Below are 57,671 nucleotides of genomic sequence, written 5' to 3' on the forward strand. Positions count from 1 at the left end.
GAGGCCAGATGCTCCGGACCCACCGATCCTGCCGCCAGCTTGCTGCCGTCAATGCTGCCGTCCGGCAGCAGCTCGGAAGTCAGCGTGTCCTCGGACAGATGCTCCAGATGGATACTGCCGGGGCGGATATGGCGGCTGTTCACTGCTTCAGGAGCCAGGTGTCCGCCGTATACACTGCCGGAGGCCAGATGCTGCGGACCCACCGCGCCTGCCGCCAGCTTGCTGCTGCCAATGCTGCCGTCCGGCAGCAGCTCCGCGCTGCGGACTTCCTCCGCCAGATGCGTAAGCCGGATCACTCCAGCGTTCAAATGACGCTCTTTCAGTGCAGCATCTGCGAGATGCCCGCTCTGGATGCTCTGCGGCTGCAGATGCTGCGGACCCACCGATCCTGCCGCCAGCTTGCTGCCGCCAATGCTGCCGTCCGGCAGCAGCTCTGCGCTGCGGGCTTCTTCCGCCAGATGCACAAGCTTGATGATGCCGGTGCCCAGATGGCGGTCTTCCACCGTTTTATCTGCAAGATGCCTGCCGTAGATGCTCTGCGGCTGCATGTGATGCGAACCCACCACACCGGCCGCCAGCTTGCTTGCTCCAATACTGCCGTCAGGCAGCAGATCCGCACTGTGGACTTCCTCCGCCAAATGCTCAAGCTTGATGATACCGGAGTTTAAATGACGCTCCTCCAGTGTTCCATCTGCAAGATGTCCGCCCTGGATACTTTGAGCTTGCAGATGCTGCGGGCCCACTGCTCCCTCAGCCAGCTTGCTTCCGCCAATACTGCCGTCAGGCAGCAGATCCGCGCTGTGGACTTCCTCCGCCAAATGCTCAAGCTTGATGATGCCGGAGCTCAAATGACGCTCCTCCAGCGTTCCATCTGCGAGATGTCCGCCCTCGATACTCTGCGCCTGCAGATGCCGGGAACCCACAGCCCCCTCAGCCAGCTTGCTGCCTTCGATGCTGCCGTCCGGCAGAAGCTCCGCACTGTGGACCTCCTCTGCCAAATGCTCAAGCTTGATGATGCCGGAGCTCAAATGACGCTCCTCCAGCGTCCCATCCGCAAGATGTCCGCCCTCGATACTCTGCGCCTGCAGATGCCGGGAACCCACAGCCCCTTCAGCCAGCTTGCTGCCTTCGATGCTGCCGTCCGGCAGCAGCTCCGCGCTCATCGTCTCGGCAGCCAGATGGCTCAACTGGATACTGCCGGGACGGATATGGCGGCTGTCCACAGCATCCGCTGCCAAATGTCCTCCATATACGCTGCCGGAAGCCAGCTGAAAAGAACCTACCGCTCCTGCCGCCAGCTTGCTTCCTCCAACGCTGCCATCCGGAAGCAGCGCTGCGCTGCGGGCTTCATCTGCCAGATGCTCAAGCTTGATCAGACCGGGACGTAAATGCCGTTCCTGCATTATTCCGTCTACGAGATGTTCACCATAAACGCTTTCTTGCTGCAGATGGAGCGAGCTTACCGCACCTGCCGCCAGCTTCTCCCCGCCAATACTGCCATCCGGCAGCAATTCCGAAGTCAGCGTCTCCTTGGCCAGATGCTCAAACTGGATGCTGCCGGAGCGGATATGGCGGCTGTCTACCGCATCCGTTGTCAAATGATCTGCGTACACACTGCCGGGGGCCAAATGGAAGGGGCCTACCGCGCTCTCGGACAGCTTCGTGCTGCCGATGCTTCCATCCGGCAGGATGTCTGCACTGCGCGTCTCTTCCGCCAGATGCACCAGGGTGATCTCCCCGGCCCGGATATGCTGTCCTGCCACCGCCTCCGGCAGCAGATGTGCGGCTCCCACACTGCCGGGTGCCAAATGGGAGGCCCCCACCGCACCCGGGACCAGCTTCTCTCCGCCAATACTGCCGTCCGGCAGAATTTGGCTGCTGCGGACTTCCCCGGCCAGGTGAGCCAAGGTAATGCTGCCTTGCCCGATATGCCGCCCTTCCACAGCAGCTTCAGCCAAGTGGCTGTTTTCTACACTTTTCTGCGCGAGGTGGCGGGAGGAAACAGCCCCTTCGATCAGTTTGGCTCCGCTGATGCTCCCATCCTGGATCTGAATGGAAGAGACCGAACTTGGGTTAATATGTCCATTGCCGATGGACATGGGCCGGATATGCGCCCCGCCAACACTTCCCGGTGCAAGATGTCTGCCCTGCACTGCAGCGTCAATGATCGTACCAGACCCGACCGCCCCTGCTGCCAAGTGCTCGGCTTGAACGGACGATGCTGCCAGTTTGGCGGATTCCACGCTTCCATCCGCCAGCTTTGCCGTCGTAACGGACAAGTCTCCCAGCTTATCGGTGGACACACTTTCCGGCGACAGCTTTAATGAAGTTACTGCATAATCAGACAGATGATGCGGCTGCACAATGGCGGCGGAGAGATGAATTTCCTTCACAGCGCCTGTACCCAGCTTTTCACCCACTACCGAACCCGGCTGCAGTGCAGAAGAGGTGACACTGTTGTCTCCAAGATGCCTGCGTTCCACAGCACCCGGTGCCAAATGTTCGGCATCCACCACGGCGCGCTGCAATACACGCCCGCTGACACTGGCATCGGCCAGATTCTTTTCCTCAACCGTACAAAAAGCAATATGTTCCCCGCTAACCGCTTCCCGTGCAATAGCATTGGCACTAACCGCACCGGGAGCCAGCTTGGCGGCACTAATACTGCCATCCGCCAGCTTATCAGGGGTAATACTTTGCGGACGAAGATGCTCTCCTGCCACTGAGGCACTGGCTAACTGTTCACCCGTAACAGCTCCGCTGGCCAGATGGGTTGTACGCACTGCCTCCTCCTGCAATTGGATAGAACCGACCGATTTCGCTGCCAAATGCGAATGTTCAATAGACTCGCGCTGCAGGTGGATGGAAGTAACGGCCTGCATGGCAATCTGAGGCCCCCGTACAGCAGATTTGGCGATATGCCGTGTCGTGACGGCTTCATCGGCCAGCTTATGCGAAAGAATGCTTTGATCGGCAACTTTGGAGGAAGTGACCGCCTGCTCCACAAGCTGGGCCGTACCTACCGCACCCTCCGCGAGCTTTACAAAAGAAATGCTGCGGTCCGCCAAATGACGGCTGGCAATTTCACCGTCAGCAATATGGCTGCCGTTCACACTTTCCGGGCTTAAGTGCTGTCCGCGTATCACCTCTTTGCCGATCTGGCGTGTACCTACCGCACCGTCGGCAAGATGCCCGCTTTCGATTACACCAAGTTGAAGCTGCTCTTTGCCGACCAGCCGACCGGCCAGCTGTTCCGGTCCAATCGCACCCGGAGCCAGATGCGCCGCTGTAATTGCGCCGCTGCTGATATGACGGCTCTCGATAACAGCCTCGCCCAGCTTGGCGCCGCTGATTTCACCGTCGGCAATTTTATCGCCCGATACCGCTTCGTCGGCAAGCTTGGAACGGTCAATGCTTCCATTCGCCAGATGCCGGCTGACGATGCTGCTGCTCAGAATCTTCTCGCCTGTCACCGCACCATCCTCCAGCAGCTCTGCTGTGATGATGCAGTCGCTGAGGTGGCGGCTGGTAATGGCCTGGTCGGCAATTTGGCCTCCGCCGATGATCCGGTCAGCCAGCTTCTCCGGACCGATGCTGCCGTTTTTTAGCTTTTCACCGCTAATGGAATGATCCAGCAGCTTGCCGCCGCTGATGCTTCCTTCTGCCAAATGCTCGCCCGTTACGGATTCCGGGGCCAGTTTGGAGGATGTTATTGCCTTGTCCGCGATATTAATGCTCTGCACAGCGTAGTCCTGGAGCCAGGGCGTGCCGATGATGCCGAATTTCAGCTTGGACCCGTCAATGGTCCGGGGCGCAATTTTTCTTCCGGTAACGGCAGCGTCGCACAAATCGTCCGTATATACAGGCTGGAGGCGTTCCTTTTCCACCACTGGCGGCACAATCTCAGGGGTTGGCGGCAAAGGCTCATCATCCACAACGGCCATTTCCGCCACCTCTTCCTGAGGCTCTTGCTGATCAAGTACGGCAGATTGTACGAATTCCGCCGCTTCAAGCGTATCCACCCCGCTCACCTTGAGAGTTGTACTCCCGGCATCCGGCGTTTCACTGCCGGAGGTGTCTGCCACCTCCTGTACCTTGGGACTGCTTCCCAGCAAACTGAGTTCCTTCATATTCGGATTATCCACAATATAGAGCGGTTTTTTGGAACTGCGGTGCTGATTTCTTCTGGAGCCCTTCACAAGCAGTCTCCTCCTTCCATCTATTGTTTCTCCTAGGCATCATATGCAGCGCACTGGGCGGATGACACCTTTTTGCGCGCCAAGCCTGACAATTCTGCTGCTGCTGCCTGAGGCAACGGGATACCGCGGTTTCTTTCAAAAAAGGGCATCTGCCACCGCGCATTCGTCCAACCCTAAAAGGCAAGTACACACATACAATGACACAGGAAGAGGAGCAGCCGGAACAATAGATGATAACAGGAGGAACAAACATGGGGCAAAAGCTCGTGGGAATACTGTTAAACGCCGCTATGCACCGGGGCGTTCCCCGGCTAAAAACGGGACAGGAATCACTGGAGAGCTATGAGGAAGCCGCAGCCGCATACGGATTAACCCCCTGCTTCCTGAAGCTGTCCGACATCGATACGAAATCCGGCTATAGCATTGCCTACATTAAAGGGCCTAATGGCTACAGGAGTGCCGTAATTCCGACACCGGACGTCATTCACAACCGGGCCATTTATGATCCGGGGAGCCTTGGGATTGAAAGACTCCTTCGCAGCGGCGTTCAGGTATATAATACATGCAACCGCTATGGCAAAGATCAGATCCATGGGCTGCTTGAGCAGAATGAAGGGCTGCGCAGTCTTCTGCCAGCCACCTCAGCCGGTCTCGCCGGACTGAAGGAAATGATGGACAGCTATTCCGATCTTATCCTGAAGCCTTGCCGGGGGAGTATCGGGCAGGGCGTAATGCGCCTATCGCGGAACAGTCCCGGGCACTGGACCTGGAGCTATCTGCCTGGCGGCTCCAACAGCTGGGCCAGCACAGCCGTTCATCAGGATGCCCTGCCCAGAGCTCTGCGGGCGCGCCTGGCATCTGCTCCTTACCTGGTCCAGGAACGTATCCCGCTCGCCGAGCTAGGGGGCCGGCCGTTTGATCTTCGCGTCACCGTTCAGCGCGGCTGGGGCGGACAATGGCAGGTCACCGGACTGTTCGCCAAACGGGCAGCACCCGGCGGCTTCGTCTCTAACATTGCCCGCGGCGGGGAAGCGCTTGACTCCACCTTTGCACTGGAGCAGGCATTCTCCGGGGCAGCAGCGGCGGGTATCCGCATGTCCGTTCTGGCACACAGCCTCAGTATTGCACGTGAGCTGGAGAAAAACCTCCCCGGCCTTGCGGACATCGGACTGGATATGGGCATTACCGGAAAAGGCCGCATCTATTTCATCGAGTGCAACGGACGCGATCAGCGCTACGGCTTCCGCAAAGCCGGGCTGACCGGCACGTGGAAGGAAAGCTACCGGAAGCCTATGGCATATGCCAGATACCTGCTTGACCGTCCGGCACGGCATATCAGTTATTGATTTGTCTCTTATTCTATGTCAATATAATGCAGAGCGGGCGGTCCTGGACACGGGACCGTGCTGCTGCATGATGGAAGGGAGATAATCATGGTAAAACAATTGCTGCGGCTGATGACCGAGCTGTCCTCGCACAGATGGCTTTCCCGGTTGATGGGGGCTTTTTCCCATAGCAGACTCAGCCGTTTTTTAATCCCGGCATTTATTCGGATTTATCATATTCCCTCTTCTGAGGCGGAGAAGCATTCCGGGGAATACCTTACACTCAATGAATTTTTTAGCCGCCGCCTGAAACCCGGCATGCGCCCCGTCGCCGCCCACGAGAATGCGGTAGCCAGCCCGGTGGATGCGCTGATTACCGCCATGGGCGAGATTCACTCCGGAACGATTATGAATGTAAAAGGACAGGACTATGAACTGGAAGACCTTTTGAACCACTCTCCGCACCTGGAGCTGTACAAAAAAGGCTTTTTCTTCGTGCTCTACTTAAGCCCAACGGACTATCACCGGATTCACTCCCCGATTACCGGGCGCAAGGTCGAGAGTGAGCATATCCGCGGACGGGCCTATCCGGTCAACGAGTTCGGCATGAGACACATGAAAGGTGTGCTGAGCCGCAATGAACGGCTCATTACTTATATCGCCGGAGCCAACGGTGAAGCCGCTGTGGTAAAAGTAGGCGCGATGAATGTCAGCAGCATCCATTACGCGGATGAAGAGGCGGATGCCTGGCAGATCGGCGACGATCTGGCTTATTTCGAATTCGGCTCCACCGTAGTACTGCTCCTGGAGAACGGCAGCTTCACCGCGCGCCCGGGGCTGGCCAGCGGAACCAAGGTGAAGATGGGCGAGCTGCTGGGCACGCTGCAGCGGCCTCTTTAAAACACTAGGTAAGAAGCTGGCCTTGATGATGAAATAGGCTAAGCTTTCCTCAAAAATGGAATCCCCGCCCAAGGCATGCTTCTGATGCCTTGGGCGGGGATTTTGATTTTCTATACCATTCTGTGTTAATTGCGTTTACCGCACAAATGTGTTGCTTACCCGCTCCGATTTCCGGAAATAAGCCAGCCAAATCACGCAGGTTATGACCGATCTTACAAGAGTACGGGTGCTTCTTCCTCCACTCGTCTCTCTAGCTAACGGTATATTCAGCAGGAAAATATAATCAATAACACTAATAAACAGACTGCTGCAATATAACAGTATGATCACTCGGGGCAATAGGGCTTTTTTCTGATAGAACAACACCAACGTGAAGACACACAGCACTAGAAGCAACAAATTCGCAATGGCCTCAAATACAATCAGCGGTGCCCAAAGTGGATGGTAAAGCTCTCCTTCCTTAGATGCAAGCATACCCCAGTACTCCGCGTTGAAGCTCGGGAGGTTGTAGTTCAGAAGCTTAAGCACCAGCGAAAACAGCATTGCAATCATGCCTATCTGCACAAGCACCAGCCAGCCCCCGAGACCCGATGGACCAAGTGGAATATACGCTTTAGACGCCCCCTGTTGTTCCTGTTCATTCCATTCATAAATTTTCATCATACTTCTCCAATATATAGATTCTTCTCCCTGAAATTTTACTTAGAAAGAATAATCTTTTGGAGGAAGCCACTCAACGGCTAATTTTGTATTATTATGTAATGTATTGTCGAATCAACACGTAAAATGAAAGATCATACTTTAGACATGTTTCTTTGGTCGGAGAATACTGCATTTATTCGGCACTTGAACCCTATTGTTTTTCAGTTTTCCATTAAATACGGTCACACAAACGTCAAAAAGCCCTGCAGAATTATTCTGCAGGGCTGATGTTTTTGCTGTATGGGACGCTACGCACAACAAAAGCAGGCTGGTTATTCTGTCACCTTGCTCTGATTTGCTACCTCGCGTGCTTTCTCCTGCACTTCTTCCGGTTCCCCGAGATAGAAGCGGCTGATCGGCTTCACATCATCATCCAGCTTGTAGACCAGAGGGACTCCAGTCGGCACATTCAGGTCCAGCAGCGCCTTCTCGTCAATGTCCTCCATGAACTTGATCAGCGCCCGCAGCGTGTTGCCATGCGCCGAGATCAGCACCCGCTCCTTCTTGCGGATCAGCGGCACGATACGTTTGCCCCAGAAATCGCCGACACGGTGTACGGTATCCTCCAGGCTCTCGCCGCGCGGAATATCGCCGGCACGGACCTCCTTGTAGCGGATGTCGTTTCTGGCATAACGCGGATCATCCGGCTCCAGCATCGGAGGCCGCACGGACAGGCTGCGCCGCCAGATGTGCAGCTGCTCTTCGCCGTATTTTACCGCAGTCTCACTCTTGCTCAGCCCCTGCAGTGCTCCGTAATGACGCTCGTTCAGCTTCCAGGATTTCTGTACGGGAATCCACAGCAGGTCCAGCTCATCCAGCACATAGTTAAGTGTCTTAATCGAACGCTTCAGCACAGAAGCAAAAGCCAGATCAAAAGTATAACCCGCCTCCTTCAGCAGCTTGCCCGCCGCTTTGGCTTCCTCTACCCCCTTCTCTGTCAGATCGGGGTCGCTCCAGCCTGTGAACAGATTTTGGCGGTTGTACTCGCTCTCTCCATGGCGTATCAATACGATTTCGTACATACTCTCTCCTCCTGCCCATAGTTTCATGATCTCTATTATATCCTACATCCATCATAGGCTTGCTGACCGGGTTCTTCAAGGCCTTGCTTCGGCGGCTCTCCGGTTCCGTTACCGGATCAAAATATTATCCTCCAGCCCCCCGCTTTTACCCGCTTCTGCAACATGTTGCCGCTCCCGCTACGACCTCTGGGCTGACAGCCGCCGCAGTACCGCATCCCTCAACACCCGCGCATGATTGTGCTGCTCATCCTTAGCAGCATACAGCAGCGTCACCGGGCTTTCCCTGGCCCAGGCGCACAGCCGCTCCACTTCGCCCGCCGCCGGCTCCAACTGCAGCTCCTCCTCATACAGCAGCGCAAACTCCGCGAATCTGCCGGGCTTATGAGCGAACCACTTCCGCAATTCAGGTGACGGCGCGGCTTTCCGCATCCATTCGTCGAGCTGTGCCGTTTCCTTGGCTACGCCGCGCGGCCACAGGCGGTCAACCAGCACCCTTAGGCCGTCCTCCGCCTCCGGCGGGGCGTAAATGCGTTTGATCCTGAGCGTATCCGAACCTGCACCAGCACGCATTGCCTTTGAGCGTGTACTTGTCATTTCATCCGAGTCAGCACCTGTCTTTGCCGCCCCGGGACCCGCCTCTACCGCATCTGATTTCACTGGATAATCCTCCTCGTGTTTAGAGTACGCCTACTTTCATTATAAATATGTTGCTATCCAATTTGTAGGGAAGTGCTAAACCGATCAGGCGCCGCAGATATATCAAAAAAACCGGAAGCCCTCCGGCCCCGGTCTTTTCTCATATCCGTTTGATCAGGTTATGTCTATGGTCGAGCATCCCCAATTCACTCAGAACCAATGATCCGGAGTCGCCACGCCGCTGTGCTTCAAGCGTCTCCAGCGGTTGCGGACAATCCCGCTCCCTCCGCCTTTTCAGTCGGTATTGCAGATCCGTCGTCTTATCATTTGTAGCCGTTCTCCCCTTCCAGGCAGCAGTTCACATCGTATGTAAACAGGTTGCAACGTAATTACCCCGGCTGGAAAAAACTGAAACAACCGGAGAATCAGCGGATCTCGGACGGACTTTTCCCGGTGTGCTGCTTGAATTGGCGGCTGAAAAAGAAAATATCGCGGTAGCCCAGCGCATCTGCCACCTCGGTCACGTTCATTCCGGCGTACAGCAGCAGATGCTGTGCCCGCTCAATCCGGGTGCGGATCACATAAGACTGAACGGAAGATCCGGTAATCTCCTTGAATTTGATTGAAAAATAACGCGGCGACAGCCCTGCGCGCGCCGCCAGATCCTCCACCCGGTGCATCGCTCCGGGATGCTGGCTGACATAGTTGGCTACCTCATGGATGACCTCTGCCAGCTGGTTGCTTACATGGCGTTCCACCGGCATCACCTGATCCTCACGCAGCAGATGAATCATCAGCTGCTTCAGAATGAGCTGGCCTTCCTCCTGTGCCGCGAAGGTCTTCACCAGGAACAGGCGGACATACCGGGCCAACAGATGCTCGAACTCCACCGTTTCCGACAGCACACGGTAAGGCTCGGGAATGTCTGTCACATCCTCAGCAACATCGAAATGAATATATGTAAGCACAAGCGGCTTTTGCGGATTATGGGTCGCACTCGTATGATCTCCGGGACGGAACAGGAAGCAGCTCCCTTGGCCCACCTGATAAGGCACCCCTCTGCGCACAACTGTGCCTTCCCCGCTCCAGACATAGAACAAATCATAATTTTGCAGCGGCTTCTCTCTTTTTTGCCATTTCCAGCCCGGCTCGCAGACAATCTTCGCCAGGGCCGGAAGGATCACAAAAGAGGACGGCGATGCATGCAGCATAATGTTCCCCCCTAAAAGTTTGTGAGCTTTACTTCATGCATATACTTCGTACAAACTCGCATCGGAAGCATCTTCTAAGTTTTGCGGAATTCTGTTTCTTCGTGCTTGCTTTGCAGCAAAACCCGCTTCGGAAGCGTCCTAAAAGAGCCCCGCCCTCATCTAACCGTATAATACACCGGACACAGCTCCTGCCCGGGTTTCATCCAGCGCACGGTTCCATACTTCTCATAATACCTTGTCATGTCCTATTTTGCACATCCTTCCAGGCCAGCAGGAGGCGATTAACCCCAATTTCCAGCTGCACGCTATCCAAATGGGCAAAAGAAAAGCAGGCAGCCGGCACGCCCGGCTCGACCCGGTACAGCGCTGCGTCCCGGAAATCCGTGCCGCGCTTAAGCGCCGCCGCCCGGAAGGCGGCGAATTCCTCCCTGCTGCGCCGCCAGTGCGCGTAGATGTGCAGACCCGCATCGCCGGGCAGCGGCTCAAACAGCAGACCGAGCCGCTCCGACAGCAGGGAGCGGAGGATGCGGGCGCGCTCGCCATAGATGCGCGTCATCCGCCGCAGATGGCGGCCGTAGCCGCCGGTATGCATGAAGCGCGCCAGCGCGCGCTGCTCCAATTGGCCTCCCGGCAGCGGCTCATACAGCGCTTTGGCGGCGGTTACCGGCTTGATCAGCAAGGGCGGCAGCACCGCATAGCCCAGCCTCAAGCCGGAGAACATGCTGTTCGAGAACGAGCCGATGTAGACGACCCGCTCCTCGCGGTCAAGTGCCTTCAGCGGCTCTATGGGCCGCCCGCCCCAGCGGAACTCGCTGTCGTAATCGTCCTCCACGATCAGCGCTTCCCGCCGGCGCGCCCATTCCAGCAGACGGCGCCGCCGGTCCAGCGGCAGCACCGCGCCAGTGGGGAACTGGCGGCTTGGCGTAACGAACAGCAGCCGGGCCGCCCAATCCTGCGGCACCAGCCCGCTTTCGTCTACCCGGCCAAGCAGCAGCTCTCCCCCGGAAATCTCCACCGCTCTGCGGATGCCGTGAAATCCGGGGTCCTCGACAACGGCAGGGCTTCCGGGCTCCAGCAACAGCTGTGCCAGAAGAACAATACCCTGCATCGAGCCGCTGAACAGCACGATGTGCTCCGCCTCCGCCCGGATGCCCCGGGTCACCCGGAGATGGGCGGCAATGGCCCGCCGCAGGCTTTCTTCCCCTTCGGGTGGGCAATAGCCCTCCAGCAGCCCGCCGCTTTTGCCGCCGGCGTATTTCAGCGCACTCCGCCACTCGGCGTAAGGAAAATACTCCATCAGCATTCCCCGGCTCCGAAAGCTGACGAATGCGCCATCCACAGGTTCATATACGGAGACATGCCGGTTCATGAGCCGGCTTCCCCAGCTGGAGAGCGGTATTCCGGAGTAAGCCGCTCCCGGTAAGGAAATAGGGGATGCCGTTTCAGGTGCGTCAGAAACGTTAGAAGGAACAGGTATGCGTACATTACCTAGGATTCCAGCCTGTTCCGCATCATAACCGGCTTCACCAGAATCGGCAGCTTCTTGGACTGGCAGGGTTCCCCCAGCCTGTGGCTCGCCGCCTCTATCCGCCGCAGCCCCGGCCATCCCCGCCTCTGCACAGTCAGCACTATCCGCCGGCTCCGTCATCCCCGCTTCAGCAAAGGCTGCATCAGCAGCCGTCCCTGCAGAAGCGGACTCTTTTGTCATAACCGCTGTACCTTCGCCTTCAGCCTCTTGGGCCGCCTCCTTCCGCTCCCCCTCTGCCGGATAAAAGCTGTCATCCGCAACATAGGTGCCCCGGCCGGTCTCTGTCCGGATGTAGCCGTCAGCGAGCAGCATATCGTAAACCTGAGATACCGAACCCCGCGACATCGTGTACAGCTCCGCCATCTTCCGTGTAGACGGCAGTCTTGTCCCGCCCGGCAGCGTCCCGCCAAGGATTGCTGTGCGCAGCGCATGGTACAAAGCCAGATATTTATAGCGGTGCACCGCCAAGTACTGGTCATATGGCAACGTAAAATTCATGTCCCTACCTCTTCACCTCAAAGTGGACTATTAAAAATAATGTAAACCGGTCCTTTTTTATTGTCAATTCTTCCTCTATTCTAAGGTAACCGTTTGACCCGGAGCATAGGACTCCGCAACTCATGAGAAAAGGAAGTGCCGTTATGCGCAGAAAAGAATTTCAGGTAGAGCAGGAAGAGGAGCTGATCGGGTTTTTGGGCGGAATGAGCTTTGGTTTTCTCGGTACCAGCGATGAGCAGGGGCTGCCGCGTGTGACGCCGCTGAATTTTGTATATATGGAGGGAAACTTCTATTTCCACGGCAGCCGTGCCGGAGACAAAATGAAGAGCATCCGCCGCAATCAGCAGGTATGCTTCACTGTTGCCGACGAATATGCGCTCATTCCCTCCTATTTCAGCGATCCCGAGCTTGCCTGCCCCGCCACCGCCTATTTCAAAAGCGTAACCGCTTATGGACAGGCTGAGCTTGTGGAAGACGCTGCCGAAAAAGCAGCCGTATTTACCCTTTTTATGCAAAAACTCCAGCCGGAAGGCGGCTATGCCCCGATTGATGCCGAAGATCCCAAATACCCTTCACGGCTGAAGGGTGTTGCAGTTGTGCGCATCGTTCCCGAAGAGATCACAGCCAAGTTCAAATTCGGCCAGAATCTGAAGGAAGAGGAGCGGACTGCCGTTACCCAGGGGCTGAAGGACAGAAACGGAGCACGTGACGCTGAAACCATTGCCATGATGGAAAAATACTGCCCCTATCACTCCAATATAGATTGAACTTGAAAAATTAAGATACGGGGAAAAGCGGATGAGGAGAAGCAATACTCCGCAGATGGGCAGCGGCCGGAAGTCCAAACTTTCCCTGCAGTCACGCTCAATCCCAAACCCGATAACTCTCACGTTCAGTTTATATAGTGGAAAAAGTATCCCTAATCAAGCTCAATCCGCTTATGGAGTGGCCTATGTTGGAAAAAGTACCACTAATCCGGCTGAAAATGGCCATTTATGATGAGTATGCACGAATTAGGTGTACAAGTTCCAACTCAACCCTCCTGTAGCCCGGATTTCAGCTCATTAGTTTTACTTTTTCCACTTATTTCGCCGCAGCCTGGTGCAGAAGGCCCGGAAGGCTGTTATCGCCAAAGTAGGCCGTCCGGTCCGCCACCCCCCCATGATATGACTCTCGGAAGCTGCCCTTGCTGCTGGAATGGTATCCACGGGGTGCAGAGCTGCGGCTGCCGTTTCAAGCTTCTCCCCGGAATGCATCAGCTATACGTATGGTGACTTGTTTCCAACCATGCGATATCTGGACGGCAAGCCTTACAGGGGGCAGGTGTATACACTTAAGGAGCTCCGGGAGGTCATTTCGCAGTTCGGCTGGCCGCAGGAATGGAACGCCGGCTGGACCCAGGGACCGGAAAGATACACCCGAGGTTCAAGTGTGGGAGAAACCGCAGCAATTTTTCTAAAAGGTTCAGCAAAAAACGTCTTTCACCAGTGACGGCGGAGTATCCCGGTGATATAATGTTAGGCAATGTTAACGTATATCCCAGAAGAATACCGGAAGGATGAAACTGATGAATCCATTGGCTGGACAATTGAATGACAGCATCAAGGCAGGCAATGAACATGTGTACGATATGCTCTCCAATCTGGGCAAAGCGCTGTATTATCCCAAGGAGGGCATTCTGAGCCAATCCGCCGAAGCGGCTGCTCACGCCAAGAAATACAACGCAACCATCGGGATTGCCACCGAAAACGGTGTACCTATGCACCTCGGCGTTATTCAGGATAAGCTCTCCGCTTACAGTCCCAAGGATTTGTACGGCTACGCTCCGCCGGCAGGCAAGCCGGAGCTGCGCACCCTGTGGCGGGAGAAGATGCTTCGTGAGACACCGTCGCTTGAAGGCAAGTCCTTCGGCAACCCGATCGCTACCAATGCCCTGACCCATGGGCTAAGCATCGTTGCCGATCTGTTCGCCGATCAGGGGGATGCCGTCATCTATCCGGATAAAAACTGGGAGAATTACGAGCTGACCTTCGGCGTCCGCCGTCTCAGCGATACCGTGAACTATCCGCTCTTCACGGAAGATATGAGCTTCAACAGCGAAGGGCTGCTGGATGCCCTGCTGGCCCAGAAGGACCGCGGGAAAGCTATTGTGCTGCTTAACTTCCCGAATAACCCTACGGGCTATACCCCGGGCATCAAGGAAGGCGAAGCGATCGTTGCCGCTATTCTCCGCGCAGCGGAAGAAGGCATCAACGTCGTGGTGGTCAGCGACGATGCGTATTTCGGACTCTTTTTCGAGGACTCGCTGAAGGAATCCCTGTTTGGCCGTCTGGCCAACCTGCATCCGCGCGTGCTCGCCGTGAAGATTGACGGAGCGACCAAAGAAGAGTTCGTCTGGGGCTTCCGCGTCGGCTTCATCACCTATGCTTCTGACAGCAAGGAAGTGCTCGCTGCCCTGGAGCAGAAGACAATGGGGATTATCCGCGCCACCATCTCCAGCGGACCGCATCCTTCACAGACTTTCGTGCTGGATGCGCTCAAATCGCCGGAATTTGCCGAACAGAAGGAAGAGAAGTTTCAGATTATGAAGGGCCGCGCCAACAAAGTGAAGGCACTGCTGGACAGCGGCAAATACGGTGATGACGTGTGGACCTATTATCCGTTCAACTCCGGGTACTTTATGTGCCTGAAGCTGCACACCGTGCCGGCTGACGCTCTGCGTCTGCACCTGATCCATAACTACAGCCTGGGTACCATTGCCCTGGGTGAGACCGATCTGCGCGTGGCCTTCTCCTGTATTGAAGAAGATCAGCTGGAGGATCTGTTCGACATGGTCTATGCAGGAATCCGCGATCTGGAAAAAGCCTAATCCCAAGCTGTGACATAGATATCAGCCCCGGCCGTGCCGGGGCTGTTTTTTTTGCGGGCCGTTATGGCATTGGCCTATACACGTTATTCCCTCCGCACATACAATACGGTGTACTCAAGTACAATTACTCACACGCGAAAGGGGAATGAACATGAGCGAAGAAGTTAGAGGCGGATATGGATACCCTGGATTTACAAGCACAGGTGCAATTCTGGTTCTCTTTATCCTGCTGGTTATTATCAGCCGTTCACTCTTTGTCTAACCGGGAATGAACATCCCGGGAGGGGGCTCCGGCTCTCTCCCACTTGCCCGCGTTTTACAGCATTCCCTGTTTCTTGTCTCAGTTCCAAACAGGAATTTCTGCAATTCCAGAGATAGGTCTAAATAAGCTTCAACTATCAAGCAGAAATATAAGGATGATTTGTGGCGTGAAACATATAAATCCTTATACTTTGAAAAAAAAGACGCCTTGACGGAGCAAATGCTCCGCTTAAGGCGTCTTTCTTCAGATATCGTCGTCGTCCTGCGCCGATTTGCGGGAAGCCCTGCTTTTGAAGAGATAGGCCAGCAGCGCCCCGGCCAGAAAGGTCCCGATGACCGGCAGCGGCCGCCCGGCTATCCCGGTCAGAAATGGCAGAGCGGTCAGCACAGCCAGCAGCAGATGCGCGCGGAAGATGAACTGAATCGTGCTGCTTGCCTTGCTGCCCTCCGGAAGCGGATAGACAGTCAGCCAGAACGATTCGCTATGCAGCTTGCGCAGCGCTGACAGCTGTACGCCCATGATCAGCACGAAGAACAAATAGATGCCGGAGCCGATGTAGCTCTCCCGGTTCCACCAGACCAGCAGCAGCGCCAAAACGGCTATTCGGATCACAATGCCGAAGATGTCGCCCCGGGCGAAGCTTTTGGTCAGCAGGAAGCGGTAGGCGGTGCTGCGCCGCCAGGCGATGCCCGCGCCCCATTTGGACAAGTAGCGGCGGGGATAGACCCGCTGCTCCCGTCCGGGCACATCCACGAACCAGCCAAGGATCATCAGCGCTCTTGCACCTTGATTGCGCTCGGTGGCTATCAGCCGTTCCCAGGGAACAGAGAGCCGTGCCGGTACGGCAAGCGCCGCCACATAGGCTGCTGCCAGAATAACAATAAAGATCAGTGCCCTGAACGGAGGCTGCCAGAGCCATGCGGCAATCATCAGGCCGGAGACTGCCCAGCGGAGCAGGCTGTAGCCCGCGGAAGCCGGACGGGACAGCATGGCCAGCTCCCGCCACAGGCCGAAGCTGGCCAATATCTTCACCAGAATCAGCACCGCAAACGTGGCAAGCAGCATTTGATGAGAATCATCCGTCCGTATGTACAGAGGCCAGAGTGTAATCAGCACGAAGGCCAGCCGCAGAATTTTCCACACATTCCCGGCCGTCCAGGCGGGAGCGAAATATTCCTTCATCCGGTGGCCCTGCGGAAGCAGAAAGATCGTATCCGGGCTCTGCAGATAGGTCCGGAAGCTGCTATGCGCCGCTGCAGGCAGCAGCAGTACCAGCATGATCCAGCGGATAGGAATGCCCTCGGGGACATCGCGGAGCAGTGAAGTATACCAGGCCGAGAAGATAATCAGCACCAGCAGAAAAACCATCGCTATCCCGCTCTGAATAATATAACCTACATAAGGAATGAGGCCTCCCATGAACCGGCTGCGCCGCTGCCGGCGCAGCTCCTTCAAATCCATATCATTTCCCTCCTTGCACCAGTTCGTAGAACAGCTGCTCCAGATTCAATCCCTGCAGTCCGGCAGCCGCGGTCATCTCGGCCAGCGTACCCTGAGCGATCACCTTCCCGCGGTGCAGGACAATGAACCTGTCACAATAATTCTCAATGGTGGAGAGAATATGGGAGCTTAACAGAATCGAAGCTCCGGTATTCTTCAGCTCCAGCATGAAATCAAGCAAGGAGCGGATGCCCAAGGGGTCCAGCCCCAAAAATGGCTCGTCGATCACATACAGCGCCGGACGTGCCACAAAGGCGCACATAATCATGACCTTCTGCTTCATCCCTTTGGATAAATGCGAGGACAGTGTATCCATCTTATCATCCATATTAAAGAGTGCGGCCAGCCGGCTGCTGCGGGATTCATAATCACTCTGCTCTACGCCGTAAGCCCTGGCGGTAAACTCCACATGCTCACGTACCGTCATTTCCTCATACAGCAGCGGGGACTCCGGTACAAAGGACAGCGCTCCGTGATAGGCTTCCGGGTCGCTGCTCCGGGTTTTTCCCTGGACAGTGATCTCGCCTTTATGCGGCGACATCAGGCCCAGAATATGCTTCATGGTCGTGCTTTTGCCTGCTCCGTTCAATCCGATCAGCCCGACCATTTCTCCAGGCTGTACTTGAAGGCCGATATCGTGAAGCACTGGCTTGTTCAGGCTGTAGCCTCCGCTTAAGCCCGTAATTTGCAATACGGGGGCAGTACTCATTGACCTTCACCTCTCGGGGTTTTGTCTTTCAGCCATTTTGGCGCTCCTTTGTTCTTGCGGTTCTTCTCGCGCTCCGCACCGCTGGTGCGTGCTTTGCCTGCGGGAGCACCGCCGCGTGGTCCTGCGGCGGGACCCGGGCTGCGGCGCTGCTGGCCGCGCCCCGCATCGAAGCCCGCTGCCGCTGCCGGCTGCGGGGCAGAAGCCCCGGCCGGGGAGGCTTGGCCTCCCGCTGCCGGGGTCTGCACCTGCGGCTTGCCGCTGCGCGCCGCAGATAAGCCTTCACGCCCGCCGCTGCCATGGCGGCCGGAACCTGTCCCGCCGCGGGACTCGCTGCGGGCCTCTTCGGCGGTCAGTGCCTTGCCGCCGACCATTTCCCTCTCCTCCAGCCGGATGTCCAGCTCCTTAGCGAACTTGCGCATGATGAACGTCTGCTGCTCCGTGACAATCGTCACGGACAGTCCGCGCCGTCCCATGCGCCCTGTACGTCCGGCCCGGTGCACATAATGCTCCGAATCAAAAGCCGGATCGAAGCTGATGACCAGTGTCAGATTCTCGATGTCGAGGCCCCGGGCCGCCACATCACTGGCCACCAGCACGCGGAAGCGGCCGTCGCGGAAGCGGGCCAGCACATTGCTGCGCGTCACCTTATCGGCATCGCCGTAGAGTGCTGCTGCCGTAAGCCCCAGATGGTTCAGCTTGGCGGTCACCTCAGCGATATCGTCGGTGGCATTGACGAATACAATCGCCCGTTCCGGGTTGTAATGACGGATCACCCGGCGCAGCATATCAATCTTGTTCCGCTCCTCGGTCACCACGTAGTGATGCTCAAGACTCTGGGCGGTCATGATCCCCGGATCAATGCCGACCTCTGCCGGATTCTTCATCTCGCGTGCTGCAAGTGCCCTCGTCTCCGGCCCGATGGTGGCCGACAGCATGACCAATTGCCGGGTGCGCAGCGCACTGCTGACGATCTTCGCCACCTCGCCCGCAGCGCTTAGCTGGAACATCTGGTCTGCTTCATCGATGACAATCGTGGTCACCTCGTGCATCTTCAGCTTGCGCAGCCCGATCAGCTCCCGGATGCGGCCGGGAGTGCCCACTACAAGCTGCGGATGCTCGCGCAGCTTATCGATCTGCCGCTTGATCGCCGCACCGCCGATCAGGCCCATCACTTTGATGCCGCGATGGGCTCCATAACGCTCCGCCTCGCGGAGAATCTGCATCGCCAGCTCTTGCGTAGGGGCCAGCACCAGCTTCTGCACCACCTTCTGCTCCGGATTAATCCCCTGGAGCAGCGGCAGCAGGTAAGCCAGCGTCTTGCCGGTTCCTGTCTGGGATGCGGCAAGCACGTCTCTTCCCTCCAGCATCAGCGGAATCGTCTCCTCCTGAACAGGGGATGGATCTTGAATGCCGAATTCCGACAATCGGGCAACGAAGTCTTCCTGAATGCCGATGGCCGCAAAAGAAGCTTTATTCATAATTGTAGTTCATCCTTTTCCCTTAAGATAATATGTTCATTATATGCCAAAAAGGCCTCTCCACCAAATGGAAGGCCGCTTGATCGTGTTAAGCCGGGATATACAGATACTTTGTCCTTGATCTGCCGGCTATTTCCGGTTCATCATGTTATAGGTGAGCTTATCCGCGAGCCGGGGGAACAGACCATAGAGGCGGATGCCAACCGCCGCGAAGCCCGGAAGATCGATCTCCTCTTTGCCCTTATCGATCAGCTTCACAATTTTCTTGGATACATGCTCAGGCGTCATCATCATCCGGGCTACACTCTTTTCGTAGCTGCCGGAGGGGTCGGCCGTACGGAAGAATTCCGTCGCAATCGGCCCAGGATTAACTGCCGAGACAATGATCCCCTGCTTGCGCAGCTCCTGGCGCAGCGCATTGGTGAAGCCCAGCACGGCATGTTTGGTTGCGGTATAAGCAACGGACCGGGCCGTGCCGATTTTGCCGGCCATAGACGCCACATTAACAATCTGTCCGCTTCCCCGTTCCAGCATATGCGGGACTACAGCCTTTGTACACCGGACCATGCCCATGTAGTTCACATCCATCATGTCATCGAACTCCCGGGACTCCATGTCGGTAAAAGCGGCAAACTTGCCATATCCGGCGTTATTCAGAAGGATATCGATTCTGCCGTATACACTGAGGATGTCCGCAAAGGTTCTCTGTACCTGGTCTTCGTCGGTAACATCGCAGGCATACAGTCCAAAAACGCCCGGAATACCGGCCGCGGTTTCTTTCAGCTTGTCCTCTGAACGGGCCAGCAGAATAGGGACAGCTCCACGCTTGCCGAGCATCTGTGCTGTCAGCGCTCCAATCCCGCTAGAGGCTCCAGTAATTACAACGACTTTGTCTTGTAGTGCCATGAATTCATTCTCAGCTCCCGATGTCCGCCTAAGAGATCATTACCTGAATATCGAGCTCTCCGATACCATCCATTAAAAGCGGAATGCTCAGCGCTTTGCGCGGCAGAACCGCCATCCCTTCTGTCTTCACCAGCTTAGGCGGAGTTATATCCACCGATACCCCCTGATTGGACAAAATGGTGCTGGCGTTGCCGCTGATCATGTTGCCCAGCTCCGAAATTGCGCTCTGGCCCATCTCATCCATCTCCGTAATCGCATAGCCGCCCATCATGGCCGATACGATCTTAAGCGCTACCTGTTCAGCAATTCCGAATATAATATCCCCGCTCAGTTGACCAGTCATCCCCACTTGTATCCATATATGACTATCAATCAGTTCGATATCCTTAATCCCCAAATTACCGGTGGATGGCGAGACTTGTATCACCTGTTCAATTACAATTCTTGCAGATTCTAAAAACGGATTAATTACTTCTGCTTTCATGAAAGTGCTGTCTCCCCTCTACCAGGCTTTAGTCTTGCACCAAAAGTCCCAGGTAATAATGATTTATTATACTTCATATATCGGCATTATTCACCAAAAATTAATGGTCTTTCCGAAGGAATTCTGAAGATAGTTGCAGGGGTAACATTGCCCTGCCGGATGTTATCTCCTATAATTTAATCAAATGCCAACACCCGGCGTAAAATAGATGTAGGCACCGATGCATCATCTCCAGTACAAAACGGCCTTGCGCAGGTGTTATTCAGTGACTTTGCAGGAACCCCGAACCACGCGAATATCCTTATTAGTTTCCTGGCCCCACATCGTGGAGCGTTACTTCACGGCTTATCCCGCACACTCAGCAGTCACCAGGGCAGAATTTAATTCCCTAGTCGGAGGTGGACTCCTGAGTCCCGTGACAAGCATGTTTTTATTAAATAATCCTATACACAAATCGGCGGCATCCATCAGCAGGCCAAAAGGGGGTAAGTCCATGAATATCAGTCAGCTTGAAACGCTGATTACCATCTCCAAAACCATGAGCTTCCGCAAGGCGGGTGAACTGCTCAACCTGACCCAGCCGGCGGTTTCCGCCCAGATCAAAAGCCTTGAGGAGGAGTTCAAAACCCAGCTTGTTGACCGCAACCAGCCGGTGACACTGACGGACAGGGGACAGGTATTCCTGACGCACGCTGAACAGATTGTAGGTCTTGTCGAAGAGCTTAAGCAGCGCCTTGCGGATCTGGATGAAAATCCGCAGGGGCATATTATTCTCGGGACAACCACCTCAATCGCCATTCAGATTCTGCCGCGTATCCTTTCTTATTTTCAGGACCAGTTCCCGCATATCAAAACTTCGATTTCTTCCATGTCTTCGTCCCAGATTTATCAGCATGTGGAGAACGGCCTGGTCGATGTCGGCATCGGCTACTTAATCGGACGCAGTCCGGGAATGACTACCTCAGTGCTCTATTATGACACCTTCGAATTGGTGGTTTCTCCCCGCCATCCCCTTGCCCAGGTCAAATCGGCCGGAATTGAAGCGCTGCGCAATACCCCGCTGATCCTGCTCTCGCCGGACACAGTCGGCCGGAGATTCGCTGATGAGGTGTTCGCGAAGCACGGCATCCAGCCGCAGGTAATCATGGAGCTGACCAGCAGCGAGGAAGTCAAGCGGATGGTGGAACTGGATCTCGGTGCGGCGGTGATTTCCAAGCAGTCGGTGACCGCCGAGGTGCGCAGCGGCACCCTTAAGATCGTCCCGATTATTGAGCTTGAGGTCACACATCCTGTAGGCGTCATTACAAAATCAGGCAAATACGTCAACTCTGCCATGCGGCAGTTTCTAAGCGACCTCAAGGGCATGCCGGAAGCCCACTTCATCGGCTCTGAGTAAACAATCTCACTAAGTAAAGATTATCCGCTGAAGCTTATTCCGGATACTTTCAGGGGATAATACAAGTTCCGCTATTTTGGGCTAAGGAGATGTTCTATCCATGAAATTCGACCTGCATACCCATCATTTCCGCTGCGGCCATGCTGACGGAACGATCAGGGATTATATTGAAGCCGGTATTGCTGCCGGTCTTACGGTCATCGGTATTTCCGATCATACGCCATACTTCGGAAGTGAGTCCGAACAGGCTTTCCCCCGTATTGCCATGGCCAAATCCGAGCTTGCCAACTATGTGGAGGAAGTACTGGCCCTGCAAAAAGAATACGCAGGCACCATCGATGTGCTGCTGGGGATCGAATCAGACTACTTCCCCGATTATGCAGAGCTGTACCGCCGGACATTATCGGCCTATCCGTTTGATTACATCATCGGCTCGGTACATCATGTGGGCGGTGTGAGCATCTTCAATAAAAGCCGCTGGAAAAACCTCAGCCTCCAAGGGAAGATCGCCAGCAAAGCTGAGTATTACCGGCTGATTACCGCTTCCGCCCGCAGCGGGATGTTCCAGATTCTCGGCCACATTGATGCCATGAAGGGCAATTATCCGCAGTTCTCCGATATCCCGGCCACAGCCGAAATCGACGAGTGTCTGCGCGTTATCGGAGAGTGCGGCATTGCGATCGAAATCAACACCTCCGGAGGCACCAAGCTTTGCGGAGGCTGGTACCCTTCGGATGACATCCTGGAGCGGGCGCTGCATTATGGAGTGGAGGTCACCTTCGGCTCCGATGCCCATCTCCCTTCCCGGGTCGCTGACCAGCGGGAGGCTGTAGCGGCACGCCTGAAGGAGATCGGATTTACCCGCTGGGTCTACTTTAAGCAGACCCAGCAAATCTCCGTGCCGATTCAATAAACCAGCAAGGCAATCTATAATCCGCAAGCAGAAAAATGCACCCCAGTCTTCACGGTGACGGATGATCGGTTCCGTCATCATGAGCCGCTGGGGTGCATTTTGGTTATTTTTTTAGATTATCGCAGGTAAAGCCCTGCCGCTTCAGTGTATGCTGAGCGTCTCCATACTGCGGATTGAGTGTATAAAAATGGGCGATTGTGCTGCTCCAGTCCCGCTCCGTCAGGCCTTGCTCCTTCAAGTAAGCCCGATGCTCCAGATTATAAGCTTCAATCAGGCCCTTCACCTCCGGATTGTACTGCTCCTCATGCAGGACAGCCTCCAGCGGAAGTCTTGGCTTCTTCGGCAGTTCCTCAGCAGGGTATCCGACGCATAACCCCACAACCGGGAATACATACTCCGGCAGCTGGAGAAGCTCAATGACCTCCGCCGTATGGCGGCGCACTCCGCCAATCGGGATGATCCCCAGCCCCAGCGACTCCGCTGCAGCAATGGCATTGGATAAGGCAATCCCCACATCTGTCGCGCCGACGAGCAGCGCATCTACATCCTTGGCGGCCTCAAAAGGCTGCCCCTCCAGTTCACCTGCCACCTTGGCCCGGTAAAAATCCATGCAGAAGACCAGAAATACCGGCGCTTCCGCCACATGCTTCTGATTTCCGCTCAACACCGAGAGCTGCTGTCTGCGTGCTTCGCTGCGTACGGCGATGACTGATACCTGCTGTCCATTCACCCAGGACGGGGCTGCCTGGGCCGCTTCAATAATAGTCTTCAGCTTCTCCGGCTCCACGGTTTCCCTGCGGTACTGCCGGAAGGAGCGGTGATTCATTAATGTACGGATCACTTCGTTCAATGAATGATAACCTCCTGATCACTGTCTTGTAATACAACTATCATATCCTAACTGCCTGCGGAGCCGCCAGTCCCGGCCAGAGCAGCAGTACAAGCTCAAGCCGGGTGCAATAAGGAATCCGCACAAAAAAATGGACCCGAAGCATCGGGTCCCAACAGCATTTATATTTTTAAAAGGGGGTCATGTACTTAGTTTAACCGGACACTGTTAGAGTTTCATAACGGCATTATTTCATTTGTGTAACAATGTGAATACTTTCATTACAACGGCCGGGCTGCCCGGCATGGGGAGGGTCCGCTCCAGGGTGAGCCCGTTTTTGATCATGACGCGTTCAGACCTGAGATTGTCACCACGGCAGCGTCCCTCCGCCCTGAGAAGCCCCAGCTCCTGAAAGCTGTAATCCAGCAGCAGCCCGACAGCTTCCGTTGCCAGCCCCCGCCCCCACCATAGCGGATTCAGCAGATATCCCAGCACACCCTTGTTCTCATAGCGGTTCCAGTTCTGCAGGGAGACTGTGCCGATCAGTTCCTCCTGTCCCCTAGCATAAATTCCGGCATGAAGTGCGCAGGGATCGTAAGCATGAAGCATCCGGGCTACCAGTTTATCCAAATAAGCATGAGATGAGCTTGCACCCTGACGCAGCAGAATATGCGGCTGCACCAGCGGATGGGCGAGCAGCGTCTTGAGCACCCCGGCCTCGGTGGCCGGCATCGTTCTGAGTTCAACTGTTTCGCCTTGCCGTGCCATGGATAATACCGTATCGTAAGTGCTCATACGCTCCTCCTTCTCATTGGCAGATATCTTGGAATCTAACCGGCTGCCAGCCATAACGGGCTACCGTTCCTATGCCCGGCGCAGGGTAAAAATGGTCAGTTCAGGTCTGCACATAAACCGGAGTGGCATATAGGTTTCGCCGAATCCCCTGTTGACATACACCGGCATCCTCTTTTTGTCCGTATAATACAACCCGCTTATGTATTTATTCGATCCATATGGAGTGTATGCCGCGCCCACAAAGGGCAATCGGATCTGCCCGCCGTGGCTATGCCCCGACAGCTGCAGATGGAAGGGATACGCTTCTACCGTATCGGCATAATCCGGCTCATGCATCATCAGCAGCGTGAACATTCCCTCAGGAACATCCTTCAGCGCCGCCCGGGGATCCGGCTTGCCGTGCAGCATGTCGTCGAGTCCCGTTACTGCGATGGAGGCGCCCCCCTGCTTCACCAGATAAGACTGGTTCCGCAGCACCCGAAATCCGGCTTCATTCAGCAGGCGGGTAAGCAGTTCCGTATTCTTGTAATCATGGTTGCCCAGGATTGCATATTTGCCGAGCGGTGCGCTCAGCCCGGCCAGAACCGGTACGGACTCCGTCAGATCCTCGGCATAGCTGTCCACAATATCTCCGGTGAAGCAGATGATGTCCGGCTGTGCCTCCCTGATATGCCCGGCCAGCCGCTTCAAATCGTGTACATCCTTGTTGAAGCCCAGATGCACATCGCTGAAATGTACCAGCCGGGTGCCTGCGAAGGCGGATGGAAGGTCCTTGAAGGACAGCTCCAGCCGGGTAATGTCCAGCCAGTTCGGCTCTCCCTTCCAGGCGTAGCCGCTGGTGAGCAGCCCTGCGCCTAATATGGTAGCCGCCCCCCGCGTCAGGAACTGGCGGCGGGTGATTTTGCGGCCGCCGCCGGTTTGCGCGGGTGGAGCACTGTACTGTGTGCTGCCCTCTACGGCAGCTGCCGGGAGATCGGGAGAAACCCCGGACGATTTTTTATTCATAGGAGGCTCTCCTTTCTTGCAGGTTTGTTACCGGGGAATGAAGACTAATCGGATGGCTTGGGTGAATCGGAGCGTTCTGCACACTCTTCTGACTTCATCTCATCCTTCGCTTCCTCTACCTTCTCATCAACCTCGGTTTCGATGTTAACATCAATTTCGGCTTCAATCTCCTCTTCGGAGCCGGGTCCCAGAATCTTGCGGAACAAACCCAGCATGGATAGTGCATAGGCAACGGTGATGAAGCTGAAGCTGATCTGCATGATAACCACAAGACGCGAGGTACTGTCCACCGGGGCTACATCCCCGTACCCGACCGTTGTAAAGGTGGCCACACTGAAATAGAGGAAGGTTATCAACTGGCTGAGCAGATCCTCGCCAAGCCCTTTTCCATCAAAAGAGGACTGTCCAAACAGCTTATATATCGATGTATATACGACGGTGAAAAAAATAATGCAGGAGAATGCCGCAATACTGATGCGCACCAGCGTCTGCTGCAGCCTAACCTCTTTACTGTTCGATTCCTTGATTTCGTGAAAGATAAACAGTACATAGAACAGCATCGAAGCCAGGGCAAAAATAAGAATGAGTCCGCGCAGCCCCTTGTCTCCTGGCAGGATGGCACCGAGATCAATCCAGTTCAGCAGATCTTCAACCGAGATGAGGGCATAGATCAGAATGGGGGCGAGGAGCACTCCTTTGCCCATCCAGCTCAGCTTCATCCGGTACAGCCACAATGAGAGCAGCACAATTACAGCTATATTGAGGGTCCACATCCACCAAGTCATGGGCATACTCTCCTGTTCCCCGGTTTCTAAATACAGTCTATTTGGACCGGCCCGCTACAGTAATGCGGCATTCCTCTTCCGGCGTGCTGCTGTAGGCGCGGGCGATGCCTTTGCTCTCCGCATCTTTCCTGGGAACCCGGCGCAGCTTGAAGGCTACCTCGACGTTCCCGGTGAATGGAAAAGGATCAAGCAGCAGCGTTGACTCATCCTGCCATTCCGCCATAATCTGACGGCCGGAAGTGAAGCTGAAATCCTCACTTCCCGAGAAACCGTCACGGAACCAGGGATGCTCTTCCGACTTGGGGCTTCCCGGCTCACTTAAGCCCAGGTACAGCGAGAGATCGTCGCAGAACTGCAGCAATCTCGCATCATAATACAATTCGCCCTCTGCGAGCGGTTTGCTGTTCTCCAGATGACGATGGATACGGGCCCGGCGGTCCTCCTCATGCTTCAGGTAGGCGGTAAGCTCCGGACAATCCTCGCCGGATATCTCAATCAGCCGCTCATAATGCGAACTGCACAGCAGTGCGCCGTACGGCGTATCCGCCTCGATCTCATCCAGCCCGCGTCTGTAGAAGGTCAGCTTCGGCACTAGCGGAAAGTCTATAAAAGTATACGGCGCCCCTTCCGCGTCATTCCAGAACGGAGTCTCATCAAGATCGATCCAGCCCCGGTCATGATGGCTGATCGCCCGCAGCACCTCCGCCCGGCGTCCTTCTGCCGGAACATGCTGCTCCTTGAACCTTTCGGCAAATTTACCAGCCAAAAGCCCATGCTCATGCTGCCTCATCATTATTAAATATCCGTCCTGTTCACGACAAATCACAATTATTCCCCCCCTGGTATATCCACAGCCTGGATATGCATCGACTATGAAGATTATAACATATGCACCCATATTTGTTGGAATCTTGACGTCTTGCCGTCATTGTATGTAAAGCTTTGCCCTCCTGAATGGACTGTTTTAAAATGTACCCGTTTTTCCGTTGGAAAGAAACAGTCTGCGTACAGGTAAGTACAGGTAAGTACAGGTAAGTACAGGTTAAGTAGAAGTGAGTAGAGGCAAGCTCAGGTACATAGAGATATGTAGAGGTACATAGATGTTCATAGGCACACAGGTACATAGACACATAGGCACATAGGCACATAGGCACATAGGCACATAGGCACGTACATAAGACAACGGGTGGCGGTTCACTTCCAATGGGACAACACGCAACAATTCTATAGATGATTGATATAATCAGCGAGTCACATACTGTGTAGGATTAGTCAATACAAATACTGCGAAGAATCACTCGATAGAAATACTGCTGCAAGCCCAGGTGGAAAAAGTGAACTTAAATCCTCCCCGCCTCGCTTCCCGCAAGCATTAGGTGGAAAAAGGATAACTAATTCAGCCGATTTCCGCCTTTTCGATGATTTCGCCTAAATTAAGTTCACTTTTTCCCACTATTCCCTCCACAGAAGGCTTTCGGGTCAATTTAAGTGAACTAATTCCACTTCACTCCCTGCACTCCCTGTACCTCGCACCGCACGCACTCCCTGTACCTCCCACCACCCGCACTCTCCCTGTACCTCACACCGCACGCACTCCCTGTACCTCCCACCGCACGCACTCCCTGTAACTCACACCGCACGCACTTTCTGTACCTCCCACCGCACGCACTCTCTACACTTCCCTGCACTTCCTGCACCCTCTGCACTCCTATAGTTACCGCGATCAGCCCCTTCCGCTTCAGTTCCGCAGTAACTATCGGAAGGAGAACTCATAGACTCAGAACGATTACACCCATTAGCTCTGCTTCTCACCACCCGCAGAAGTTATCACTAACTTCCCACCCAAGTTCCCCCTCTGCTCCAGCTAACCTCATCAAGTGTAGAAGAAAGCCACCTCATCTTCCCCAGACAGGCACAAAAGCCCTGCCGGTACCGGCAGGGCTTTCTCTTTTATCCACATGTATTGAATGAATGCTATACTCCCAGCCAGCGTTTGAACATATGCTTGGTGGTCTGTTTGTTGATCTCGGCAATGGACGTGGTGAGCGGGATGCCTTTGGGGCAGGCTCGCACGCAGTTCTGCGAGTTGCCGCAGCCGTCGATGCCTCCGTCTTCCATCAGCGCATCCAGGCGCTCATCGGCATTCATCTCGCCTGTAGGATGGGCGTTGAACAGACGGACCTGTGAAATGGCCGCCGGGCCGATGAAATTAGTTTTTTCATTGACATTAGGACAGGCTTCCAGGCAGACGCCGCAGGTCATACACTTGGATAGCTCATACGCCCACTGGCGCTTCTTCTCCGGCATTCGCGGGCCGGGACCGAGATCATAGGTGCCGTCGATCGGAATCCACGCCTTGACCCGTTTAAGCGCGCCAAACATCCGGCTGCGGTCAATCACCAGGTCACGCACCACCGGGAAGGTCTTCATCGGCTCGATGCGCACCGGCTGCTCCAGATTATCGATTAGAGCGGCGCAGGCCTGGCGAGGCTTGCCGTTGATCACCATTGAGCAGGCCCCGCACACCTCCTCCAGACAGTTGGACTCCCAGCAGACCGGAACCGTGCTGTCACCCTTGGCGTTGACCGGGTTGCGCTGAATCTCCATCAATGCGCTGATCACATTCATCCCCGGACGGTACGCAAGCTCGAACTCTTCCGTATAAGGGGCTGTATCCGGTTCGTCCTGGCGGGTAATCACAAATTTTACGTTTTTGGGAGCTGCAGCAGTTTCCGCCATATCTGTTACCTCCTAAAAGTTTTATGGTACACTGACCGAACATTTAATTGTACTTTGTACAGCTAAAACAGCTGATTTTTGCTCATTTCAACATATAGTTGCAATTTATGCAGTTACATTTCGGGAAACACTCCCTAAACGAACAATTCTCCAAAAATAATTGTACAAAATACAGCTAACTCTCTTTAAGAGCGCTTGGAAGTCCGTTTAGTTGCATGAAATACAATTAACATTGAACATCCCGCTTACTGATCGCTGTTCATCTATTGTTACGCTTATCGAACGCTGCCCCACCGTTCCACGATCAATCCTTCGAGTAATCGCGTACCCGTGGAGGAATCAGCGATACATCCACGTCTTCGTAAGAGATTTGCGGGCCGTCGGCTGTCCAGGTGGCCTTGGTGGTCTTCAGGAATTCCTCGTCATTACGCGCCGGGAATTCCGGCTTATAGTGCGCACCGCGGCTCTCGTTGCGCAGCAGCGCTCCGAGGGTCATGGCTTCAGACAGCTCCAGCATGTTCCACAGCTGGCGGGTGAAGGCCACGCCCTGGTTGTTCCAGCGTGACGTATCGTTCATGTTGATCCGGCGGTAGCGCTCCTTCAGTTCTTTGATTTTGCTGATAGTGTTGGTTAGCTTGGTATTCTCACGCACCACCGTCATGTTGGCAGTCATCCATTCGCCCAGCTCTTTGTGGATGACATATGCGTTCTCTGTGCCGGACATCGCCAGCAGGGACTCATATTTATCGGTCTGGGTCTTATGGAAGCTGTCAAAGACGGTAGAGGAAATATCCTGTACCGATTTCTTCAGCCCTTTAATATATTCAACGGCCTTCGGGCCCGAGACCATGCCGCCGTAGATCGCCGATACCAGCGAGTTCGCGCCGAGCCGGTTCGCACCGTGATATTGGTATTCGCATTCCCCTGCCGCAAACAGCCCGGGAATATTGGTCATCTGGTTGTAGTCGACCCACATGCCGCCCATGGAGTAATGCACAGCCGGGAAGATTTTCATCGGAATTTTGCGGGGATCATCGCCCATGAATTTTTCATAGATTTCGATAATGCCGCCCAGCTTGACGTCCAGCTCCTTCGGGTCCTTGTGGGATAGATCCAGGTATACCATGTTCTCGCCGTTAATGCCCAGCCCCTGGTCCACACACACATTAAAAATCTCCCGGGTAGCAATATCACGCGGCACCAGATTCCCGTAAGAAGGATATTTCTCCTCCAGGAAGTACCACGGTTTGCCGTCCTTGTAGGTCCAGATACGTCCGCCTTCACCGCGCGCCGATTCCGACATCAGCCGCAGCTTGTCATCGCCGGGAATGGCTGTGGGGTGAATCTGAATGAATTCGCCGTTGGCGTAATGCACACCCTGCTGGTATACAGCGCTGGCAGCTGTTCCGGTGTTGATGACCGAGTTCGTTGTTTTGCCAAAAATAATACCGGGACCGCCGCTCGCCAGAATCACCGCATCCGCCGGGAAGGTCTGAATCTCCATGGTCTTGAGATTCTGGGCACTGATGCCGCGGCATACGCGCTCGTCATCCAGGATCACCGAGAGGAATTCCCAGTTCTCGCTTTTGGTGACCAGGCCTTCGGCTTCCCAGCGGCGCACCTGTTCATCCAGCGCATACAGCAGCTGCTGGCCGGTCGTCGCACCTGCAAAAGCTGTCCGGTGGCGCTTCGTGCCGCCGAACCGGCGGAAGTCGAGCAGCCCCTCCGGCGTGCGGTTGAACATGACGCCCATCCGGTCCATCAGATGGATGATACCCGGTGCGGCCTCACACATTGCCTTGACGGGAGGCTGGTTGGCAAGAAAATCGCCGCCGTATACAGTGTCGTCGAAATGCTCCCACGGCGAGTCTCCCTCGCCTTTGGTGTTCACCGCTCCGTTGATGCCACCTTGCGCGCAGACCGAATGCGATCTTTTGACAGGAACAAGGGAGAATAGATGCACATGCGCGCCGGATTCTGCAGCCTTGATGGTAGCCATCAGGCCGGCCAGCCCCCCGCCCACGATAATAATATCGGCTGATGCCATGATTGTTCCCTCCTAAATTGTTTTGCAGAAACTGCTTCTTGTATATTGCATCATAACGTTCGTCCGAAGTTGGACGCGCTTTCTAATTATTAGATTAGACTGCGAAGCGACTGTACAGCCGAAGCCGTAGCCTGGAATTCATTGTCACGGAAAGTAACCAGCGAGAACAGGAACATGAAGCTGACAATTACGAACAGGCCCAGACAGATGACGGAGGATACTCTTTGGGAACGGGGCCCCACAGTAATTCCCCAGCTGATCAGGAACGACCAGAGGCCGTTTGCAAAGTGGAAGCAGGCAGCCAGGACCCCAATGATATACACAGTCAGCATTAGCGGCTGGGTTACAATGTTATGCATAACGCCGCCAAGCTCTTCGTGCTTCACATTGCCGAGCGCCACCTGAACACGGGTATCGTACAAATGCCAGACAATGAAGATGAAGGTGATCACTCCGCTGATCCGCTGCAGCGTATACCGCCAGTTCCGTTCAAGGTTGAAGCGGTTCAGGTTTGGTTTGGACTGATAGGCGATGTACAGCCCGTAGACTCCATGGTAGAGCAGCGGAAGCCATATGCCAAACAATTCCAGGAAGAAGACGAGCGGCAGGCTGTTCAGCCATAGCACACTGTCCGTAAAACCGGAAGCGCCTCCCTCTACTGCCGAGAAATTCGTCAGCATGTGCTCCAGGAAAAAGAACCCGAGCGGGATCACGCCAAGCAAGGAATGAATCTTTCTGGAATAAAATCCTCTCATGCAAAGTGTCCCCTTTCCGATATAAAACAGCGTTTTCATTAATGAGCATACACCGCCGGGAGTACGGTTGAAACAGGGGGTAAGGAGCTAAGAGAAGCCCGCAAAATGTCTATTTTCACCACTATTCATTGTTTTCCCGGACTTTGCTGCAACATTCACAATATGTGAATATCTTGTGTCACTTTTCATGTTACTCCTTTTTCACTTATAAGGGAATTGCAATCTAATTATTAAACGTTATACAATAAACGCATAAGAATATTTTTAATGTGATAATAATTCTCATTTAGAAGGTGGAAATAAGAATTAAAGCTCTGTTTTTCCTTGCTGGCAGAGGATATACCCTATAACGGCTATGCTATTTATCACTTTATTGAATAACTCTAAGGAGGATGGCTTATGTTTGATGATTTGGACATTTTTGCTGCTGTCGTGGAGCATTCCAGCCTGAACCGGGCTTCGCGCCAGCTCAATTTGTCCCAGCCCGCCCTCTCCCGCAAAATCTCCAAGCTGGAGGAGCGGCTCGGCGTTGCACTGTTCAACCGGTTCGGCAAGCGGCTGGAGCTGACTGAGGTGGGCCGTCTTACTTATACCTATGCGCTGGAGCAGCGGCAGCAGCGTTCCAAGTTTCTGGAAGCGCTGTCGAAGTTCAAGGAGGGGGAACCGCAGCTTGTAACCTTAGGCGCCAGCCTTACCACGCTTCAGACCACACTGCCGCCGCTTGTGAACGCCTATATGGAGAAATATCCGGCAGCCGAGCTGAAGCTGATTACCGGCAAGACGCATGAGATCGTCTCCTCGGTCAGCGAAGGCAGGGCCGATCTTGGGATCATCGCGTCCGCCACTCAGGAGCCGGGTCTGCGCTGCATCCCGCTGTTCGAGGATCAGCTGCGGCTGGTGGTTTCGGAGCACCACCCTTTGACCCTGTCAGCGAAGCTGACGATGAGCGACCTCTCCCGGCTGCCGATGATCCTCTTTTCCAAGGGCACCTGGTACCGCCGCATGACCGACGAGCTGTTCCAGCGCAGCGGAGTCGATCCCGACGTGCGGATGGAAATCGACTCCTTCGAGGCCATCGTCCGGCTGCTGCCGACGATCAAGGCTGCGGCGCTGCTGCCGAAGTCTTACCTCCGCCCGGAGCTGCTGAATGGAGGCGGCCTGGTCTCGCTGCATATCAAGGAGCTGGAGCAGACCCAGCGGACGACCTGCCTGATCTACCCTAGCAGCGGCGGCCTGAGCACAGCCGCACGCTGCCTGGTGCAGGTCACTGAGGAAGTGTTCCTGCCGGGACGGGAATAGCCCGCACTAGGGAAAGTCAGGAACAGAATTGGGCGTAGAGCCGTTGGCGTCCTGGATAAATAAAGGCCCGGATGCGCATCCGGGCCTTTATTATCGTGAGAGCGAGGCGATTGTGGCGAATATCCGCGAATAGGCATCTTTGATATTGGCGGAATTTACTTTGTCATTGTATAGTCCGTAGCCCCAATATTTCATTTTGCCGCCAGACTGATAATAGCCTGTGACATACATTCCTCATAAGAGAGATTCTCATACACAAAGGGAATATAAGACTTCATGGATTCGATGAAGAAAAAAGGAACGCCTGCCTTCTTATAAGTCTGTGCATATTGGGGCTTTGCCGCTTCAGATAAATGATCTTTAGTAATAAAGACAGCATCAATATTACCGGGGAGCATTGCGCCCTCTTTCAAATCATCCATACTCATGCCTGTAAAGCTGATATTCCGCTCCCGGATAGCAGGAGCATCCCCTATGATCCCAATCTTCAAGGGCTGCCCCTCATAGAGCGGTGTGTCAACTGAATCTGAAGTACAGCCTGTTAACATCGTAATCATCAAGAGGAGCAATGCACATGGCAATAGGTGTCTAATCATTCGAAACAGCTCCTTCAGCCTAAAACCTGCCGATTTGTGTAACACTCTTATCCTATTGATAAATCGGGACAGATTTCCTTTGTGCAAGGGGCGTGAAATAACGGTGTAATTGCCGTTCATATATTTACCGCCTGGCCTGCAGACGCCCGCTACTCCACATTCACTGCTTCGTCCTCGAACTCCACAATGCTCTCATTGGAACCGATGACCACCATAATATCGCCCTGATGCACATGGTCATGCGCGGTGGGGGCAACAATTACGCCGTCTTCACGGTTCAGGGCAATGATGCTGCAGCCATATTTGGCCCGTGTGTTGAGCTCAGAGAGGCTTTTGCCGTCCATGCAGGCAGGCACCGTCAGTTCGACCACCTTGTAATCTTTGGAAAGCTCGATATAATCCAGCAGATTGGGCGTGGTCAGCTGATGGGCCACACGAATGCCCATATCCCGTTCAGGAAAAATCACACGGTCCACACCCAGCTTGGAAAGCGCCCGTCCGTGAAGGATTGAAATCGCTTTGGCCACCACCTGCTTCACACCCAGCTCTTTCAAAAGAATCGCCGCCAGGATGCTGCGCTCCATGTTGTCTCCGATTGCAACTATGCCGCAATCAAAATTGCGCACGCCCAGTGAGCGCATAATTCCCTCATCCGTGGCATCCGCCATGACCGTATGCGTCAGCTGGCCGCTCAATTCCTCCACCCGTTCCTCAACATGGTCAATGCCAAGCACTTCATAGCCCATGGCCATCAGCTCCAGGGCAAGACTTGAGCCAAAGCGGCCGAGTCCGATGATGACAAACTGCTGTGCTTTCATAATATTCATAACCCCTTATCCAATTATCATTTTGCCTTCCGGATATTTATATAATTGCTTACCCTGTTTCGGGCCAATTGCATACGCCAGGGTGAGCAGCCCAAGCCGTCCGGCGAACATAGTCAGACAGATCAGAATTTTGCCGGCCTGGCTCAGCTCCGGCGTAAGTCCCATACTGAGGCCCACCGTAGCAAAAGCCGAGGTCGTCTCGAACAGAATCATCAGAAAAGCCCGATTCTCCGTGGTGGACAGCACCATGGACACGGCCACAATCAGCAGCAGCGCCAGCAGGGTGACGGTCAACGCCTTGAATACGCGTTCCTGTGCAAGACGGTAGCGGAACAAGACGATATCCTCGCGTCCGCGGAGCATCGAGATAACCGCACCGATCATCAGGGTGAAGGTCGTAGTCTTGATACCGCCGCCAGTTGAGCCGGGCGAAGCGCCGATGAACATCAGAATCACTATGAAAAATTGCGAGGCCTGGCGGAGCCCGGCAATATCCACTGTATTCGCCCCGGCTGTACGCGGAGTGACGGATTGAAAGAACGCAGCCCAGATTTTGCCGCTGAAGTTCAGCGGACCCAGCGTGCGGGTGTTGGTGAATTCAAACACAAAGATAACAACCGCTCCAATCATAATCAGCGCCGCTGTCATCGACAGAACCACCTTGCTGTGCAGCGACAATCTGCGCGTACGGCGGCGGTAGTCTACGAGATCCGACATAACAATAAAGCCAATCCCCCCGGAAACAATCAGAAACATGACCACGATATTGACAATAGGATCACTGACATATCCAGTCAGGCTGCGATAGTCCCCAAAGATATCAAACCCGGCATTGTTGAACATCGACACCGCATGAAAAATACCAAAATAGGCCGCACGCCCAAGCGGCATGTCAAATGCCCAGCGTATCGAGAGTATAAATGCAGCCCCGGCTTCAATGACAAGTGAATAAATCAGCACCTTGCGGATCAGCCGCACAATGCCTTCCATGGAGCTCTGATTCATGGCTTCCTGGAGAATCAGCCGGTCACGCAGGGAGATCCTGCGTTTCAGTACAAGCGCAAACAGGGTTGCCATCGTCATAAAACCCAGGCCGCCAACTTGAATTAGCACCATAATTACAATTTGCCCGAACACAGTAAAATACGTCCCTGTATCCACCACCACCAGCCCGGTAACGCAGGTTGCAGAAGTTGCAGTAAACAGCGCATCGATAATGTTGAGTGATTCTCCCGACGTGCTCGACACGGGAAGCATCAGAAGCAGGGTTCCGATCAGAATAACGGCAGCAAAGCCCAGTACCAGAATCTGCGGCGGAGACAGCTTCATAAATCTGAAATTGTTAATTTTGGGTAGCGGTGAAGCCAAACTTCTCATCCTTTCGCTGGTTGCTTTAGGAAACATAAAAATTATAATCGTTATCGCCCAACTTCACAAAGATTCATTTTATTACAGCTGATTCCCGCAAAAGAATGACGCCGTAAGGACAAAGTAAGCATAAGCCCGGCCATTTCCACGTAAAAGGTTAATACGGCATTTTTTTTGTAACCGGCCTGCTGCTAATATTATAATGGAAAGAACAGGCTTATTACATAACAAGGAGGCGTTTCATGAATTCCGTCGGCCAGCCCCTACAGCAGCGGCCCCTTTCGACCAGGCTTATTCTTGCGGGTATCATCGGTCTTATTGTGTTCATTATGTTCCAGATCGCTCCCCAGCTCTTAGGGGGCCCGGGTGATTCTGACACCACACCTATCAGCAAGAATGAGGCCCGTGAGCAAGCCGCCGCATTCGCAGCCCAGCAGCTTGGCCATCCGGATTCCACAGGAGAGGAATGGGCTGTAAGCTACAGGACCGATTCTTCCTTCTACGGCTATATGTCCCGGGAAAAGCTTCTGGATCAATATTCCAAAGCAAAGCTGGATCAGCGTTATCCGTTCGATGTCTTTCATGCCGTACTGCACGGTTCCGGTGAAGCGAACCCGATTCTATCGGTTGACCTGAATATGTACACCGGGAAGGTTGTTGGATTCGGCCGCGGGGAAGACGTAAGTTCCAGCGCAGAAACAGGGAACACTGGCAGCTCTGCCCTTCCGGATACTGTAAACACAGCCAGTGAACCGGAGCTTTCGCTTGAACAGAAAAAAGAACTTGCCCGGTCATGGTTACAATTATGGGAAGTAAATCCCGCCAAACTGCAGATCCAGTCAGGCACAGACCCTTACAGCCTGGTCTATACAGACAGCTCCGTCAAGATTGGAGAGTCGCAGCTGCAGTACAAATTCAAATTCCAGCAGGAACAGGTCTCGTATTTCCGGGCAGGGTTCACCGCCCCGGCCTGGCATACCAGCTATGTCGAGGATCAGACCGCACTGGCCCGGTGGCTGACCGGGGTCGGCTACGGCGTGCCGACGCTGGCGCTGGGCATTCTAGCCCTGATCTACAGCATTCTGCGCAGAGGCCATACCTCGTTCAAGCGCGGCATCTTCCTCAGCTCCGCCCATTTTGTAATTATGATGGTCAGCACCTACAACATGCTGCCGGAGGCCAGCGGGGACAGCCTGGAGAGCCGCATCACAAGTCTCGTCATGCTCCTATTCTATCTTTTTTACAGTCTGCTGATGTCGCTGATGCTCTACTTCTCCCTGGTTGGAGGCAACGGCCTGTGGCGCAAGGAAGAAGGACTGAATCCCTGGCCGCGCGCCAAAGAGCCGGGGTATGGGCGTTATGTGCTGGACAGCATGCGCGCCGGGTATGTCTGGGCCTTTATTTTGCTCGGTGTACAGACGCTTATGTTCATTATCCTGTCGTATACCCTGCATAACTGGTCCACCACGGATGCCAGCCAGTCACCGTACAATATGAGATATGCCTGGCTGCTGCCCATTGTCGCCTGGCTTGCCGGGTTGTCCGAGGAAGCCGTATACCGCCTGTTCGGCATCCGGATGGTCAAAAAGATCGTCCGCAGCACCTTCCTGGCTTCCCTGATCACCACCCTGATCTGGGCGTTCGGACATACGCTGTACCCGATCTATCCGATCAGCTCGCGTCCGATTGAGCTGACGGTGATCGGCTTGCTGTTCAGCTATATTTTCCTGCACTACGGTTTTATTGCCGCCATGTTCAGCCACGTGGTGTTTGACAGCATCCTGATGGGTGCCACTCTGATCTTCATGAAGGAATCCGTGAATGTCGGCGCAGGTATTGTCACCATCGTACTGCCGTTCATCGTGGGCTATATCGTGTACCGGTTCAATCCCCCGCGCAAGACGGAGCCGGCAGAGCCTGTCAGCCCCGTAACCTAACTGAAGACTGACTGCAAACGGCTGAGCGCCTTTCCATGGGCGGCTCAGCCGTTTGTGTGTGCAGCGCCTTGCTGTTTTAATAACTCTCCCTTTGCATGATGAATCTTGCTGTATGTAAAATGACTAGGATCAGCATAATCACCAGAGGGGTAAGCCCTTTTTAACGCTACTCATCACATGTCATATGTTATGTTCTGCGTCTAACGGAAGAGGTCCTCCAACTCATAATACAACTACGTAACGATCAATCTGTTTATTCTTTTGCTGAGGCAATTGAACATTTGGAATTCAATGAACACGATCTCGCAGATATCTTCGAGAATTCCGATGAGGTGGAGATCGACTAATGCCTACGCAGCAACTTATACAACAACTCGTCCAAATAATGATTCAACAATATAAAGTAGATATTCGCTATAAAAAAGGCGTTCTCGATGAAGACCTGGAAGGTTATGTTAAAGGTGATATAAAACTGATATTTAAGGCTATTGTTAAAAGATTTAAAACGAATGCTAACCCACATCATGTAAATCCAGATTGGCTTTTGAAAAATGATCTCTTTGGTTCCATAAAAATCCGTTTGTTAGATGAGGGTATTAGAGTTATTTATCGGGTGGCGGAAGAACTGCCTACACATACGGTTATCGATATTTATGCTGTTGGCCCAAGGAAAGATGAGCTAGCTTATATGTGTCTAAAAAACGTAAGGACTGGTAGCCTTTTGGCTAAATATTAATGTTCTGTGCAAAAGAGCTGCCTCGGCAGCTCTTTTTTATGTAGTTCCTACTTCACGAAGGGAACGATACACAAGAAGAGACCGGCCCTCAGGCCAGTCTCCGACGCGTAAAACTATATTACTTTATAATGACGGTTCTTCGTCCTTCAAGGCATCCAGAATCTGCGCAGCCAGCTTGTCGCCGATCGACAGCGGACGGAAATCCTCGATGCTGGCCTCCTTGATTTTTTTGAGCGAGCCAAAATGCTTCAGGAGCAGCTTCCGGCGCTTGTCGCCGATGCCCGGAATGGAGTCTAGCTTCGAGGTCACCATTGATTTGCCGCGCTGCTCGCGGTGGAATGTAATCGCAAACCGGTGTACCTCATCCTGGATGCGCTGCAGCAGATAAAACTCCTGGCTGTCCCGGGCAAGCTGCACCGGCTCGGCGGAATCACCGACCAGCAGCTGAGCCGTTCTGTGCTTGTCGTCCTTCACCAGGCCGCAGACCGGGATGTACAGCCCCAGCTCATTCTGCAGAATATCAATAGCGGAAGAAATTTGCCCTTTCCCTCCATCGACCACAATCAGATCCGGCTGCGGCAGGTTCTCCTTCAGCACGCGTTCATAGCGGCGGCGGATTACCTCGCGCATTGTTTCGTAGTCATCCGGTCCCTGTACTGAGCGGACCTTGTATTTGCGGTATTCCTTGCGCGCTGGCTTGCCGTCAATGAACACAACCATCGCGGATACCGGATTGGTTCCCTGGATATTCGAGTTGTCAAATGCTTCAATCCGGCTAAGCGATTCCAGGCCCAGGCTCTGGCCCAGGCTGAGGGCTGCGCCGGAGGTGCGCTCCTCGTCCCGCTCAATCAGGCGGAACTTCTCGTCCAGCGCCACCCGGCCGTTCTGGCAGGCCATCCCGACCATCTGCTTCTTCAGCCCGCGCTGCGGCACCAGCACCTTGATGCCCAGCCATTCCTGCAGAGCCGCCGCGCCGCCAGCCGCGTCCACAGTGCCTTCAGCGGCAGCCTCAGCCGCAGCGGCTTCACCCGCATCCGCTTGCGCTGCAGCCTCCAGCGCCGCTTCCTCCGCCTCTGCCGACATGGCAGCGGCCGCTTCTGGCATCCCGCTGTCTGCCGCACTTCCCGCAGCCTCAACGGCATCCTCGGCAGCCAGCTCAGCGGCAGCCTCCGAAGCATCGGCGCCGGACTGTTCAGCCTCGCCGCTGACAGCCAATTGCAGCTTGCCTGATTTATCTGCGCCTTCAAGCACGGTATCCGGCAGCAGGATTTCCTGCGGCAGGGCAGGGTTCTCGCTGTAGTACTGCGTCACATAAGAGATGAAATCACTGTACGCCTCCCCATAGAAAGGGAACACGGAGGAGTGCCGCTGGATCATTTTCCCCTGCCGCATGTACAGTATCTGCACACACATCCAGCCCTTGTCCACGGCATAGCCGAATACATCGCGGTCTTTGGTATCTGCCGTGTTAATCTTTTGTTTCTCCATTAGGGCATCGATGTGGATGATCTGGTCGCGCAGCTCCTTGGCCCGTTCGAAATACAGCTCCTCTGCGGCCTCCTGCATCTTTTGCTGCAGATCCTTCTTGACCGCCTCATGACCGCCTCCGAGAAAACCGGCGATGCTCTGCGTAATCTCCTCATAAGCGGACTTGGGCACTTCCTTCTCACAGGGCGCCAGACACTGGCCCATATGATAATACAGGCAGACTTCCTTCGGCATTACACCGCATTTGCGCAGCGGATACATCCGGTCCAGCAGCTTCTTGGTCTGATGCGCCGCATAAGCATTCGGATATGGACCGAAATACTTCGCTTTATCCTTAATCACCCGGCGCGTAACCTCCAGGCGCGGATGAGCTTCATTTGTGATTTTCAAATACGGAAACGTCTTGTCGTCCTTCAAAAGCACATTGTAACGCGGCATATGCTTTTTGATCAGGTTGCACTCCAGAATGAGCGCCTCCATATTGCTGGATGTGACGATATATTCAAAGTCGGTAATATTGGCGACGAGCCTCTGGGTCTTACCGTTATGGCTGCCCGTAAAATAAGAGCGGACCCGGTTCTTCAGCACCTTGGCCTTGCCCACATAAATAATAGTGCCCTCTTCATTCTTCATCAGATAGCACCCGGGCAGGTCGGGCAGCAATGCCAGTTTGTTGCGGATATTATCCATATAATCCATGCGTTCTCCCCCACCTGTAACAACACCGTGATAACTTAATTTTAAAGATAAGAAGCCATGGGTTCAACCCCATAGCATAGAAAATAGAGTATTGTTAGCTAAGAAACGTTCACTTTTCCAAAAGGCGCAGCAGCTTCCGCCTGACACACAAAGCGCCTTCGGATAAACCGAAGGCGCTTTGGCGGCAGGGCGTATGCCCCGGATACTACAGCATCATTTTACTGATGTTTTGCTACAATATTCTTAAGGGAATCCTTGGAGTTAAGTCCTACAACTTTGTCCACAGGCTGGCCGTCTTTGAAGAAAATCAGGGTAGGAATGCTCATGACTCCAAAACGGGAAGCTGTTTCCGGATTTTCATCAACGTTCAGCTTGGCAATTTTCACATCGTCTCCCAGTTCAGTGGACAGTTCCTCCAGAATGGGGGCAAGCATTTTGCAAGGGCCGCACCAAGGTGCCCAGAAATCTACAACAACAGTACCTTGACCTTCAACTTCACCCACAAAGGATTGGTCAGACACGTTCACGATAGCCATGATATAGTTCCTCCTTTAAGTTGTACGAAGCTTTCATCCGCTTCTATAACCCATAAGCTTAGTGTGGCGAATTCACTCCGAAATTATAACGGGATAAAATGTTTCATGTAATATGATAACCAGATTACCATTTACCGACACATCCACAGTATAACATATTTATAGTGATTTTGTGTAATGTTTTATGAAATTAAATTGCATAAAATCAATTTTCCCCTTCACAGTCTCTTCTTTACAACGCTCCAGGGAGTTCGTATACTTGAGGAAAGCGCATTAATTGTCAATGACTTCTCTCACACGTCTAACTGTAACCCACTAATTGCAGTCATGCAACTGCAAGGAGGAAAAAAGATGGATGTCAACGCGCAAGCACGCGACCCGCGGGAGCATGTCAACGAGGAGCCGCGCAATGACCTTGGCGATTTGCTCGCCGGCTTCTTCGGCATGACGGGCTTTATGACCGTCGTTTTTTTCGGCATGGTGATTATCAAGTTTTTGTCCGAGTAACTCTTCACACATGCTTTCAGCTGGGCACAGCAAAATCCGGCCCTTCCCTTAAGGAAGAAGCCGGATTTTGCTGCTTTAGCGCTTTTATCGGACCGTTCCCCGCTGATTCTCTCCATGGAGCGGAATCACATCCACAAACGGAGCAATCCGGTCCATCAGGCGCTGTCCTTTGTAGATTTCTTCCCCGTCCTTGCTGGTAATGCTCAGATGCTTCTCCAGCCCGTCCAGAGGATAATTCGAAGTGTAAAAGGTTGGCTTACGGTTCATCCGGTGGTTCAGGATCGCCCCAAGCACATGGTCGCGGGCCCATGGATTCAGGTTCTCCGCCCCGATATCGTCAAAGATCAGCAGATCACAGTTCTTCATCGTGTCCACCATTTCTTTCAGCTTCTGGTTGTCCATCATGATTAGCTTGAGTTCCTCGATGAAATCAGGCATGTAGACGATGACGCCGCTGTACCCGGCAATCGCCAGTTCATGCAGCATATAGCACATCAAAAAGGTTTTACCTGTTCCAAAAGAGCCCTGCAGGTATATCCCCCGCGAGGTCAGCCCGTTCTCCTTCGCCCCTGTAATATAATCAAATATACGATTCACGGCTGAGACCCGGCGGGGGTCCTTACCCATAATGTCAATTTCATCGTAGCCGCCATTCAGCACACGCTCATCCACATAAAAGCTGCGGATGCGCTTGCGGATGCTGTCCTGATTGTCCTGGGCAATCTTAAGACTGCAGGCCGTCTTCCGCTCATACAAATCTGCCGTACCGCCTACAGTCTCTACGGTAAGCTTGCTGTAGTGGCCCTGGAAATCGTTCGGGCACTTCTCCAGGCCCGGACAATTCGCACAGTGGCGGCTTTCTTCCACATATTGATACAGGCGGCTTAAATGAAGCCGCAGCCGCGATTCGTCCAGCTCGGGATGCTCGGCCTGAAGCTGCTTCACCAGTGGATGGTTCAGCAGGTTCTGCTCAAGATCGCGGGAGCGCTGGCGCAGCGCGGAATTATTCATCGAACGCAGCACTTCGCCCATAGACTCCATAGCCGCACCTCGCTTTCTTTACGGCGTTTTGGATACGCCTTTTTTCTTACTGGCTTTGATTTCGGCGGCCTTCTTCATCATCGCCGCGAACTCTTCTTCCGACACGGTTCCGGCGCTGCCGTCATCCAGCACGATCGGAATCTCCGCTTTGCCGGAACGGCCGCCGGTTTTGCTGTAGCTGCGCTGGCGTGTTCCGGCTGAGCCTGATGCCCCTGTCGCTGCACCTTTGCCTTTGACCTTGGTCTGGTCCCGGATATAACGCACAGCTTTCTCGTACGTATTCACCTGCTTCACCAGCATGTTCGAGGCAATCGCCTCCACGAAGTTGCGGTTCATCCGCTGATCGCCTGCGGAAGCTACCATGGTCATCAGATAATGAATGAGCACATTGATCACTTCGCCGCTCAGCTTATAATTGAGATCAATCTTTTCAAAAGTATCCATCAGCTGCGTAGGCACTGCCCCCGGAAAAAAGGTCTGCAGCAGCCGTGTATAAGGCTCGTTGCGCAGCATCATATTATATTGGTGAATGTCGCATTTGGACAAAAATTGCGGAGGCACTTCCACATAATATTCCATTTCGACCGGCTGCTCCATTGGCGGTGCGGAATCGTCACCTTCCACGGAGGCAGCAGAGCGCAGGGCTACCACTTTTGCCGCCGCAATCTCCCGCTTCTCCTGGCGTTTCAGATCCTGCCGGAAATGCTGGCTCGCTTTGTACTGCAGCGTATCCAGAATCACTTCGCCTTCCGGTGTGAACACCCCGTCCTCATCCAGCAGGCGGGACATATCCTGCGGGCTAAGCTCATACTTATGGGCTACATAATTGATCATCCCCATCTGGGCATGGTCAAAGCGCAGCTTCTCAACATGGACACGGTTGGCGGATTCCCGCGGAAAGCGCAGGATAATATCACTGTAGCCGATCGCCGGTTCCCCCGTTTCCCGCATGCCGGGCTGCTTGACTGTCGCCACTTCAGCCAGGGCCTGCTCCAGCTCATAGTCAATTACATGGGTATTAAGTTGAAAAATATCATAAAAGGGCAGGGAAATATTCTCTTTGCCGATCGACCGGCGGCTCCATTCCTCCGGTTCACGGTTCCAGAACTGCTCACGCAGCGACAACACGGCAAATTTGCCGATCTTATCACGCAGCAGCAGCGTCAAATGCTGGGTTGCAAAAAAATCAGCCGGCGACAGCGGCGGCAGCAGTTCGTATTCGTACATATAATCATCGGTTTCCGCTACAAAAATCCGGCAGGTCTGCAGCAACCCCACCGCTTCCAGCCGGGAAGCCTGATCCACTATATATTTGCGGCCTTTCTCATTCGGTTCCACGCCCAGCGTCATGAACAGACGCCGCTGCTGCTCCACCGGAGAATAACCGATTGCCTCAGCCGGAATATGCTCGAACAGCAGCCGGTACAGGCTGATGGCAAAAGCGCCCACCATCGGCTGATAGACCGAGCCCAGCATACGCGCATCTACACTGCTTAGACCGAATTCGCGGGAAACGCAGTACCGATGATGTTCGGTGAAATGATGCAGGTTACTCATACGCATCTGCGGATTACCTCCCTCTTTTTCTACACGAATCCATTTAGATTTCTATTCTATCACAAAACCTCAGCCCGGAAATGTAAAAAAAAGTCCAAATTCAGCGTTTATCCCCTGGATATCGACAGCTTGTTCCCCCTTGCGGGCGCTAGCGGAAAATCCGAATAACCTCTTCATTGCAAGAAAAAACGGCCTCGCCAGCCTTGGATCAGGACAGCAGCCGTTTGGTAAACGCGTGAATCTCTTTATTAGAACATTTTGTAGCCGCCGAGCCGCAGCTTCTGGATCGTCCAGCCGCTGAGCACCGCTCCGGCGAGGCCGGCAATGCCGGTAAGATAATCCACGAGATGAAAGGTCGACAGATGCTCCCACAGGCTCATGGAGCTCCGATCCCAGATCGAATAGACGACCACAGGCAGAATCACAATAAAGAACAGATAGGCAGGGAACCAGGTGGTCTTCATTAACATGTTAAGAATAAAGCCGATGCCAAACATCATGACAAAGAATAAAACGGCCAGAACAAACACAGGAATAAACCCCATCGTACTGCCATCCCCTCTCTCTATAAAGAACCGCACAGCAAACCTTAATTAATAGTAAGTTTACTAGAAAAAATGTAGCGAAGCAATGAACATTATCGCGATTCCGGGGTAGCCGCCCCCTAAGACAAGGAGACGCGTTTGCTCTTGCCTGCCTGCATGCGATACAATGCAAATAGATCAAACGGATTGTACATATAACCATATGCTAAGGAGTGAGAATACATGAACGAAGCCGCGTTGACACTGGAGGGCTGGTATGCCCTGCACGACTTCCGATCTCTGAACTGGACAGCCTGGACGGCAGCCGATGATGAAGAACGCGCTGTTGCCCTGGAAGAACTGCATGCCTTTATGCAGGAATGGGGCCCGGTGGAGGAAGCCAAGGAAGGAAGCACTGCAGTGTACTCCATTGTCGGCCAGAAGGCTGATTTCGTGATGATGTTTCTGCGGGAAAGCCTGGAAGCGCTGAATCAGCTTGAAACCGCCTTTAACAAAATCGCCTTTGCCCAATATACAACTAAGTCCTATTCTTATGTCAGCATCGTTGAACTCAGCAACTATGCGGCTGGCGGAAGCGCCGGAGACGGCAGTGACCCTATGCAGAACCCGCACGTAGCCGCCCGCTTGAAGCCTGTCCTCCCGCAAACGAAGCATATTTGCTTCTATCCGATGAACAAGAAACGCGAGCTTGCGGACAACTGGTATATGCTCGATATGGAGAAGCGCCGGGAGCTAATGTATTCGCACGGGTTAATTGGACGCGGTTATGCCGGCAAAGTGAAGCAGATCATCACCGGCTCTGTCGGCTTCGATGACTGGGAGTGGGGCGTCACCCTCTTTGCCGATGATGCGCTCCAGTTCAAGAAGCTGGTCTATGAGATGCGCTTTGATGAAGTCAGCGCCCGCTACGGCGAATTTGGCCCGTTCTATGTCGGGAATCTGCTGACACCGGACACCTTTGAAGAACTTCTGAAGCTGTAGCAGCCGAAAAATACCGATAAATCATAAAGGGAAGGCTCCCGGTCTGAGGGGCCTTCCCTTTATTTGAGTTTATGTTATAAATAGACCGCCCTGGTCAAAGGAGACGGTCTATTTCCTGACTACTTTCCCGAAAGCCGCCGCCCTTAAAAGCGGCTATTACAAACAGGGAGTCGTGTTGGTAGCACGGCTCTCTTTGCATTGTACGTCTTTTCTACCTTTACTATACCACAAGTGGATTTAATAAATAAATATATCCCACTCCAAATTACTCATGCTGACGGACCCTTGCCGTCATCCTCTTCACCGGCATCGCCCTCTTCACGCAAGCTCTCCAGGTATTCCGCCGTCGCCCGGTCGCGGGCCCGGCCCTTATCCTTCAGGCGCTCAATTGCCGGCAAAATGAGGATGTCGATTTCTTTCTGGACATTGTAGGCGAGATCGTAACGGCTCTGATCCTCCAGATAAGACCCGACCTCAATCAGTCCGTTATACCGGTCCAGCTCCTCACGCGTCAGCAGTCCGCGAACTTGTACACTGCAGTGGCGCATCCTAGAGGAATCTGCCTTTCTTCAGCACCAGCGGAATACCGCCGATGATGAACAGATAACGCATGTCCACAACCTTCTTCAGCTGCGCCGCTGTCCAGCCCTTATATTTCTTGTCGCCCACTACAGCGATGCCTTGGCCTTTGCCCAGCGAAGCTACAGTGCCTTTGTTGCTGAAGGCAAATTTCTTCGGCTGCTGGCTGCGGATTGCGGCCACCAGATTATGGGCACAGCATTCACCCTGCTGCATGGCTATTTGTGCCGTCGGGGGATACGGACGTCCTTCCGGATTGATCATCAGGGAGCCGTCGCCGATAATAAAGATATTCTCATGTCCCGGTGCGCGCAGATATTCATCTACCTTCACCCGTCCGCGCATAGCTTCAAACCCCGCTGCTTCAATCAGACGGTTGCCGCGGATGCCGCCGGTCCAGACGATGGTTGAAGCCTTGATCTCTTCACCCGTGGCAAGGATAACTCCGCCCGGCAGACATTCCTTGATCGCTACACCGATCTTGAAGGTCACACCCTTCTTCGTCAGCACAGTCATGGCATGCTCTACCAATTCAGGAGCGAAGCCCGGCAGTGCCGTAGGAGCAGCCTCCACGTTGTAGATATTGACCATGCTTGGATCCACATCGAATTCCTTGCACAGCGCCGGAATACGGTCTGCCAGCTCTGCCACAAATTCAATGCCGCTGAAGCCTGCACCTCCGACCACAAAATTAATATGTTCCTGTGCATTATTTTCATTTTTGTATTTGGCGAATTGATACTCGATATGCTCACGGATCAGCCGCACGGAATTGATGCTGCGGATTGTCAGTGCGTACTTGTCCAGTCCCGGAATCCCGAAGGTTTCGGGTTCCCCGCCCAGGGCGATTACAAGATAGTCATAAGACAGCGTGCCGTCTTCCAGAATCACCTTTTTTTGCTGGGTGCGGATTTCCTGCACGGAAGATTTTACGAGATCAATTTTGAATTCATCAATTAATTTTGAAATAGATACGCGGGTATGCTCAATGCTGTCTGTACCTGCAGCAGGCATATGCAGATGGGTTGTGAAATAGTGATACTCATGGCGGTTAACCAGTGTCACATCCGCTTCATTGTAGTTCAAAGCTTTCTGCAGCCGCTGCGCGGTCAAAATACCTCCATATCCCGCGCCTAGGATGACGATTTTTGGAATACTGCTCATGTTCCGGCTCCTTCCAACAGGTGAATCTGTCTATGTGTTATTTTTTGTAAAAAAATTCGGTTTCTTTTGTGAATTTATACACTTAAATTCAGAAGAATTTCCAATAAAACTTAAAGGATTTCCAAAATAGCCATATCCATTGTAAACCTTAGTATCGTTTTAATCAAATATTATCATACAACAAAATGTCACAATTTTCTGCGGAAATCAAGCCTTTGCAGGTCGGCTCCACAATGTTTATAATGTTAGATAAGCCAGTATGGCAATTTGAAACTATCAACTCGGAGGTGTAATATTACGTGACACTAGAGCAATCCGTTCCTATGAGCGATCTGCTGATCATAGGAGGCGGTCCGGCCGGGATGTTTGCCGCTTTTTACGGCGGGATGCGCCAGGCATCGGTAACCCTTATTGAAAGTATGCCCCAACTCGGAGGGCAGCTTGCTGCTCTTTATCCTGAAAAATATATTTACGACGTAGCCGGATTCCCAAAAGTCACCGCACAGGAGCTGGTAGATAACCTTTCCCGCCAAATGGAGCTGTTTCAGTCTGATATCCGGCTGGAGGAGAAAGTTGTTTCACTTAAAAAGCAGGACGAACGCCATTTCGTCATTACTACCGATAAAGCGGAATATCACAGCAAAGCCGTGATCATTACCGCAGGCGTAGGCGCTTTTGAACCGCGCCGTCTGGAGCTTCCGGAAGCGGCGCGTTTCGAGAAAGCTAACCTGCATTATTTTGTCAGCGATCTTAATGCGTTCAAAGGCAAAAAGGTGCTGATCAGCGGCGGCGGCGATTCTGCTGTGGATTGGGCACTGATGCTTGAACCAATCGCTGAGCAGGTTACCCTGATACACCGCAGGGATAAGTTCCGCGCACATGAGCACAGTGTGGAGAACCTGATGGCCTCCAAGGTCAATGTCATTACGCCATCGGAGATCACCGGGCTTCACGGCGAAGAATTCATTACCAAAGTCACTTTGTCCCACATCAAAACCAAAGAAACACAGGAGCTGGAGGTAGACAGTGTCATCGTTAACTTTGGCTTCGTGTCCTCGCTGGGGCCGATTGCCGAATGGGGCATCGATATTGACAGCAATTCGATCGTGGTCGACTCCCGTATGGAGACCAGCATTCCGGGGATCTTCGCCGCTGGGGATATTACCACGTATCCGGGTAAGCTGAAGCTGATCGCTGTTGGATTCGGAGAAGCGCCTACCGCGGTGAACAACGCCAAGGTCTATATTGATCCCGAAGCCAAACTGTCTCCTGGACACAGCAGCAATCTCAAGCTGTAGCCGACCGTTCACCTCTGTTATTCTGCAAATAAAAGGGTATCCTTTCAGGTTGATTGCACTTCAACTTGAAAAGATACCCTATTTGTGCCGCTTGCGGTTAAATGATTGATCTGCTGCAAAGGTATGCTCCGGGCTTCTAGTGCAGAACCGCATGAACTGGAGAGTGTAAGTTCCGTTTACGAATTTCAGCGAGCAGAAGAGCGATGAAATCATGCTCTAATTGCAGTTCTATTGCTCTATGGTAAGAGTCCAAGAGCATCTCATCCGACAATTCAACCATAACGTTCACCTACCTTTCCTTTATTTGAATCTGAATCTATCATAGCAAACTATCATTTTTCGAACAAGCGTTCCCACTATCCACAAGCAACTGTGGAAATCCTGTGCATAATATGTTAGTAAAGGTCTAAAAGTCATTCGCCGCACAGTGGACTATGGGGATAACAGTTATACACAGGATGAATCCACCGGTATTTTGTCTGAAATATTTTTACATTGTTCATAATTCCGTGGAATTTTTTATCATATATTACCTCAAGGATTACACAACTAAACGCAATTCTATCTTATTATTATATTTATCGTCAATTCTTAAAAATTTTTTAATCACTTCGGGCGGGTATTGACCTCCAAAATCCAGATCTTCCCACGGAGGTCCACAGCATAATCAAAGCCAAGCTCACCAATACCCGGAAAACGCCGTTCCAGCAGCTCTATGCAGATCAGGGTCAAGCGCCGCATCTCTGCTTTTTTGGCAGAGGTCCTAACGCGCGGCAATGATCTTCTCAGTCCCTCACGGCAGCTCAGCATCGTTCCTCCTTTGCAGAGGTTTGTCACGAACAGTCCCGGACGCGCCACTCTTCCCACCATCGAACGAAATTCCCAATGCGTTCCGTTCTTCACCACCTTGACCCGGTAATCTATAGGGCGTCCGTCAATCCGGGCCAGCGAGATACCCTGCTGCATTAGATATTTCCGTTTGGCCTTAAATAAGTCGAGTGACCGCTTCATGGAGGAGAAATCCCTATACATTCTTGTACTGTGCATATGTGTGAAGCCGTATCCCCGGCTGTTCCGGAACACTTTGATCACCCCAAAACCGCCACCGCCAACAATAGGTTTGATTACAACCGTTCCGTATTTCCCCAGCATCCCTAACAACCCAGCAGCGCTATATTCCATCGTTCTCGGAATGTAACCGGCAATCCGCGGATCGCTGAGCAGCGCCTCGGTTTTCAGCCACTTGCTGGCCAGTTGTCTTCCCGCCATTGTTCTCCCTCTCCTTTCACATTCCCAGCCTACCCTATACTTTACTCAGAACAGGCCGCGCCCTCCTGTATGATTGTCCGTATGATTGGGAGCGCACAGCAAAAAAGGGCATATAGCCGCCAGGCCTTATGTCCTATCTATCCTATATGGGTGGCAGCGGGGCTGCTGCAAATTCTGACAAGTCTCTTCTGCGGCAATCGACAGCAACCGCCGGGTATGGGGACCGCCGCAGAGTCTGTCGGATTCTCTGTTCATACGGCGTAGCCCGCCAGCCACTTTTTGCTGGAAAATCCTTAAAATCCATTGTATTATGACCTGGAGGGGAGGACTCTTCATGGCAGAACTCTTTGAAATGCTGTACTGGGTGGCAATGGTTGGAATGACCGTCGTTCTGGCAGGAATCACGGTTCTTGTCTGCGCACTAGGCTTCAAATTCATCAAAGACCAGCGCCGGGTCCTCGGCACGGGCTGCATCGCCTTTTCTCTGGGCGCCGCCGCACTGGTCGTATTTATGATTAACTTCAAGTTTATTATTCCTGCATGATTAAAAAGACATTTTAGTTTCGCTATTTCCAGCGCCCTGTTACAGAGGTTTTCTGTACAGGGTTTTTATTATACTCTATGAAAAAAAGAGCCGATGGCTTGTGCTGATAGACAGCTTGATTCGCTGATATTGTCTTGATTTTGCAGGAATATAGGATTTACCTACACATTTACGGATGAGCAACTACGTGACTTTTAAGCATACATGTTCTTGTCTCTTTACAAATCAATAAATCCAAGGACTTCATCGTTGACTAGAAATTTCACTAATTCTTTTGCTTCTTCAAGATTTTCATCGATAACTTATCGATTCAGTTGAGATGGATTCACTTTCTGAATTTGCACAATGATGTCAAATGTTTTACCCAATGATACATTAACAGTTTTAGGAATGTCTGGTCCTTCGGTAGTTATTCCAGCGTAAATGGGATGTTGCTCGTTTAGCCAGGTTTTTGTCACTCCGCTTGCCTTACGTAAATCAACAAAATACTGGTCGTAATTGACTTGTCCAAAATTATAGTTATAACTATTCGGGTCATCTGATTTTAATGTTCCATAGGGCCCAAATTCTTGGTTAGTGTTATTAACATTGTAACGTCCCTCATAGACAGATGTTCCAATGGATACATACCGTTTCCCGTAATGTTCTGCTAAATACTGCCCAGCTACTTTAGGGTATACGAAAGGGATCATATTTGTTTTCGAAACATGTCCATTATGGCCCCACACGATTGTTTTTCCTACATGTTCTTCTGTCCACTTCGCATTTTCATACATGGCTATATCATGTTTCAAATAAAAGTCCTTCGGGTTATCAGGGTATGAAGCTGCCATTGTCGTAAATTGCTCAATAATACGGGCATTTTGTTTGATCCATGCGAACTCTTGGGATTTTCCATTCAGCTTACTTTTATTTTGTTCTAATATCGTGCTGATTTGTTTCGCAATTGAAACATATTGTTCTTTCTTTTCTTTCTTAAGGCTGCCAAAGGTATCTATATCCTTTGTTACAGGAATAAGGCCTTCCATCTTTTTTTCAAGAAGAGTTGCAAGTTTTGGATTATGTTTCTTTACATACTCTATGATATTGTTATAAACATTCTCGTTTACGGTTTGTATATCCATCCCGATGATCCGTATTTTGGATTTATGTTTTAAATCAGCATTATATTGGCGTATCCATTGAAGTAGATCTATGATTTCTTTCGTGTTAAATGTAGGCGTTAGATATTGGCTTGGGTCCCCTTTACCCGTAAGAACATAGCGATCGAGTCCCAATGCTCTGTCCCATCCCTCTTCTAACACTATGGCGTTAAAGCCCATTCCATGTACCAAATATTTAACAATGCGATGTTTCATTGTAAAAACCTCATGAGCTCCATGCATCGCTTCACCTAATCCAACAATTGTAGCTGATCCTATCATATCCTTAAGCGGACCTAAATCATTAAGAGATGCTGTTGGATCCGTTGTCTTTAATGGCATTGCATGCTCTTCTAACCATTTTATCTGTTCGGCTAGTTGATTTGTGTTGTAGGGAGCTGTAACAGAAACTTCTGCTTTCGAAGTTGCATAAGCACCTCCTGTAAAACTAGTTAGAGTGATCATAGAAGCAGCAATTGCGATACCCATTTTCTTTTTCATAAAATCCTCCTGATATACTTTATAAATTGGTTGGTTAAGATAAATATATTCTAGCTTCTAAAATTCTCTTATTTCTTACTAGATTCTTAAGTAAACCTTACGATGCTTATGTATATACAAAAAAACAAAGCAGCTGCAATCCTTATAGTTGAAGGATCACAACTGCCTCATCCAGTTTTGTGACTACTGCATCGCATTATAGAGCCTTTTTGCCCGCTCAAACGCTTTATCCGATACGCAGGGAATCCACTTGCTCCAGCACTATCGTCTTCCTCTCAGCAGCTCATATTCCGGCTTTAAAATCGAATACTGGTATGAATCATGCCATCTCCCCTTATGCCACATATGCTCCCGCAAATGTCCCTCGTAGACCATACCCAGCTTTTGCATGACTTTGGCTGAGCCCGCGTTCTCCGGACGGCAGGTCGCGTAGATCCGGTGCAGATTCAACTCCAGAAATCCGAATTCAAGTAATGAAGCAGCAGCCTCTGAGGTATATCCCTGTCTCCAAAACAGCGGATTGAAGCAATAGCCGATTTCCCCTTGCCCCGGTTCACTGATGTGAATGCCAGAGCCGCCGATCAGTTGATCCGTCTCTTTCAGAACTACGGCAAATTCAAAATCCTTCCGCGGAAGCTGGCTCTGCCATTCCAAGGTCAGATCAATATAACTTCTTGTTTCCTCTTTCGAGTTCGGTCCCCATATCATATACTTGGCTACCAGAGGGTCAGCAGCATATGCATGCACAGCTTCCATATCTTCATAAGTGAACTCCCGAATGATTAGCCGTTCTGTTTGTAGCTGCAAGATTACACCTGCTTTCTTAGTTATGTAAATTTTCGTCTCCCTTGATGAACTCTACTCTGGTTCGTGTTGGCTCTGATCCGGTCAGCCTAAATCCGGTTGACAACTCCTATCCATATAAGTATCATACTGACTCTAAAACAATCAAATGATGCCGAGCGCATCCGGATTTTTCAAGCTTTGTCGGATGAGAAACGGATTGAAATTATCCGTTTTATAAAACAATCAGAGCTGCCCCCCATTTGCGGGGAGGTTGGCTTGCGGAAGGAAAGAACGGCCGTTCACTTGGCTGGCGAAACAAAGACAATATAAGTTAAATTGTTAACAAGAAATGTCGTAACTTTATCTTACAACAACATTCCCTGTTATCAGAAGAATAATAAAGCTGTAGACTGACTGGGCTGCGCGCCGGTGTGCAGTGACCGGTATGTCCGCCGAAGGCCAGCTGGCTATCACCGGTCCATTGCTCAGTCTGCTACTTTATGTCCTTCTGTGTGTTTTCTCCATAAGCTTGTCCATAGAAACGGAACACCGAACACAGGATCCTTCACCGTGCATTCCTTCATCATTCGAATCTCCACCAGCTCAAAATATCCGCCAAAGATTTCGCGTAATTTCTCTTGGCTGTAGGCTTGTCCGCCGTGCATGCTGCGATCCCGGTAGACATCCCAGTCGCTTATTTCCATGGCTCCCCCCATTTCCGTAAACCCGGGAGCAAAACAGGTTAATCCAAAATAACCCCCGTCCTTCAGCGCATGATGGATCATTTCAATATACCCGATACGCCGATGGGGCCACAGGTGGTGCAGACAGCCTGCATCATAGACCAGATCATATCCGGACTGGGGAGACAGCTCAAAGACCGATCCGCAGGTAAAATTCACCGTGGCATTCTTTTCAGCAGCCCGCTCATTTGCCCAAGTAATAGCTTCTTCTGAAAGATCCACCGCATCCACATCAAAGCCATGGAGAGCAGCATAAATCGCATTCCGCCCAGGCCCGCAGCCCAGCTCCAGCATCCGTCCGCCCTGGAATCTCCCGGAATCCAGATAAGAAACGAGATTCTCGTCAGGCTTATCTGCAAAAAACGGAATCTCCTTCGTCCGGTCACCATAAAATTGGTTCCAAAACGGGGCGGGCTCCCTCATCAGCGAATCCAGCATGCTGAGCAAATTCTCCATGCTTTTAATCGTTTCCGGCATCTTGAGCATCTCCTAGAATAGATATTTTGCTATCTCCACATTTACACTGAATCATTAGCTGCACTTTCTTCAGTTCTTCATCGATGGTGCTGCATATCGAATCGACGATCGGGTTTATCGGGGAGGAAAGCACTCTATTGCACCCCTAATGCCTCTTTCATCAATTGTTCGGGGTAGCCGTTTAGTTTTATCAAGGGACTCCGATTGTTTTTTTGATTAATTACTATACTGTTCATTTCTTGAGGTGGGTAATGCAAAATCAGGATCCCTGTCATCTTGACCATATCTGTCATAGAACCCAGAACGCTTCGATTGCTGGTTTTGGTGAACTTTATTTTATTTGCTTTACTCACGTATTCCGTGATTTTTGAATCAGGGATTTTATCGGCTTGCAGGTTCTCTATTAGGGAATTAACGAAGAGCTGGTTAAAGTCTTTAAAATGTACCTTCTTCACTCCAAATAAAATGAAGTTATACCGCGTCTGATTGTTCATAAAAATCACGTTATTCTTATTGGACATTCGAAAGACATTCGCATGCCACCTATATAATTCATCCTCTATTCCATTGTCCTGTTCTTCTACAAAAGTACCCAACTCAAAGAGTTTCTTCGTCAAGGCTATGGTGGTCATGCTGGTTCTCCCTTCGAGGAAAGTTTTCCTTTTCATCTTGTGCACTATAATACCCGGTTCTTCCAGTATACCAGCCTAACTAAATACTGGAAACAGATTCGCCCTCCTGCTGCAGAGCACAAAAAAAGCCTCCAGGTGCAGGCCTGAAGGCTTCTATACAGCGCAGACGTTATATGAATTGAGAAAAGCAATAGACGCCCTAGTCTTAGGTGGAATTTCTCCACTAAATTATGGCATTCTGTTAGCTCAGCAGCATTTAGTGGGATTTTCTCCACTTATTTTGGAGGAATTCCGCTGATACCGCTTAAGTGGGCCATTTTAGTTGTACTTATTCCACCTAATGAGGTCCCAGCAGTCAAAAATCTCGGATTAGTGGGAGAAATTCCACTTAACTCCATAGCTCAGCTACCTCAGTTTCAGCTCCACCGTCCGTGTAATTCCGCTGCACCCAAATGCTAGCCTCAATTCCTCAATCCGCAGCGCTGAGACACGAATCATTCGCTTATATCCGCGCGGATCAAACATCGGCTGCAGCTAAGTCAGCAGCAATTCCACTTCAGCCGGGGTTTAGCATGGCTCCGCCGCAGGCTTGCCGGCATCGTCCTTCGTACGGAAGCTTGAGCCGCAGCCGCAGGTGGCGGTGGCGTTCGGGTTGTTGATGGTGAAGCCGCCGGTCATGCCGGATTCCTCGAAGTCGATCTCCAGACCGTTCAGGTAACGGATATCATCCTTGCTAACGACAACCTTCATGCCCTGCACATCCATATAGACGTCCTGGTCCGTCTCGTTGTCGTCGAAGCCCATGGCGTAGGAGAAGCCGCTACAGCCGCCCTCGGTTACACCAAGACGAAGGAACATGTTCGGGATTTCCTGTTCAGCCAGCATGGTCTTGAGTTGTCCTGCTGCTGATTCACTGATTGTAATCATAGTCTTAACCTCCTGAAAAAATATTCTGTATTCTACAGCCTGCCCGGCCAAAAGTAACTGTCTATATAAAAATAAGTATACTCCACTATCCCCCTGCCCTCAAGTCCAAACTGCACCTGCGCGGCACAGTTAAACATACGAATCCATCTTCTCTCAGCGGTTGCTCGCCCCCGATGAGAGGTTTATAATAGGTAAAGCGATATGCGAAAATTCGGAAAATTGTCACGCAGTCAGCTGACATCGCAGCTTTTTGTAATGGACGGCCACTCCCTAAGTTTGTTTTGGGAATGATTCTGCGATGCGCTTGCTTCGCCAAAACCTTCAGGAGGAAATCATATGTCTACTCTTATAACACCCCAGACCGATGCCAGAATGGCGAACATTATCGACAAGGTTCGCGGCGGAGAAAGATTAAATTTGGAAGATGGCGTTTATTTATATGGAAGCAACGATTTGCTTACCATCGGCCAGCTGGCCAATGAGGTTAATCAGCGGAAGAACGGCAACAAGGTATATTTTATCGAAAATATGAGCTTATATTTCACCAATGTCTGCGAAGCACACTGCGCATTCTGCAATTTCCGCAAAGATGACGGTGAAGAAGGCGCTTATACCCTTTCCGGTCAGGAAATGGTGCAATATGTCGAACAGCATATCCATCCCGGAGTGCGTGAGTTCCATATTGTCGGCGGCCATAACGATAAGGTGCCCTTTCAATATTATGTTGATTCGCTCAAGGCCTTGAACGAAGCGTTCCCGCAGGTGACTTTGAAGGCCTATACAGCGGCAGAGATTGATTTCTTCACGCGAATCAGCGGACTGAGCATCCGCGAGGTGCTGGAGGAGCTGCGTGCTGCCGGACTTCAGTCTCTTACTGGCGGCGGGGCAGAAATTCTGTCCGACCAATACCGGAAAAAAATGCGTGTCAACAAAGCCAATGTAGAGGAATATCTGGAGGTTCACCGGACCGCACACCAGCTTGGGATGAAGACTCATACCACAATGCTGTACGGATCGATTGAATCGCATGAGGACCGTGTACGTCATATGCTGCAGATCCGCGACCTGCAGGATGAAACAAACGGCTTCATGGTGTTCATCCCATTGTCCATGCAGCCCAAAAACAAGAATGCCGGCATTATGCGCCGCAACTCGGCTTACGAGGATCTCAAAACGATTGCGATCAGCCGGTTAATGCTGGATAATTTCGATCATATTAAGGCTTACTTCATTAATATCGGGGCACAGCTTACCCAGGTTGCCCTCAGCTTTGGCGCTTCGGATGTGCACGGCACGATTCTGAAGGAACGCATCAGCCATGCGGCCGGGGCCCTGACACCGGAAGGGCTGACCCGTGAGGAGCTGATCTGGCTGGTGAAGGGTGCCGGAAAGATTCCAGTCGAGCGGGATACCTTCTACAACGAAATTAAGGTATACGAATAGCCGCAAGCCGGAGTCTGCCGGCAGCTGCTGCAATGACCATAACCTGAGCCATATTCGAAAGGAAGATGTCATGAGAACATTACTCGTCTTGGGCGGCGGCTACGGCGGCCTTGCCCTTATTCAGAAATTACTCGACAATCATCTCCCCCATGATGTGGAAATTGTTTTGATTGACCGGATGCCTTACCAGGGAATCAAGACGGAATACTACGCCCTGGCTGCGGGTACCGTCACCGATTTCCATCTGCGCATCCAGTTTCCGTTACATCCCCGTCTAACGGTACGTTATGGCGAAGTAGGTTCCATAGATCTGGAGAGCCGGATGATATTTCTGAATACGGGAGAACCGATATCTTACGACATTTTGGCTATTGCTCTGGGCTGCACAGATAATTATCACAATATTCCAGGCGCAGAAGAGCATACCTGCAGCATTCAGAGCTTCTCGGGTACACGTGAGACTTACCGGCGTCTGAATGATGTGAAGCCTTACGGAACCGTTAACATTGTGGGCGGAGGACTTAGCGGAGTGGAGATTGCTGCAGAGCTGCGGGAA

Annotated in this window: 52 protein-coding genes (1 of these 52 only partly in view); 16 read left to right on the forward strand and 36 right to left on the reverse strand. The window is 52.5% G+C overall.

What is annotated here, in order from left to right; genetic code table 11:
- On the reverse strand, positions 1 to 4,199 hold a 4,199-nt coding region (locus tag BLQ82_RS32035), incomplete at its 3' end, for a hypothetical protein (protein WP_074648300.1).
- A 251-nt stretch (positions 4,200 to 4,450) separates the two neighbouring features.
- Between BLQ82_RS32035 and BLQ82_RS16050 the strand changes: the two genes are divergently transcribed.
- On the forward strand, positions 4,451 to 5,545 hold the full coding sequence (locus tag BLQ82_RS16050) for a YheC/YheD family endospore coat-associated protein (protein WP_062523794.1): 1,095 nt from the start codon (positions 4,451 to 4,453) through the stop codon (positions 5,543 to 5,545).
- A gap of 87 nt (positions 5,546 to 5,632) precedes the next feature.
- On the forward strand, positions 5,633 to 6,424 hold the full coding sequence (gene asd, locus BLQ82_RS16055; protein WP_062523793.1) for an archaetidylserine decarboxylase: 792 nt from the start codon (positions 5,633 to 5,635) through the stop codon (positions 6,422 to 6,424).
- Between the two features lie 135 nt (positions 6,425 to 6,559).
- Here the strand turns inward: asd and BLQ82_RS16060 are convergent, their stop codons facing one another.
- From BLQ82_RS16060 to BLQ82_RS16080, 5 genes are all read right to left on the reverse strand, one after another.
- Entirely contained in the window at positions 6,560 to 7,084 is a 525-nt protein-coding gene (locus BLQ82_RS16060; RefSeq protein ID WP_062523792.1) for a DUF2569 domain-containing protein, read from the reverse strand.
- 314 nt (positions 7,085 to 7,398) lie between these two features.
- Positions 7,399 to 8,148, reverse strand: coding sequence for a 2,3-diphosphoglycerate-dependent phosphoglycerate mutase (gene gpmA, locus BLQ82_RS16065; RefSeq protein WP_062523791.1), 750 nt, complete (start codon positions 8,146 to 8,148; stop codon positions 7,399 to 7,401).
- Positions 8,149 to 8,325: 177 nt separating this feature from the next.
- Positions 8,326 to 8,805 carry a DUF488 domain-containing protein gene (locus BLQ82_RS16070; RefSeq protein WP_341874802.1) on the reverse strand — a complete coding sequence of 160 codons (480 nt, stop codon included), beginning with the start codon at positions 8,803 to 8,805 and terminating at the stop codon, positions 8,326 to 8,328.
- Positions 8,806 to 9,209: 404 nt separating this feature from the next.
- On the reverse strand, positions 9,210 to 9,995 hold the full coding sequence (locus tag BLQ82_RS16075; RefSeq protein WP_039789444.1) for a helix-turn-helix domain-containing protein: 786 nt from the start codon (positions 9,993 to 9,995) through the stop codon (positions 9,210 to 9,212).
- 238 nt (positions 9,996 to 10,233) lie between these two features.
- Complete coding sequence (locus tag BLQ82_RS16080) at positions 10,234 to 12,021, reverse strand: aminotransferase-like domain-containing protein (RefSeq protein WP_074648302.1); 1,788 nt, start codon at positions 12,019 to 12,021, stop codon at positions 10,234 to 10,236.
- A 143-nt stretch (positions 12,022 to 12,164) separates the two neighbouring features.
- Between BLQ82_RS16080 and BLQ82_RS16085 the strand changes: the two genes are divergently transcribed.
- From BLQ82_RS16085 to BLQ82_RS32385, 3 genes are all read left to right on the forward strand, one after another.
- On the forward strand, positions 12,165 to 12,788 hold the full coding sequence (locus BLQ82_RS16085; protein ID WP_062523789.1) for a pyridoxamine 5'-phosphate oxidase family protein: 624 nt from the start codon (positions 12,165 to 12,167) through the stop codon (positions 12,786 to 12,788).
- An 800-nt stretch (positions 12,789 to 13,588) separates the two neighbouring features.
- Positions 13,589 to 14,890, forward strand: coding sequence for an aminotransferase class I/II-fold pyridoxal phosphate-dependent enzyme (locus BLQ82_RS16095; RefSeq protein WP_062523810.1), 1,302 nt, complete (start codon positions 13,589 to 13,591; stop codon positions 14,888 to 14,890).
- A 151-nt stretch (positions 14,891 to 15,041) separates the two neighbouring features.
- Positions 15,042 to 15,152, forward strand: coding sequence for a hypothetical protein (locus tag BLQ82_RS32385; protein ID WP_020429695.1), 111 nt, complete (start codon positions 15,042 to 15,044; stop codon positions 15,150 to 15,152).
- A 243-nt stretch (positions 15,153 to 15,395) separates the two neighbouring features.
- On the opposite strand, the gene BLQ82_RS16100 is transcribed toward BLQ82_RS32385, so the two are convergent.
- The 5 genes from BLQ82_RS16100 to BLQ82_RS16120 all read right to left on the reverse strand — a co-directional run bounded on the left by BLQ82_RS16100 (position 15,396) and on the right by BLQ82_RS16120 (position 20,229).
- Positions 15,396 to 16,613: an ABC transporter permease gene (locus BLQ82_RS16100; RefSeq protein ID WP_062523787.1), complete on the reverse strand. Its 1,218-nt coding sequence runs from the start codon at positions 16,611 to 16,613 to the stop codon at positions 15,396 to 15,398.
- A gap of 1 nt (position 16,614) precedes the next feature.
- Positions 16,615 to 17,361, reverse strand: coding sequence for an ABC transporter ATP-binding protein (locus BLQ82_RS16105; RefSeq protein ID WP_042267412.1), 747 nt, complete (start codon positions 17,359 to 17,361; stop codon positions 16,615 to 16,617).
- Entirely contained in the window at positions 17,358 to 18,839 is a 1,482-nt protein-coding gene (locus BLQ82_RS16110; protein WP_074648304.1) for a DEAD/DEAH box helicase, read from the reverse strand. Before BLQ82_RS16110 ends, BLQ82_RS16105 begins: the two co-directional genes overlap by 4 nt.
- Positions 18,840 to 18,968: 129 nt before the next feature.
- Positions 18,969 to 19,745, reverse strand: a complete 777-nt coding sequence (locus tag BLQ82_RS16115) for an SDR family NAD(P)-dependent oxidoreductase (RefSeq protein WP_062523785.1) — start codon at positions 19,743 to 19,745, stop codon at positions 18,969 to 18,971.
- A 28-nt stretch (positions 19,746 to 19,773) separates the two neighbouring features.
- Entirely contained in the window at positions 19,774 to 20,229 is a 456-nt protein-coding gene (locus BLQ82_RS16120) for a chemotaxis protein CheX (protein ID WP_062523784.1), read from the reverse strand.
- 493 nt (positions 20,230 to 20,722) lie between these two features.
- On the opposite strand from BLQ82_RS16120, the gene BLQ82_RS16125 reads away from it, so the two are divergent.
- Together BLQ82_RS16125 and BLQ82_RS16130 are read left to right on the forward strand one after the other, a co-directional pair.
- Positions 20,723 to 21,625 carry a LysR family transcriptional regulator gene (locus BLQ82_RS16125; protein ID WP_062523783.1) on the forward strand — a complete coding sequence of 301 codons (903 nt, stop codon included), beginning with the start codon at positions 20,723 to 20,725 and terminating at the stop codon, positions 21,623 to 21,625.
- Positions 21,626 to 21,725: 100 nt separating this feature from the next.
- Complete coding sequence (locus tag BLQ82_RS16130; protein ID WP_062523782.1) at positions 21,726 to 22,538, forward strand: histidinol-phosphatase; 813 nt, start codon at positions 21,726 to 21,728, stop codon at positions 22,536 to 22,538.
- Between the two features lie 103 nt (positions 22,539 to 22,641).
- Here BLQ82_RS16130 and BLQ82_RS16135 read toward each other — a convergent pair whose 3' ends face one another.
- From BLQ82_RS16135 to BLQ82_RS16170, 8 genes are all read right to left on the reverse strand, one after another.
- A complete protein-coding gene (locus BLQ82_RS16135) occupies positions 22,642 to 23,388 on the reverse strand; it encodes an NADPH-dependent oxidoreductase (protein ID WP_062523781.1) in 747 nt (248 codons plus the stop codon).
- A gap of 231 nt (positions 23,389 to 23,619) precedes the next feature.
- Complete coding sequence (locus BLQ82_RS16140; RefSeq protein ID WP_163704283.1) at positions 23,620 to 24,162, reverse strand: GNAT family N-acetyltransferase; 543 nt, start codon at positions 24,160 to 24,162, stop codon at positions 23,620 to 23,622.
- Positions 24,163 to 24,231: 69 nt separating this feature from the next.
- Positions 24,232 to 25,167: a metallophosphoesterase gene (locus BLQ82_RS16145; RefSeq protein WP_062523779.1), complete on the reverse strand. Its 936-nt coding sequence runs from the start codon at positions 25,165 to 25,167 to the stop codon at positions 24,232 to 24,234.
- Positions 25,168 to 25,211: 44 nt separating this feature from the next.
- On the reverse strand, positions 25,212 to 25,952 hold the full coding sequence (locus BLQ82_RS16150) for a potassium channel family protein (RefSeq protein WP_062523778.1): 741 nt from the start codon (positions 25,950 to 25,952) through the stop codon (positions 25,212 to 25,214).
- A gap of 37 nt (positions 25,953 to 25,989) precedes the next feature.
- A complete protein-coding gene (locus BLQ82_RS16155; protein WP_074648306.1) occupies positions 25,990 to 26,778 on the reverse strand; it encodes a DUF3891 family protein in 789 nt (262 codons plus the stop codon).
- A 1,148-nt stretch (positions 26,779 to 27,926) separates the two neighbouring features.
- Positions 27,927 to 28,691 carry a succinate dehydrogenase iron-sulfur subunit gene (gene sdhB, locus BLQ82_RS16160; protein WP_062523776.1) on the reverse strand — a complete coding sequence of 255 codons (765 nt, stop codon included), beginning with the start codon at positions 28,689 to 28,691 and terminating at the stop codon, positions 27,927 to 27,929.
- Positions 28,692 to 28,995: 304 nt separating this feature from the next.
- Complete coding sequence (gene sdhA, locus BLQ82_RS16165; protein WP_062523775.1) at positions 28,996 to 30,738, reverse strand: succinate dehydrogenase flavoprotein subunit; 1,743 nt, start codon at positions 30,736 to 30,738, stop codon at positions 28,996 to 28,998.
- A gap of 89 nt (positions 30,739 to 30,827) precedes the next feature.
- The gene (locus BLQ82_RS16170) at positions 30,828 to 31,493 is read right to left on the reverse strand and encodes a succinate dehydrogenase cytochrome b558 subunit (RefSeq protein WP_062523774.1); all 666 of its coding nucleotides are present in this window, start codon (positions 31,491 to 31,493) and stop codon (positions 30,828 to 30,830) included.
- 399 nt (positions 31,494 to 31,892) lie between these two features.
- On the opposite strand from BLQ82_RS16170, the gene BLQ82_RS16175 reads away from it, so the two are divergent.
- Complete coding sequence (locus BLQ82_RS16175) at positions 31,893 to 32,792, forward strand: LysR family transcriptional regulator (RefSeq protein ID WP_060860577.1); 900 nt, start codon at positions 31,893 to 31,895, stop codon at positions 32,790 to 32,792.
- 191 nt (positions 32,793 to 32,983) lie between these two features.
- Here the strand turns inward: BLQ82_RS16175 and BLQ82_RS31490 are convergent, their stop codons facing one another.
- The 3 genes from BLQ82_RS31490 to BLQ82_RS16190 are packed head-to-tail and all read right to left on the reverse strand — an operon-like array spanning position 32,984 to position 35,544.
- Complete coding sequence (locus BLQ82_RS31490) at positions 32,984 to 33,508, reverse strand: hypothetical protein (protein ID WP_143013459.1); 525 nt, start codon at positions 33,506 to 33,508, stop codon at positions 32,984 to 32,986.
- Positions 33,509 to 33,537: 29 nt separating this feature from the next.
- Complete coding sequence (locus tag BLQ82_RS16185) at positions 33,538 to 34,206, reverse strand: potassium channel family protein (RefSeq protein WP_062523772.1); 669 nt, start codon at positions 34,204 to 34,206, stop codon at positions 33,538 to 33,540.
- Between the two features lie 15 nt (positions 34,207 to 34,221).
- On the reverse strand, positions 34,222 to 35,544 hold the full coding sequence (locus tag BLQ82_RS16190; RefSeq protein WP_425281118.1) for a TrkH family potassium uptake protein: 1,323 nt from the start codon (positions 35,542 to 35,544) through the stop codon (positions 34,222 to 34,224).
- A gap of 281 nt (positions 35,545 to 35,825) precedes the next feature.
- On the opposite strand from BLQ82_RS16190, the gene BLQ82_RS16195 reads away from it, so the two are divergent.
- Together BLQ82_RS16195 and BLQ82_RS16200 are read left to right on the forward strand one after the other, a co-directional pair.
- Entirely contained in the window at positions 35,826 to 37,520 is a 1,695-nt protein-coding gene (locus BLQ82_RS16195) for a CPBP family intramembrane glutamic endopeptidase (RefSeq protein WP_062523771.1), read from the forward strand.
- A 346-nt stretch (positions 37,521 to 37,866) separates the two neighbouring features.
- Complete coding sequence (locus tag BLQ82_RS16200; RefSeq protein WP_062523770.1) at positions 37,867 to 38,256, forward strand: hypothetical protein; 390 nt, start codon at positions 37,867 to 37,869, stop codon at positions 38,254 to 38,256.
- Between the two features lie 123 nt (positions 38,257 to 38,379).
- Here BLQ82_RS16200 and uvrC read toward each other — a convergent pair whose 3' ends face one another.
- Positions 38,380 to 40,443 carry an excinuclease ABC subunit UvrC gene (gene uvrC / locus BLQ82_RS16205; RefSeq protein ID WP_062523769.1) on the reverse strand — a complete coding sequence of 688 codons (2,064 nt, stop codon included), beginning with the start codon at positions 40,441 to 40,443 and terminating at the stop codon, positions 38,380 to 38,382.
- Positions 40,444 to 40,661: 218 nt separating this feature from the next.
- On the reverse strand, positions 40,662 to 40,979 hold the full coding sequence (trxA, locus tag BLQ82_RS16210) for a thioredoxin (RefSeq protein WP_020430371.1): 318 nt from the start codon (positions 40,977 to 40,979) through the stop codon (positions 40,662 to 40,664).
- 351 nt (positions 40,980 to 41,330) lie between these two features.
- Between trxA and BLQ82_RS31495 the strand changes: the two genes are divergently transcribed.
- The gene (locus tag BLQ82_RS31495) at positions 41,331 to 41,486 is read left to right on the forward strand and encodes a YqzM family protein (protein ID WP_143013460.1); all 156 of its coding nucleotides are present in this window, start codon (positions 41,331 to 41,333) and stop codon (positions 41,484 to 41,486) included.
- 84 nt (positions 41,487 to 41,570) lie between these two features.
- Here the strand turns inward: BLQ82_RS31495 and dnaI are convergent, their stop codons facing one another.
- The 3 genes from dnaI to BLQ82_RS16225 form a co-directional block, all read right to left on the reverse strand.
- Positions 41,571 to 42,527, reverse strand: a complete 957-nt coding sequence (dnaI, locus tag BLQ82_RS16215; RefSeq protein ID WP_062523768.1) for a primosomal protein DnaI — start codon at positions 42,525 to 42,527, stop codon at positions 41,571 to 41,573.
- 18 nt (positions 42,528 to 42,545) lie between these two features.
- On the reverse strand, positions 42,546 to 44,090 hold the full coding sequence (locus tag BLQ82_RS16220; RefSeq protein WP_062523767.1) for a replication initiation and membrane attachment family protein: 1,545 nt from the start codon (positions 44,088 to 44,090) through the stop codon (positions 42,546 to 42,548).
- 242 nt (positions 44,091 to 44,332) lie between these two features.
- Positions 44,333 to 44,629, reverse strand: coding sequence for a YuiB family protein (locus BLQ82_RS16225; protein ID WP_062523766.1), 297 nt, complete (start codon positions 44,627 to 44,629; stop codon positions 44,333 to 44,335).
- 222 nt (positions 44,630 to 44,851) lie between these two features.
- Here BLQ82_RS16225 and hemQ point away from each other — a divergent pair, with 222 nt between their 5' ends.
- The gene (hemQ, locus tag BLQ82_RS16230; RefSeq protein WP_020430361.1) at positions 44,852 to 45,610 is read left to right on the forward strand and encodes a hydrogen peroxide-dependent heme synthase; all 759 of its coding nucleotides are present in this window, start codon (positions 44,852 to 44,854) and stop codon (positions 45,608 to 45,610) included.
- A gap of 269 nt (positions 45,611 to 45,879) precedes the next feature.
- Here the strand turns inward: hemQ and BLQ82_RS16235 are convergent, their stop codons facing one another.
- Both BLQ82_RS16235 and BLQ82_RS16240 read right to left on the reverse strand, forming a co-directional pair.
- Entirely contained in the window at positions 45,880 to 46,158 is a 279-nt protein-coding gene (locus BLQ82_RS16235; RefSeq protein ID WP_062523765.1) for a hypothetical protein, read from the reverse strand.
- Position 46,159: 1 nt separating this feature from the next.
- A complete protein-coding gene (locus tag BLQ82_RS16240; protein ID WP_020426360.1) occupies positions 46,160 to 47,353 on the reverse strand; it encodes an NAD(P)/FAD-dependent oxidoreductase in 1,194 nt (397 codons plus the stop codon).
- A gap of 323 nt (positions 47,354 to 47,676) precedes the next feature.
- Here BLQ82_RS16240 and BLQ82_RS16245 point away from each other — a divergent pair, with 323 nt between their 5' ends.
- Positions 47,677 to 48,651 (forward strand): NAD(P)/FAD-dependent oxidoreductase, encoded by a 975-nt coding sequence (locus BLQ82_RS16245; RefSeq protein ID WP_062523764.1) that lies wholly within the window; start codon positions 47,677 to 47,679, stop codon positions 48,649 to 48,651.
- 136 nt (positions 48,652 to 48,787) lie between these two features.
- Here the strand turns inward: BLQ82_RS16245 and sda are convergent, their stop codons facing one another.
- Together sda and BLQ82_RS16255 are read right to left on the reverse strand one after the other, a co-directional pair.
- Positions 48,788 to 48,931, reverse strand: coding sequence for a sporulation histidine kinase inhibitor Sda (sda, locus tag BLQ82_RS16250; protein WP_042217282.1), 144 nt, complete (start codon positions 48,929 to 48,931; stop codon positions 48,788 to 48,790).
- A gap of 326 nt (positions 48,932 to 49,257) precedes the next feature.
- A complete protein-coding gene (locus BLQ82_RS16255) occupies positions 49,258 to 49,920 on the reverse strand; it encodes a YheC/YheD family protein (RefSeq protein ID WP_062523763.1) in 663 nt (220 codons plus the stop codon).
- A gap of 334 nt (positions 49,921 to 50,254) precedes the next feature.
- Between BLQ82_RS16255 and BLQ82_RS16260 the strand changes: the two genes are divergently transcribed.
- Entirely contained in the window at positions 50,255 to 50,464 is a 210-nt protein-coding gene (locus BLQ82_RS16260) for a hypothetical protein (RefSeq protein ID WP_062523762.1), read from the forward strand.
- 302 nt (positions 50,465 to 50,766) lie between these two features.
- On the opposite strand, the gene BLQ82_RS16265 is transcribed toward BLQ82_RS16260, so the two are convergent.
- From BLQ82_RS16265 to BLQ82_RS16285, 5 genes are all read right to left on the reverse strand, one after another.
- On the reverse strand, positions 50,767 to 52,107 hold the full coding sequence (locus BLQ82_RS16265; RefSeq protein ID WP_062523761.1) for an erythromycin esterase family protein: 1,341 nt from the start codon (positions 52,105 to 52,107) through the stop codon (positions 50,767 to 50,769).
- Between the two features lie 261 nt (positions 52,108 to 52,368).
- Positions 52,369 to 52,914, reverse strand: a complete 546-nt coding sequence (locus BLQ82_RS16270) for a GNAT family N-acetyltransferase (RefSeq protein WP_062523760.1) — start codon at positions 52,912 to 52,914, stop codon at positions 52,369 to 52,371.
- Positions 52,915 to 53,378: 464 nt separating this feature from the next.
- A complete protein-coding gene (locus BLQ82_RS16275; RefSeq protein ID WP_062523759.1) occupies positions 53,379 to 54,122 on the reverse strand; it encodes a class I SAM-dependent methyltransferase in 744 nt (247 codons plus the stop codon).
- Positions 54,123 to 54,247: 125 nt separating this feature from the next.
- Entirely contained in the window at positions 54,248 to 54,745 is a 498-nt protein-coding gene (locus BLQ82_RS16280; RefSeq protein ID WP_062523758.1) for a DUF6933 domain-containing protein, read from the reverse strand.
- A 567-nt stretch (positions 54,746 to 55,312) separates the two neighbouring features.
- Positions 55,313 to 55,672, reverse strand: coding sequence for a HesB/IscA family protein (locus BLQ82_RS16285; protein WP_062523757.1), 360 nt, complete (start codon positions 55,670 to 55,672; stop codon positions 55,313 to 55,315).
- A 336-nt stretch (positions 55,673 to 56,008) separates the two neighbouring features.
- Between BLQ82_RS16285 and mqnE the strand changes: the two genes are divergently transcribed.
- Entirely contained in the window at positions 56,009 to 57,115 is a 1,107-nt protein-coding gene (gene mqnE / locus BLQ82_RS16290) for an aminofutalosine synthase MqnE (protein ID WP_062523756.1), read from the forward strand.
- Positions 57,116 to 57,185: 70 nt separating this feature from the next.
- A protein-coding gene (locus tag BLQ82_RS16295; protein ID WP_062523755.1) for an NAD(P)/FAD-dependent oxidoreductase crosses the window boundary here: on the forward strand, positions 57,186 to 57,671 show its 5' end (the start). It continues 576 nt past the right edge of the window; only the first 486 of its 1,062 coding nucleotides appear in the window; its start codon is at positions 57,186 to 57,188; the stop codon falls past the right edge of the window.

Source organism: Paenibacillus jilunlii, from assembly GCF_900102965.1.
GTDB lineage: Bacteria > Bacillota > Bacilli > Paenibacillales > Paenibacillaceae > Paenibacillus_AQ > Paenibacillus_AQ jilunlii.

Excerpts from the sequence above, each read along its gene's own strand:
- BLQ82_RS16140 (WP_163704283.1), bottom strand. The coding sequence starts at position 24,162 with ATGAGCACTTACGATACGGTATTATCCATGGCACGGCAAGGCGAAACA.
- gpmA (WP_062523791.1), bottom strand. The coding sequence starts at position 8,148 with ATGTACGAAATCGTATTGATACGCCATGGAGAGAGCGAGTACAACCGC.
- uvrC (WP_062523769.1), bottom strand. The coding sequence starts at position 40,443 with ATGGATTATATGGATAATATCCGCAACAAACTGGCATTGCTGCCCGAC.
- BLQ82_RS16185 (WP_062523772.1), bottom strand. The coding sequence starts at position 34,206 with ATGAAAGCACAGCAGTTTGTCATCATCGGACTCGGCCGCTTTGGCTCA.
- BLQ82_RS16150 (WP_062523778.1), bottom strand. The coding sequence starts at position 25,952 with ATGACTTGGTGGATGTGGACCCTCAATATAGCTGTAATTGTGCTGCTC.
- BLQ82_RS16050 (WP_062523794.1), top strand. The coding sequence starts at position 4,451 with ATGGGGCAAAAGCTCGTGGGAATACTGTTAAACGCCGCTATGCACCGG.
- BLQ82_RS16190 (WP_425281118.1), bottom strand. The coding sequence starts at position 35,544 with ATGAAGCTGTCTCCGCCGCAGATTCTGGTACTGGGCTTTGCTGCCGTT.
- sdhA (WP_062523775.1), bottom strand. The coding sequence starts at position 30,738 with ATGGCATCAGCCGATATTATTATCGTGGGCGGGGGGCTGGCCGGCCTG.
- BLQ82_RS16225 (WP_062523766.1), bottom strand. The coding sequence starts at position 44,629 with ATGGGGTTTATTCCTGTGTTTGTTCTGGCCGTTTTATTCTTTGTCATG.
- BLQ82_RS16195 (WP_062523771.1), top strand. The coding sequence starts at position 35,826 with ATGAATTCCGTCGGCCAGCCCCTACAGCAGCGGCCCCTTTCGACCAGG.
- BLQ82_RS16105 (WP_042267412.1), bottom strand. The coding sequence starts at position 17,361 with ATGAGTACTGCCCCCGTATTGCAAATTACGGGCTTAAGCGGAGGCTAC.
- BLQ82_RS16175 (WP_060860577.1), top strand. The coding sequence starts at position 31,893 with ATGTTTGATGATTTGGACATTTTTGCTGCTGTCGTGGAGCATTCCAGC.
- BLQ82_RS16080 (WP_074648302.1), bottom strand. The coding sequence starts at position 12,021 with ATGAATTTTACGTTGCCATATGACCAGTACTTGGCGGTGCACCGCTAT.
- BLQ82_RS16240 (WP_020426360.1), bottom strand. The coding sequence starts at position 47,353 with ATGAGCAGTATTCCAAAAATCGTCATCCTAGGCGCGGGATATGGAGGT.
- sda (WP_042217282.1), bottom strand. The coding sequence starts at position 48,931 with ATGGTTGAATTGTCGGATGAGATGCTCTTGGACTCTTACCATAGAGCA.
- BLQ82_RS16280 (WP_062523758.1), bottom strand. The coding sequence starts at position 54,745 with ATGACCACCATAGCCTTGACGAAGAAACTCTTTGAGTTGGGTACTTTT.
- BLQ82_RS16095 (WP_062523810.1), top strand. The coding sequence starts at position 13,589 with ATGAATCCATTGGCTGGACAATTGAATGACAGCATCAAGGCAGGCAAT.
- BLQ82_RS16075 (WP_039789444.1), bottom strand. The coding sequence starts at position 9,995 with ATGCTGCATGCATCGCCGTCCTCTTTTGTGATCCTTCCGGCCCTGGCG.
- BLQ82_RS16285 (WP_062523757.1), bottom strand. The coding sequence starts at position 55,672 with ATGATTACAATCAGTGAATCAGCAGCAGGACAACTCAAGACCATGCTG.
- BLQ82_RS32385 (WP_020429695.1), top strand. The coding sequence starts at position 15,042 with ATGAGCGAAGAAGTTAGAGGCGGATATGGATACCCTGGATTTACAAGC.
- BLQ82_RS16255 (WP_062523763.1), bottom strand. The coding sequence starts at position 49,920 with ATGGCGGGAAGACAACTGGCCAGCAAGTGGCTGAAAACCGAGGCGCTG.
- BLQ82_RS16275 (WP_062523759.1), bottom strand. The coding sequence starts at position 54,122 with ATGCTCAAGATGCCGGAAACGATTAAAAGCATGGAGAATTTGCTCAGC.
- BLQ82_RS16220 (WP_062523767.1), bottom strand. The coding sequence starts at position 44,090 with ATGCGTATGAGTAACCTGCATCATTTCACCGAACATCATCGGTACTGC.
- BLQ82_RS16110 (WP_074648304.1), bottom strand. The coding sequence starts at position 18,839 with ATGAATAAAGCTTCTTTTGCGGCCATCGGCATTCAGGAAGACTTCGTT.
- BLQ82_RS31490 (WP_143013459.1), bottom strand. The coding sequence starts at position 33,508 with ATGAACGGCAATTACACCGTTATTTCACGCCCCTTGCACAAAGGAAAT.
- BLQ82_RS16245 (WP_062523764.1), top strand. The coding sequence starts at position 47,677 with ATGAGCGATCTGCTGATCATAGGAGGCGGTCCGGCCGGGATGTTTGCC.
- trxA (WP_020430371.1), bottom strand. The coding sequence starts at position 40,979 with ATGGCTATCGTGAACGTGTCTGACCAATCCTTTGTGGGTGAAGTTGAA.
- BLQ82_RS31495 (WP_143013460.1), top strand. The coding sequence starts at position 41,331 with ATGGATGTCAACGCGCAAGCACGCGACCCGCGGGAGCATGTCAACGAG.
- asd (WP_062523793.1), top strand. The coding sequence starts at position 5,633 with ATGGTAAAACAATTGCTGCGGCTGATGACCGAGCTGTCCTCGCACAGA.
- BLQ82_RS16085 (WP_062523789.1), top strand. The coding sequence starts at position 12,165 with ATGCGCAGAAAAGAATTTCAGGTAGAGCAGGAAGAGGAGCTGATCGGG.
- dnaI (WP_062523768.1), bottom strand. The coding sequence starts at position 42,527 with ATGGAGTCTATGGGCGAAGTGCTGCGTTCGATGAATAATTCCGCGCTG.
- hemQ (WP_020430361.1), top strand. The coding sequence starts at position 44,852 with ATGAACGAAGCCGCGTTGACACTGGAGGGCTGGTATGCCCTGCACGAC.
- BLQ82_RS16145 (WP_062523779.1), bottom strand. The coding sequence starts at position 25,167 with ATGAATAAAAAATCGTCCGGGGTTTCTCCCGATCTCCCGGCAGCTGCC.
- BLQ82_RS16235 (WP_062523765.1), bottom strand. The coding sequence starts at position 46,158 with ATGCGCCACTGCAGTGTACAAGTTCGCGGACTGCTGACGCGTGAGGAG.
- BLQ82_RS16100 (WP_062523787.1), bottom strand. The coding sequence starts at position 16,613 with ATGGATTTGAAGGAGCTGCGCCGGCAGCGGCGCAGCCGGTTCATGGGA.
- BLQ82_RS16260 (WP_062523762.1), top strand. The coding sequence starts at position 50,255 with ATGGCAGAACTCTTTGAAATGCTGTACTGGGTGGCAATGGTTGGAATG.
- BLQ82_RS16120 (WP_062523784.1), bottom strand. The coding sequence starts at position 20,229 with ATGAAAGCAGAAGTAATTAATCCGTTTTTAGAATCTGCAAGAATTGTA.
- BLQ82_RS16125 (WP_062523783.1), top strand. The coding sequence starts at position 20,723 with ATGAATATCAGTCAGCTTGAAACGCTGATTACCATCTCCAAAACCATG.
- mqnE (WP_062523756.1), top strand. The coding sequence starts at position 56,009 with ATGTCTACTCTTATAACACCCCAGACCGATGCCAGAATGGCGAACATT.
- BLQ82_RS16060 (WP_062523792.1), bottom strand. The coding sequence starts at position 7,084 with ATGAAAATTTATGAATGGAATGAACAGGAACAACAGGGGGCGTCTAAA.
- BLQ82_RS16115 (WP_062523785.1), bottom strand. The coding sequence starts at position 19,745 with ATGGCACTACAAGACAAAGTCGTTGTAATTACTGGAGCCTCTAGCGGG.
- sdhB (WP_062523776.1), bottom strand. The coding sequence starts at position 28,691 with ATGGCGGAAACTGCTGCAGCTCCCAAAAACGTAAAATTTGTGATTACC.
- BLQ82_RS16130 (WP_062523782.1), top strand. The coding sequence starts at position 21,726 with ATGAAATTCGACCTGCATACCCATCATTTCCGCTGCGGCCATGCTGAC.
- BLQ82_RS16170 (WP_062523774.1), bottom strand. The coding sequence starts at position 31,493 with ATGAGAGGATTTTATTCCAGAAAGATTCATTCCTTGCTTGGCGTGATC.
- BLQ82_RS16265 (WP_062523761.1), bottom strand. The coding sequence starts at position 52,107 with ATGAAAAAGAAAATGGGTATCGCAATTGCTGCTTCTATGATCACTCTA.
- BLQ82_RS16200 (WP_062523770.1), top strand. The coding sequence starts at position 37,867 with ATGCCTACGCAGCAACTTATACAACAACTCGTCCAAATAATGATTCAA.